The sequence below is a fragment of the Paenibacillus sp. EZ-K15 genome (genome assembly GCF_002573715.1).
In the GTDB taxonomy this organism is placed as follows: domain Bacteria; phylum Bacillota; class Bacilli; order Paenibacillales; family Paenibacillaceae; genus Paenibacillus_AQ.
The window spans coordinates 338663-396333 of sequence record NZ_PDHM01000016.1; the positions used below are offsets into that span (position 1 = coordinate 338663).

A 57671-nucleotide genomic window follows, 5' to 3' on the forward strand; every position below is an offset into this window, starting at 1 on the left:
ATGACCTGAAGGCAATGGCAGAGAGCATGATTATTGACTAATGTTATGGGGTTGAAATAAGATTCGATCGGTTGAAGATGAACTCTAAACATGAAAACTAGTCGAGTTTACGTGTATAATAGCTATTGGTTATATAATAAAAGCAATGAGTTATATCACATCAAAGGGGAGAAAATACATGCAATGGAATGAAATTACGACAATAGAAGAATGGGAAACGATTCTGAAAAAATCTTCCGAACGTGGCCAAGTTATTTTGAAACATAGTACGACTTGTCCGGTTAGCTCTAATGCTCTTTCGGAGTTTGAATCTTACTTGAAAAAGGCGCCAAACGGCGATGTGGATTATACGCTGGTTAAAGTCATCGAGTCCCGGCCGGTTTCCAATAAAATTGCCGAGGATTTGAACGTGAAGCATGAATCGCCGCAAATTATCTACGTGAAGGATCAAGCGAAATATTGGACGGCTTCACACTGGGCGGTTACGTCTGCGCACATAACAGCGGTTCTGGACTGAAATCAGCAGACAGGTAATGGAGAAGACGGATATCCATAACTAGTTGCAGGTAAACTCAATATATCAATAGGCGATATTCCAAAGTCACCAGACTTAACGGGATGTCGCCTTTTTTTGCGTTTCCAAACTAGCTGAGAGCGGGTGTTTAAGGCAATAGCAGCACTGTAAAATTCAAAAAATTGTCGAAAGCCAGGACTAATTTGCACTCAAATATTACTAAAGTATTAAAAAAATAAGAGGAAATGCCGATTTATTAATAGTACAAAAGATGCAATGGTTATGGAATCATAACGTGAATATGGATCTATTGAACTGGAATTTCACTTAACAAGACCATTTTGTGAAGTGAGCCTATGTAAGAATATTGATGGAGGGGGAACGCGGTTCATTCAAGATGAACATTTTTGAAAAATGTAATGTATTCATGAAATATTCCGGAAATATTCAAAGTTTCCAGGAAAGTAGGTGATGCGACAGGTTCGCTAAAGAATTCCCTATTTTATATGGAAAATACATAAGAGATATCAAAGGAGAGAGACACCAAGTGAGTGAGCCAAAAACGTTCTCAAAAGGACTGCGTTTTAAGAATCTGAGTATTGTTACAAGAAACATGTTATGGACGAGCCTGTATATCATTATTACGGGTGTCATCGTGATTGGTTCAAGCTATTATATTCAGGACAGCGTACTGACGAAGCAGCTGCAATCCGATTCGGGAAAAATTATGGATACCTTGGTTAAGTCCGTATCGGTGCAAGATGCTCAAGCGGTTAAAGGGGCAACCGACCGCAATTCGGACATCCAAAAAAAATTGACCAGCAGGTTTGATGAACTATCCGTACTGTATCCCAATATTGCACAGGGCTATATTTTTGGACCGGAGCTCGAGGGTGGCAACAAGACCTCGATTATTGCCATGCCGACGGCAGTGCTCGATATGTTTGCCGAAGAAGATTTGAATCTGGGCGACTTATACGAACAACCGGATATTCATGCCGATGCCGTAAGAGAGATGCTGAAAACGAAAAAAACCGTCTATACCAAAGGCTATAAAGATAATTATGGTACCTGGATCACCGTGCTGCATCCTTTCCAGGATGCCAGCGGCGAAATTTTTGCTTACATGGGGATCGACGTGGATGCAAGCTTAATCGCTTCCGGGAAACAGGCATTGATCACCAATACGGTTTTTGCGCTGCTGATTACCTTGCTGATCGTATTAGCGCTGCAGTACTTCACCATTAGACGTACCTTCGCACCGATCCAAGCATTAATGGGGGCGCTGGACAAGCTGAGCAAAGGTGACTTCACCGTCCAATTAAAAGCTGGCGAAGATGAGCTGGGGCAGGTCAATGCCAAGTTCAATACGACCGTTAATCAAATTAATGAACTTGTCACAACGATCAAAACGGTATCGGAGCACTCTGCAGAGCAGTCTAAATTCCTCTTCTCGGCTGTGGAAGTCAATAATAACAACTCTTCCGCTATTACTAAAAATATGGAGGAAATGTCGGAACGAGTTGCGCTGCAGAGCACTTCCATTACCGAAAGCGTGGTTTCGCTTGAGGAAATCTCATCTGGCGTATCAACGATTGCCGGCAATACATCGGATCTTTCCGAGATATCCGTACAGATGAAGGAGCAATCGGAACGCGGTAATCACAATGTGGAGCAGGTGATCGAGCAGATGAATTCGATTGATCATTCGGTGAAAAACTCGGTGAATATCATCGAAAAGCTGCAGAACCGTTCAAATGAGATCGGTCAGATCGTGCAGGTAATTACCGAAATTTCCTCTCAGACAAATCTGTTATCGCTTAATGCCGGTATCGAAGCGGCAAGAGCGGGCGAAGAGGGCCGCGGTTTTGCTGTTGTCGCCAGCGAAGTTAAGAAACTTTCGGAGGAATCAAGAAAATCCGCAGACCAAATCATTGAATTGGTTCGATACATTCAGGATGAAACGGCATCTGCGGTAGAAGCCATCAGCGAAGGGGAACAAAACGTCGCCAAGGGAATTGAGGTTGTCAAAGAAACCGGTGAGCTGTTTAAAGGAATGCTGGTGGCAACCGATACAGTGACCAGTCAAATTCAAGAGGTGTCTGCAGCTACCCAGCAAATGGTTGCCGAGACCGAACAGATTACGGCAGCGATTAAACAACTGGCTGAGCTCGCAGAGAGAAACTCGTCCGTGTCGGGTGAGATCCGGATTAGTAGCCAGGAACAGCAGGCATCCTTTGCCAAAATCTTCGAGTCTGCGGAGCAGATTAACCAGGTTTCCGCTGAGCTGGAGGCCCTTGTAAACAAATTGCATGTGTAGTGTGTAGTACTATGAGGACAGAAACAGTAGAGAAAAAAGATGGAGCTGAAACCTTTGAATACAACATTGATGATCGAACAAGGCAAAGAATATTGGTTGAATGAACTGCAGCTACCTTTACCGGGATTCTATCTGTACACCGATGGTCCAGCGCATCTTCAGCAGCAAGAGCTTGATCATATGGCGATTAACCTTCATATCGAAACCGGTAAGATCAAGCAGTTCAGCGATTCATATGACTTGAAGGCATGGATGCTCACAAGCTATGTCGTATTTCTGTACCGAATGACGCACGATACCGATTTGCTGATCGGCGTGAACAATGAGAAGGGCAATCTCCTTCCGCTGAGAGTTAACTTAAGCGGTAGCGATTCATTCGCACAGATTTATAAGCAAGTTTCCGCCAAAATGGAGCAGATTGAAGGAAGCAGCTTTTCGCTTGAGGATATAGAAGGCTTCACCGGTCAATCGCTCACTCTCCAAACGGTCTATGGAAGTAACGGGAAGGGTTATGCCTATAGTTCCAGCGGGCTGAACTGGATGGTTCAGGAAGAGAAGAAGGACGAGTGGACACTGTATGTATCCTATGCACGGCCTTTGTATAAAGAAGAAACGATCGAAAAATTCAGCAGGCATTTTGAGCTGCTTGCTTGCGCGGCTCTTGAACATGCGGACATGCCGGTTAGCCGTTTGCCTATGCTGACAGAAGAGGACCGGAACGCGTACACGATTCTCAATGACACGAAGCAGGAGCTGCCGGAAGATCCTACCATTGTGTCAATGCTTGCTTCCATTGTGAAGAAATTTCCGGAGAGAATTGCACTATCGTCGAATCATGAGCAAGTAACGTATGAACAGCTTGACCGGTTGTCAAACCAAATCTCACATATGCTTCTAGATAAGGGGCTGCGTAAAGGCCAATTCGTCTCGATATTTATGAAGAGGGGCCTGGATACGATTGTTAGTATGCTCGGTGTGCTCAAGGCCGGCGGAGCCTATATCCCGCTGGATCCATCACATCCAGATGAAAGAAATGCCTACATTATCGAGGATACCGAATCGGCGATCATTCTTACACATCAGGATTTCACAGCAAAGCTGGATGGGCTCCTGGCTGGTTTTCAAACGAAGCCAGAATACTTCTGTCTTGATGATAAATTCCTTTCGTACTCGGATGAAGCCTGTGGCGTCCGCGTTGAAGGTGATGATTTGGCATACATCATCTATACCTCCGGTTCAACAGGCAAACCGAAAGGGGCCTTAATCGCCCATCAAGGCGTCGTGAACTTGGCACTCGCCAATCAAGAGAAATTACAGATGAGTGAACAGGATATCATTCTTCAATATTCCACCTTCAGCTTTGATGCTTCCGTTTACGATATATTCGGATCGCTGGCTTGCGGTTCACGACTGCATCTTCTCTCCGATGAGCAGCGTTTCTCCATAGACGCCTTTACGGAGGCTGTGGCAGATACCAATGCAACGCGAGTCGCGATACTGCCTACGGTGTTTTTTAATCAATTGGCAGCGTATTTGCCTGTGGAAGATACTCACAAATACCGTAATATCAAAACGATCGTGGTTGGTGGGGAAGCACTGGCCGGAGAAACCGTTCGTATGTTCCAGAAGAAGCTGCAGATTCCAATCGTGAATCTATACGGCCCAACGGAAACGACGGTTGTAGCAACAGGGCATGTCGTGAATTATGCGGTTCCGGACGATCTGGCCACCGTGTATATCGGGACGCCTTTTGCCAACTATGAATTGTATATTGTGAATGAGCATAATGAGTTATGTCCAACTTGCGTAACCGGAGAGCTGCTGATCTGCTCGATCGGCGTAGCCAAAGGGTATCTGAATCAGCCTGAGAAAACCAAAGAAGCCTTTATTCTGGATCCGTTAACACCAGAATCTGGTAAACAATACTACCGTTCCGGAGATTTGGTTCGCCTGCTGCCGAACGGACAAGTAGAATACCGGGGACGAAAAGATTCACAGGTGAAGATCAGAGGCTTCCGGATCGAGATTGGAGAGATCGAGGATAATCTGGCGAAGCATGAACGCGTAAAGGACATCGCGGTCATTCCGAGAATGGACGAGGACGGAACCAAAATGTTAGCGGCCTTCTATACGACCCATGATGGACAGGCAGCTTCCGCTAAGGATTTGGTGCAATTTTTAAGTCAGAAAGTACCTAGTTACATGGTTCCTAAATACATGTGTTTCGTAGAAGAGATGCCACTATCCCCGACTGGTAAGATTGACCGTAAGAAGCTGGCATTGTACGAATTGTCAATGGAGATGGAAGAGGATGACTCCCACTACGAGGCACCGGTTAATGATATTCAGCGGGATATTGCTGCAGCCTGGGAAAAAGCACTCGGACAAACCAAAATCGGCATCCACGATGATTTCTTCGATATTGGCGGGTATTCTCTGAAAATCCTGGAGATTCTGGTGCTTCTTAAGCCGCAATATCCACAGTTGAAGATCAATGATTTCTTTGTTTATCCGACGATTGCAAAATTGGCGGAGAGAGTAGAGGAACTGGGTCAGCAAACGAATCCATCCGATCAAACAGAGAATAGGGATCTTCCTATTCAGGATTTGGCTGAGTATCCGATTTCATTCCCTATTTACCAGGGTTCGGGACAACCCATCTATACCCAGCAGCATATTTTGCTGACAGGCGCGACGGGATATTTGGGATCACATCTGCTGAATGAACTGCTGAAACAATCGACCGCTACCGTGTACTGCCTGGTTCGACCGTCGAAGCTGATGGAGCCCTATGCTCGCCTTGAGCAGATCATGACCGGATATTTTGGCGAAGAGGTCAAGACTCGTATGGATAAAAGGGTGATCGCGATTCAGGGCGACTTGGAGCAGGAGTTTCTCGGGCTAGGAGCCCAAGACCGTGCATTGATTGAAGCGCGCATCGATTCCATCATTCATTGCGGAGCTGAAGTGAAGCATTTTGGCGATTCCGACTATTTTGCCAGAGTCAATGTGGAGAGTACGGACCGCCTGTTGGCTTTGGCTCAGAGAAGACCGCATATCCGCTTCCACTTTATTTCTACGCTTGGGATCCCTGAGGATTTGGCACTGGGTGGTCAATGGGATGCCATCGTTGCCGGAACGGGATATGAAGAGTCGACCATCGAGAATGTCTATACGAACAGCAAGCTGGAGGCAGAGAAGCTGGTCATTAAAGCCGGTGCAGATAGAGGCATCCCGGCAGCGGTTTATCGCGTGGGGAATTTGTCTTGTAACTCGGAGAACGGAATATTCCAGAAAAACATCGACAACAACGCTTTTTACCGCATGCTGAAAGCGATGCTGCAGTTGAAGAAAGCGCCTGGCGTGAGATGGGAAGTGGATATTACGCCGATTAACTATGCCGGGGAAGCCATTACCGCTCTGGTGCTTCAACAAGAAACGGTCGGGCGGGTGTTCCATATCTGCAACCCGGTTGCCATTCCTTATGAGGACATGGTGGAGCATTTTAAAGCCTATGGATATGACATTTCAGTGATGGACTGGAAGGCATACGAGGCATGGTTATTGGATCCGCAGCAGCCGAAGGATAAGGAAGGCCTTGAGCTGGCGATGGCACAGTTCGAAGGCGACGGAGCGAAGAATTCCATCTACCGGTATACTTGTCCGCAAACATCGGAATTCCTTAAGCACACGGGAGTGAAATGCGCTGTACCGGACAAGCTGTTATTTGAAAAAATGATAGAGTATGCTGCTGGTATCGGATATTTCGTGAAACCGGAGTAATGATATGTTGGTAGGAAGCATGAAACCGCGAGAAGTTCTCGCGGTTTTTTTGTGGTAAGGATCAGGCATCGCTGGCAAATATTTTTTTTTGAAACGTGAGTGTGGTACGATCATACTGATTTAAGTCCAGTAACACCAAATGAGGTGGCCTATGAATCACGAACATTGGAAGCAGGCAGAAACCGCACTCGCATGTATGGAAGTTATCAAGAACGGTGATAACGACCCTGTCACGATTGAAGGCGAATCGGATGACCTGCGCTGCATCGGAATCGGTACGGATGCTGCAGTATTCGTATACGAACCTTTGCCGGCCTACGCGTTCAAACTGTATGCTGCGGAGGCGCTGCCTAAGAAGGAAGCGGAGATTAAGGTCTATCAAGAGCTGGTGGGCAGCCCTTATTTCCCTACATTTTATGGGGCAGGTGAGCGTTATGTGGCAATCAGCCATGAATCTGGATTAACCCTGTATGACTGTTTGCTCTATGGTGTGTCCGTTCCAAGGCAGGTCATCGATGATGTCGAGGCAGCACGCTCCTTTGTACGGAGCAGGGGCTTAAACCCGCGGGATATTCATTTGAAGAATGTACTGCTGCAGGAAGGCAGAGGGAAGGTGCTCGATGTATCGGAGTATATTCAGGAAGGAAACGACAAGCGATGGGAGCATCTTATGTGGGCTTACGACAACGTATATCCGCTGCTTGAGGGCAAGAAGCTGCCGCTATGGGTACTGGAGGCCGTGAAGAACGGATATTACCGTCTTGACCCATCCAGTGTGAATATGCAGGAATTTGCGGACCGGATTGGGCGACTGTTCTTCAGAAAATAGGAAAATGGGACCCATTCGAAACAGGTAAGAGCATCCCCTCTTAACAAACGAAACGAAACGAAGCGCTATCTTCAGAACATACTTGGCGGATTCAATTCCCTTGAAGCTGTAACTGCTCCAGGGGGATTTTGTAATTAAAAGATACTCCAGTCCATCTCCCGGGATATGGTCTGGAGTAAATGTACGCCGGCATAGCTGTTGCCTTTATCATTCAATGCAGGGCCTATCACGCCGATGCCATAACGTCCCGGCACAAAAGTTAAAATGCCCCCTGAAACGCCGCTCTTGGCGGGTAAGCCTACCTGAATGGCGAATTCTCCTGATGCGTTGTACATGCCACATGTCGTCATGAACGTCTTGGCGATTTGAACATATCTTCTCGGTATGAGCGCTTTGCCGGTTAGCGGATCCGAACCGTTGCAGGCTAGCACCAATGCCATTCTGGCTAAATCGGCGCAATCCACAGCGATGGAGCAGTGCCGAAAATACACCTCTAACACCTCTTCAACATCTCCGTTGAGAACCCCGTTTTCCTTTAGAAAGAATGCTATAGAGCGATTCAGATTCCCGGTTTCCGATTCGGAGCGGTAAACGCCCAAGTCATATTCCAAATCAGCGTTGCCCGCTAGCTCTCTAAGGAACTGAAGAATTCGGTCGGATTTCTCGTTCGGGCTGTCTCCGCGAATTAAGGAAGAAACGGTAATCGCGCCTGCGTTAATCATCGGATTGAAGGGAATGCCGGGTCTGACTAACTCCAGCTTCAGCATGGAATTGAAGTTGTCTCCGGTCGGCTCCATGCCGACCTTGCTAAAGACGGCATCCTCTCCATTGTCCATCAGCGCCAATATCAGCGTAAACACTTTGGAGATGCTCTGCATCGTAAAACGCAGCCCGCAGTCCCCGGCGGTGACGGATTCACCCTGGGTGTTCATTAAGGTGATGCCCAAAGCATCATGGGGAGCTTTGGACAGCTCGGGGATATAGGAGGCGACTTTGCCTCTACCGACACATGGCGAGCTGGCTTCCAGCCAGCCGGGGAGCTGCTGCCGGATGGTTTCGATTTCGGGTGACATCATCTGTTAAACCCCTTTCTAGGACTCTAGTTAGCCAGCAGTTGAATGACATTAGTGACGATGAACCAAGCGGATTTTGTGACGTTGGATGACAAAAGATTGGGATGGGCTTGTGTGGAATCAACGCTTCTAGGTGTCCGCGGAAAAAATGCTTCCGTCAAATCACAGGCGATTTCAAGTTTGAACAGAAGCCAACAGGCTTTGTGCATGTTCAGGGTGTTTTATGACCACGCCAAGGATTCAGAAAGCGTGTATTATGCATGAGATTTAATGAGATCGCTCCCGATAGCTTGAAACGGATCAGCATGTTCATTCGTTCGAACCCGCAGGATTTTGAGGTGTTAAAAGAAGAATAGTCCGAAGACTTGAATAATAGAACGTTATAGCCCGCCATGACCGTCCATGCTGCGGGTTTTTGTTTTGTTCTGAGCATGTACGTTCGTGTAAGGTACTCAACAAGTTTGTTAAGCTTTATGTAAGGTTCGTATAAAAATCGTGTAAGGTTCGCCTTCTATAATTACATCTGTGCTTAACTAACGACAACTTGAAGGAGAACGCCATATGACAACCATATTACAAGCAAAACATGTAGAAAAAACATTCGGTATTCAAGGAAATCAATATACGGCATTGCAAGACATCAATCTTGAAATTCAGGAAGGTGAGTTTGTCGGTATTATGGGACCTTCCGGGGCAGGCAAATCCACGCTGCTGAATATCTTCTCGACGATCGATACACCGTCGGCAGGCGATATTACCATTGCCGGACAACATATCGTATCGATGAACGAGGAGCAGCTATCCGATTTTCGCCGGAATCAGCTCGGATTTATCTTTCAGGACTACAACCTGCTGGACACGCTCACCGTCAAAGAAAATATTTTGCTTCCCTTGGCATTGTCCAAGGTGCCTGCAGCCGAGATTGAGAAACGGGTTAACGAGATCGCCGACACGTTCGGGATTCGCGATATCTTAAACAAATATCCTTATCACATCTCGGGTGGTCAGAAGCAGCGTACCGCGGCCTCGCGCGCCATTGTTGCTAATCCAAGCCTCATATTGGCGGATGAACCGACAGGGGCGCTGGATTCCAAGTCGGCAACCAGCCTGCTGCAAAGCTTAAAGAAACTGAATGAGATAGAGCGTGCCACCATCATGATGGTCACTCACGATGCTTATGCAGCAAGCTACTGCAAACGCGTCATTTTTATAAAAGACGGGCAGCTGTACCAGGAGCTTCATCGAGAAGACCAACTGCGCAAGGTGTTTTTTGATCAGATCCTGGAGGTACTGGCTGCACTTGGGGGTGAGCATGATGACACTGTTTAGCATAGCCAGAAAAAACATCCGCAAAAATTTCACCAATTACTTTTTATATTTTGCTTCGATGATCTTTAGTATCGTCATTTACTTCACTTTTGTTTCACTTAAATATGATACTGCGATTCAGTCCGCAACGGAGGGGTCGACAAAAATCAGCTCGGCCTTTAGCGGTGCCGCCGTTGTGCTGATCATCTTCGTGGCTATATTCATTTGGTACTCCAATTCATTCTTTACCCGCAAGCGCAAGAAAGAAGTCGGATTGTATTCATTGCTCGGTGTTCGGAAGAAACAAATCGGCCGAATGTTATTTTATGAAAACTTTCTGATGGGTGTGCTGGCTCTACTGGCCGGGATTGCCCTGGGCTCTGTGCTGACGAGATTTTTTGTATCCCTGTTAATGAAGGTCATGGGATATGATGCGGTGTCGAATTTCTCGATATCGCCTGCGGCCATCATCAACACCGCCATCGTGTTTATGATCATTACGCTTATCACATCACTGCAGGGTTACCGATTGATCTACCGGTTCAAATTGATTGAGTTGTTTCATGCGGATCAGGAGGGAGAACGGGAACCGAAGGCTTCATGGATTACCGCTGTATTGTCTCTGGTATTCATAGGCACCGGATATTGGCTTGCTCTGCAGAACCTGCTGGAATCCAAGGCTTGGGCGGCGATGGGATTCATGCTAACGCCACTCGTCATCCTGACGACGGTGATTATCGGAACGTATCTGCTGTTCAGTACCCTGACCGTGACATTGTTGAAAATATCCAGAAATAACAAGAACAGATTCTGGAACGGGATGAACATGATTGGTGTCTCCCAGCTTCTATATCGCATCAAAGGCAATGCGCGTACGCTCACGATCATTGCCGTCCTTAGCGCGACAACACTTACTGCTGTTGGGACGGCTTACAGCTTTTATTACAGTAATGCAAGCAATGCCCAGCAAGCGAACCCCAACAGCATGATGTGGATCTCCCACGATAGCAGCGTGACAAAGCGAGCCGACGAGTTGATAGACTCAACTCCGCATCACGAGCTGTTATATCATGCGTCCGTCCCTGTCCTTGAAGTGGATGCTGATGTTAGAGGGCTCAGCGAAGCATTTTCGCATGACATTCAAACATACAACGTCCTATCTCAGCATGATTTTAACGAGCTGGCGAAGATGCAGGGCCGCAAAGATACCATCACTTTAAGCGGAGAAGATGCCGTTGCCTTGGACCCGGCCTATTACGAAGGATTTTCACCGACGTATGTGGGTTCTACGGTGACGCTCAAACCAAACAAGCAGGAACTGCAAATTACCTTTAAGGAATTGAAGAAATACAGCGTGCTGAACTTTGGTACGGTCTATTCTACAATCGTTGTAAGCGATGAACGGTTTGCGCAATTGGAGAAACAAGCAAACACGATCATGCTGGAGGCCTATGGCATATCGAATCAAGACAAAGCGAAGCAGCTGACGGAGGATCTCGAAAGCATCTTGCCGGAAAGCGCGTCATTTGCCAGCTATTATCAGGATTATGCGAGAGGAATGGAAGCGTCAGGCCTGTTGATTTTTATGGGAGGATTTCTGGGGCTTGTGTTCCTCACGGCGACCGGCAGCATCATATATTTCAAGCAATTAACCGAGGCAAATTCGGATAAGGCAAGATATCAGATATTAAACAAGATCGGCGTAAATCGGCGTGAGGTTAAAAAGAGCTTAGCCCAGCAAGTTCTGTTCATCTTTGCTTTACCGCTCGTTGCCGGCATTGCCCACTGCGCTGTCGCACTGTCCGCTTTGTCCAAACTTCTGCATATGAATCTTGTGATTCCGGTCGTGATCTGTATGGCTGTCTATACCTGTGTTTATTTGATCTATTACGTCGTTACCGTTAGGTCCTACTATAAAATTGTAACCAAAACTAAATAATCTATCTTAAGGAGTATAGTCATGAAAAAAACAATGATCTTCGGCGGCATTCTGGTCGCCATCCTAGTTGGATTTGTTATATTTATTCAAAATGTGAACATTAACCGTCTCGGGACGGATCAATATTATGTGCAAATTAAGGATGGAACCCGAGTGGAAGAGAAAACGGATAACGGGGAGAAGTACATCTACTATGAGTACACCTTGGAGGGCTTCAACAAAGAAGGGAACGCGAAGACGTTAACCTTTAGGGCGAACAAAGAACTGCGAAAGGAAGCGTACTTGCGTTTATACGTCAAGGAAAAGGGTGTCAGTTCCTATCAAGAGGTACAGGCAAACGAGCTTCCGGAACCAGCCAAGGTGAAGCTTGAAACGTTAGGAAAATAAGGACGATATCAGAGGGAGAGAATAACATGACTCATGTAAAAGAAAAAACGACGATCCTATCGAAAAAGGCTATTATTGTCTCACTTGCATTGACATTGACTGCATGCCCGCTCATCAACGCGGGTCATGCAGCGGCAAAGGCCGTTTCCCCGACTACAATTTCACAAGTCTCTGCGAGCGTTGAAGCGCATGCGCCGATTCAATATCATATTCAGGCGAGACTGAACGAGAAGAACATGACCATGCAGGGAAGCAGCATGGTTACCTATCGAAACACCAGTCAGGATACGTTGAATCAGCTGGTATTCCATACCTATGCCGATGCCAACCGTTCGAAATCGACACAGACGTCCATGTTTAAACGATCGAACGAAGAAATCAGCAAGAACCATCCGGATAAGAAGCCGGAAGATTTTCTCGGAGGTATTGATATTCAAGGAGTGAACGCTAACAGCCAAGCTCTCGAGTTCCATAATAAAGATCAGGCTTTGGCTATTCAATTGAAGGAGCCCCTTCAACCGGGCGCAACGATATCGGTACATATGGACTTCTCTCTGAACATTCCGTATGGCTCGCAGCGCTTATCTTATTACCAGGATATTGTGAATGGCGCTCACTGGTTTCCGGTTTTGTCGGTCTATGACGAGGAGAAGCATCAATGGAATACAACCCCTTACAGTCCATCATTCGAAAGCGATTATTATACTTCTGCAGATTATGAAGTAGAGTTCAACGTTCCTGACGCTTATCAGGTGGCTATGCCAGGCACGATAACGACACGAAATAACGTGGAACCCGGCCGCAAGGTTGTTTCCGCTGTTGCCAACAATACAAGGGAATTCGTATTTTTTGCCAGTCCCAATTTCAAAGTGGATAGTGTTACCCGCGACGGCTTGACGATCGAATATTTATATTTTGATAACGAACCGGGAAAGAAACAGGTCATTGATCGGTATATCGATCAGGCATTTAAAGCCATTGAATTTTTTGGTGATAAATATGGCGCTTATCCTTATCCGGAATTCCGAATCGTTGAGTCTTACGTGGAGGGTGTGGCTATCGAATATTCGCGGGTCATCCAAATGGGACAAAATCACAGCCAGGCCGATCCCGCGCAGGACACAGTATTCGTTCATGAAATCGCTCATCAGTGGTTCCACGCTCTAATCGGAAACGATTCGGAGAAGGAATCTTTCCTGGACGAAGGTTTTGCCGATTTTTCCAAGGTGTATTTTGCCGAGAAGCAGGGGGATAAGCTGAATGGTTTTAAATCCATTCAATTTGACGATTCCAAGATGGAGCTTGCCATTGCATCGACCAATGACGAGGTGGGGGATTTGGCTAGCCCGGTGTATTACGAGAAAGGTCGCCAAGCAATCTACCAATTATACCGTTCTGTTGGCGAAGAGAAGTTTGACCGCTTTATGAAGGAATATTTCAAACGATATGTATACAAAAATGCCACCATTGAGGGACTTCTCCAAACGATTGAAGACGTGCTCGGAAGAGAGGCGCGAAACGAAATGGCAACGGCTCTATATCAGCCGGGTTTTGTGCTTAAGCCTGAATACCAACTGTCCGAAGAGGAGAAAACCGCATATATGCATGATCAGTTTCAATTGCTGTACCAATCAGCCCTTTCCCAAATTCCAGGTTTGCCTTACGAAACGATGAGCCGCATCATGGAGAAGGCCCTTCAGGGAGAGCCATTATCGATCGTTCTGAGCGATCAAGTAAGTAATCAAACTCGCAAGCAGCAAGAAGCCATGGTGAACCAGCTCACAATGCTTCTTGATATCAGCGGAGTGAAATATGACGTTATTCGGGATCGCCAGGTGTTGAAAACGAAATTGAAGAAGGAACTGGGGACAAGCAATCTGATCGTGATCGGTAACGGTAAAACGAATGGGGTGATCCAGGCCCTGAAATCAGGTATCATCGAGCGGGTGAACAAAATGGGCTTTGCCTGGAAGGATACCATGAATCAACCGAGTGCTTCCGGGGCGTATGTGATCAAGCATCCATTCAATCAAAATCGCTTAATGCTGCACTATTTCTGGAATGGAGATCATGTAACAGATGAGGCCTTGGAGACCTACATGGCGAAAATGCAGGAATCCCTCGGATTCACGAGCGCTTTTTATCAGTACTATGTGATGGACAAGAAGGGCAAGGTGGTGTTAGATAAACAAGAGGAGAACCCGCTATCGAAGTTTTTTGCGGAGGAGTAAGCTTGATGTATGTTTCCTTCTCAATGCTCCATGCGCTGTTGAATAGCAGCTTGGCAGGGGGGAAAAATGTTGGTTATAGCAGGGGGTGAACGAATTGGCGTTTGATCAAAAGGTACTTGTCGTTGATGACGAGGCGGATATTGTCAGGCTTCTTCAAACCGTGCTGATCAAGGAAGGCATCGATCAGGTATATACCGCAGCAACAGCGGAAGCAGCATGGCTTGAATTTCAGAAGTGGCAGCCCGATCTTGTCATTCTGGATATCATGCTTCCGGACGGAGAAGGATACGAGGTATGCAAGAAAATACGCAGCGTCTCCAATGTTCCGATATTCTTTTTATCGGCCAAGACCGAAGAGATTGATAAAATCCTGGGTTTCGCCATCGGCGGCGACGACTATATTACCAAGCCCTTTAGTCCGAAGGAAGTGGCTTACCGGATCAAAGCCCGGTTTCGGAGACCGGATATTTCTGAGCATGAGGACAAACCGAATCGCGTGATTAAGAAAGGCCCCTTTGAATTAGATGAAGAGAAGGTGGAGCTGAAGAAGAACGGCAAAGTCATTCCACTAAAGCCGAAAGAGCTGGGATTGCTTACGCTGCTGCTTAAACATCCGGGCCAGATCATCAGCAAGGAAAGTTTATATGATCAGGTATGGGGTGAGGAATTCTTCGGTTTTGATAATACCGTGATGGTTCACATCAGGAGGCTGCGGGAGAAAATAGAAGAGGACCCTTCCAATCCCCGGTATCTCCTTACGGTAAAAGGCCTTGGGTATAAGCTTGTCGTAGAGGATGGATAAGGGATGAAGTGGAAGCTGACCGGCAGGTATCTGGTCTCCGTGGTTCTTATCGTCGTCATCGTTATTATTATGAACATCGTGGTAATTATCGGCTTATTCGTTCTACAATTGGTGAACGAGGATTTCCCACTTTTAAATCGGCAAACCTCAGCAGAATCGATATCCCGATCCTTCCAGGAACATATCGTAATATCGGAATCGGGTGCTTCGATAAGCGAGAAGGGCAAGGAGATTCTGGAGAAGAATCAGGCATGGGTTCAAATTCTGGATGAGGATGGCGGGGAAATCTACCGCTATCTTGCTCCGGAAGAAGCCAAAACAAAGTACGCCCCTATCGATATTGTGCAGATTTATAAATATGTCGAGAAGGAAGTGCTTTCGACCGTCTTTATTGGCGAAAAGACAGGCTTCGAACATCGTTACAGTTACTTGATTGGATTTACGACTCCATACTTGGAGCGGCAAGTGTTAACCATCGATTCACGGAACTTCGCACAGATGTTTAAGGTGTTTAGTGTGTCCATCATCATCGTTGACGGATTCATCGCCTTATGCATCGCTTATATCTTCAGCAAGCGGCTGACCAAACCCATGTTTATCTTAATCGACAGCATTAAGCGTTTAGCTAGCCGTGATTATAACGTCTATCATCAACCTAAGGGGATATATAAGGACGTGTTCGCCAATATTAATCTTTTGGCCCAAGAGCTGAAATCAAGCGAGAAGGAAAGAAAGAAATTGGATGTGATGAAGGAAGAATGGATCGGCAATATCTCGCATGATATCAAAACGCCCCTTGCTTCGATCCAAGGCTATGCGGAGATGATAAAGGACACGGAATATCAGTTCTCGATGGATGAAATACGGGATTACGCCGGGATCATTGAAGGAAAGTCCAAATATTTGCGAGACGTGATCGAGGACTTGAATCTGTCGACCCGCTTGAGGAATAAAAAGCTGATGTTGAATAAGAAAAATGTAAACCTCGTAAGCCTGGTACGCAATGTCGTGATCGATACCCTGAATGACCCGAGATACGCCAACCGGGACATTGATTTTAGCAGCAGTCATGAAGTCATTAAAATCGAGGTTGACGATATTCTGATACGTAGAGCAATCACCAATCTGATCTATAATGCGATTGTTCATAACCGTGAGGATATTTCGATCAAGGTCCAGGTCGAGAAGAATGAAGAGCATATCCTGATTCGTGTGGAGGACAATGGAAAAGGCATTAAGCAGGAGGAGCTCGGAAGAATCTTCGATCGCTATTACCGTGGGACCAATACGGGAGAACTCCATAAAGGCTCAGGTCTTGGCATGGCTATTACACATGACATTGTGATCGCGCATGGAGGACATATTCAGGTTCATAGCACGCTTGGCCAAGGCACAGTTATGGAAATCAAACTGGTACGGAACAGCGCCGATATGAATGATGGTTTTCTGACGGTTAGGGACCATGGTCAGGAGTAAAAATACGCAAAAGGGATACACTACCGCAAAAGGAGTGTATCGCTTATGAAACTGCTTGTTAAGTTATTGGTGCATGGAGTTTTGATTACGGCACTGCTGGTTGCACTTACCGATGCTTCGTTCACAGGGGCTATATTGACGGCATTAGGAATTGGCATCGTTGCTTATTTGGTGGGAGATTTATTTATTCTGCCACGTACCAGCAATATGATGGCAACGATTGCCGATGCCGGATTGGTATTTGTAATGCTGTGGATTATTGGCGGTGTTGCGAACTGGACCCTTGATTTCTCGGAGGTCCTGCTGATTGCAGTACTTGCGGGAAGCTTCGAGTATTTATATCATATGTGGGTCAGGGGCGAGCATTTGTTTGAAAAGAGACGGCGGGCTTCGTAACCACGGTAAAACCTTATATCGATAAATATGCGTATATGATGAAGCCTGAGAAATCAGGCTTTTTTGCCATGATATTGCTAGATGGGTGGCCACTAGCAGCAGAAAAATTATACAATACATGAAAGAGCCTATGCGGGCATATGATCTCGGAGGTAAATCATGAGTAACATTCAATATCTGTCGCAATTCAACTTGCTTCATTCCTTATCGAAAGATGATTTGGTCGTGATGGATGAGCTGACCTCGATTACAATCTATCCTAAGCATACATTCATTCAAACACCGCAAACCTTCACGGAACGATTATATTTTGTGAAAAAGGGAAGAGTTCGCTTGTACAGGTTAAACTCAGAAGGAAAGCAATTTACGCTGGACATATTGGGTGAAGGGAATGTGTTTGGTGAATTAAACGGTTTATCGCTCGGTACACGGGAAGTGTTCATTGAAACGCTGGTAGAAAGCGATATCTGTATGATCGATCAGCGGCGATTCGAGAGCTTTCTAATCGAACACCCTCCATTCATGCTCAATATGATGAAGGTCTTGAGTGAACGTTTGGTACATATGAGCAGTCTTGCGCAAAACCTGGCGCTGGGTAAACTTCATGAAAAGATTCTGCACGTGATCGTAAACCTGTCCAATCAATTTGATCTGGAGCGTAGCGGCGAGTACTACAGAATCGACCTGCCACTGACGCATCAAGAAATTGCGAATTTGGTCGGAGCAACTCGGGAGGCTGTCACTTTGGTATTAAAAGAGCTATCGGAAGCAAAAGTGATCAAGACCGGATTTCGAACGATTTATATTCATCGGGATTATGCCGTGACGAGATTAAGCTGAACAATGTAAGTTGTAAGCTGCATTACATCCATGAATCCGAATCCGGTTTATCCTGTAACTTAACATAATAGATTAAGGAGATTGGATCGGGATGGAAATCAACGATAAAGAAATTTCGATAAACCATGCATTATTGCACAGGAAAGGTGCTCGTAAGGTGAATGAAGTTCCTGAAGAAGTTAAAGTGCTTCTACAGCAAGGGCGATTGGAAACGGTGAATTTGACCGAATGGCTTGCCGTAGATCACTTGAGCTTGCTGAACAATGTATTGGACGAGTTTGGATTGCAGAAACAGAGAGAGGAAATGTTATCGAGGTTGGTTCAGGTCGAAGACAAGGTGACAAAAATCATCCCGGCCATTGCCGATTCCTGGATGAATCTGCTGGAGCCAATGCCGAAGACGGAGAAATTGGTTATCGTAAGCAGATTGTCCAAACACCGCTCAGATAGCGTGCGCTGCTGGGCAGCCTATATGGTTGGTTTAGATCAGCTGGACCTGGAACAGAAGCTGGACCGAATCAAGGCGTTTGCAGCAGATGAACATTTTGGCGTGCGTGAAATATCATGGATGGCGGTTAGGGAATCTGTCGCCAGCGAATTAAGACAATCTATACGATTATTATCGTCTTGGGTTCATGACAACAATATGTGCATTAGGAGATTTGCAATTGAAGTGACTCGTCCGCAAGGCGTCTGGGCCAAACATATTGCCGAACTAAAAGAGAACCCGGACATTGCTCGGCCGCTATTGGATGCGGTGAAATCCGATCCGGTCAAATATGTGCAGGATTCTGTAGCGAATTGGCTTAACGATGCCAGTAAAACGAATCCGGATTGGGTGATTCAGCTATGCCGGGAGTGGCAGTCATTTTCCAGAACCAAGGAAACCGAGCGTATTGTAAAGCGAGCCCAGAGAACGCTTGCGAAGAAGAATACATGAGACTGTGAAGTTTATGTATCCCCTGTTGTTAAGCGCAAATCACGCCGCCTGAAGCGTCAATAAAATAACCCCATGGCTCGTTCAAGAGCGATGGGGTTATTCAGTTTCTTACCTCTTAAGGCTTAGCATTCTTCCAATAAGTATAAGCATGCACTAAGCTACCGGTAAAGGAAGGTGAGTCCTTCAATAATTCAGGCAGCTTGGCAAGCTCTTCCTCCATGTAAGCTGCTCCTTCTTCATAGAAGGTAATATGATCGCCTTCATGGCTGGCTTTGATCTCGACGGAAATCTTGATCGGTTTGCCCAGTTCATCGGCAAATGCAATCTCTTCCTTAGCGACTGCGACAATCCCGTTCGATCCTTCCGCTACATCCCGGAAGGCCATGAGTGAAACATGGTCCATTCGGTTGATCATCCACTTGCTGAGCGACATATCTTGACCGGTAACTTTGTATTTATCCAGCCACACGGCCATATCCATACTTGCTTCCAGATTGGAATCCTTTTTCAATTCCGTAACAAAGGCATCCAGATTCGCGGTCCATTCGGAAATAACCTGTTGCGAATTTTCCCTCCACGCAGGCAGCACATAAGGCTCAATGTCCAAATGAATGCCATGAAAACGCTCATTGCCTTCCACAGCGCGATTGTAGTTCTTTACGTAATTGACCAATCGCAGCATTCTGGGCCGGTTCTCCTCAAGTGCCCATATCGGATGGCCACCCATGGCATGAACCTCGATTCCGGCAGCAGCCGCTTGTTTTACAAACGATGAGTACGAACTGTACGGTTGCTCCAGGTCCAGCCTTACATACAACCAGTTCAAGTTTTTCTCTTTCGCAAAATCAAGAATTTCCTGACTGTTTTGAATCACTTCATGCGCTTCCCATATATACGTGCCTCTTACGATAGGGTCCCGTGTAACCGGATCCGCATCTGGCACGCGACCGCCTTCTCCCGGTTCAGGATTCGGATCGGGGTCCGGTGATGGGGAAGTAGGTTCGTTATCGTCTGGCGGTACGCTCTCATCATTGGACATGTTTTGCCAGTTGCGAATATCGTGGATAGCGATCCCGGCAAAGGATGCATATGAACCGAGCACACTGGACAGATGCTCCAGTTTCTCGTTCATTCTTTCCTTACCATGTCCATAAAAGCTGGTGTGAGGCTCGCCCGGCATTTCCTTCGTGTTAACCCCAATAAGAATCTGCTTACCAAGCCTGTTGGCAAGCTCAAGCTCATCTCGCGTCAGGTCCAGTATTCCATGCTCGGATTCTACTTCGTTCCGGTAGGCCATCACGGTAACCTGGTCAAATGTACGGATCAGCCATTCATTCAGATTGGTGCCATTCCCCAAGGAGTATTGATCAAACCAGAAGGGGATGTCGATTCCGAGTTCCAGTTCGTTCCCGGATACTTGATTCAGGAACACCTCCAGATTTTGTTCCCAGGTGCTGATGATCTTGTCCTTCTCGTCCTCCCACTGAGCAAGTACATACGGCTCTATATCAAGATGGATTCCGTCAAATCGGGCACCGGCCGAAACCTTGCCGTTATAGTTCACCACCCAATCCGCGAGTCCGAGCATATCTTCCCGATGTTCGGTGAGGGCCCATCTTGGATCTCCACCTAAACCATGCACTGCGATTTGATTCTCATGCGCGCGCTGTATAAATGCCTCGTAAATTTCGGAAGGCAGTTGACGATCAATCTGTAAGTAGATTAGATTAATTCCCTCTTCTCTGGAAAAACGAAGCAGTTCTTCGCCGCCATCCTGAATCAGATTCGTCTGCCAGATCCAAGTTGCTTTTTTTGTAGCATTTTCCCCATAAGCCGGGGTATGAAGCCCCACCAGAAGCATGACAGCCAAGAGACTGGCAAGCATCGGGTAACCTTTCACTTTCATGTTTTCCCTCCGTTTCTCTGCGAGAACTCCACGTATTCTCTATTTAGTAAACGGGGTTATTATAGCATTGATACCTCAAAAAAAGATGAGCCCTTGTTCTTACGGGACGGGTAGCAAGGAACACATCGAACGAATGATCGGTTTAAAAGGAACTACGCTATATTTGGTAAAGTTTAACTAAATGATATAGATTATATGAATTTGAACAAAATTAAGGCTAACTACTCAGGAAGAAAGTTGTGTTTTTGACTTCGATATGGCCTAGTGTCACTGTTTTAATGACGAACGTCATTAAATTTATGGGTTTTGAAGGAGATTCGAAAGCATACATCATAGCGACTAGTAATTTAAGGGAGGGTGCCACTAGTCAGAGGCCGAAAGTGAGACTCAGCATATGGAAATGATTCGTCATGTTGAATTTGTAAAAGACACCCGTATACGGCTTGGAATTCAAGTCCATCCTAGAACTAAAAACATAAGGTGGGCGCACATGATAAATTTGGAATCGAGATTGGAGAATATCGAAGACCGTTTTGTGAATATAGATACCTATCTATGTAAACATGATTTTACGTTAGCCGGCAATTGGGATTACAAGCATGGTTATCTGGACCGGCGCTTGGATCAGGAGCGGATGGTGTGGCTTCGGATCCCTTTTCTGGTAACCAAAGGCAGCTTAGATGGCGAATGCGGCGGCTGCCATGCTACGATAAAGCTCGGCCGTCCATTCGTGTTTAGACATATATACAATACGGGAACCGACAAGCATGCGGCACCTCGTTTATTGGGAGCTCTCTTTGATCAATTCCAGGCTCCGATCGACCCTGACGCATCGGTGGACGATATGTGGATTGAACAAGCAAGACAAGTTTTGGACGAAGTGGAGACAGGGTACTTGCAGTAACACTCGGAGCTAGTCGTGGAGATCGAGTTTTCTTGATCTCTTTTTCATATTTACATCATAACAAGCAAGGAGCTCTGGCGCATGCTGCAGCCAAAGGGCTCCTTTTTGTATGAGCAGAAAGAAATATGGAGATTAAAGAATATCCTTTGAAAACTTTAGAACTTTTGTAAGGCTGGCTCAAATGATAAAGCATCCTGATATAGTAGGATAGACTGGCTTCAATATGCTGCTTACATTGGATTTATTAAATAAATGAAGAAGGTGGATACCACTCATGAACAAAAACACATTGTTTAATGATGGATGGACATTTGCAAAAAGCAGTCTTGACCTTACGGATTCGGCGAATCTTATATTCCAACCCGTGGATATTCCCCATGATTGGCTTATTTATAACACGGAGAATTTATATGAAAACAGCATGGGTTGGTACCGGAAGCAATGGTCGTGGAATCGCGAAGGCACCCAGGTTCTGCTGTGTTTTGACGGTGTGTATATGGATTCTTCGGTTTATGTCAATGGTCATTACGTGGGTGAATGGAAATATGGATATTCCTCCTTTGAACACGAAATCACGGATTTCCTGGTCGAAGGGGAGAATATCATCGTTGTGAAGGTTGTACACCAAAGTCCAAACAGCCGATGGTATTCGGGCGCGGGCATTTATCGTAATGTGTGGTTAAAGACAAGGGAAGCGAACCATATCGCAACAGATGGTATTTACATATCAACAAAATGTCAGGGAAATGGATGGTTGGTCGAAGTCGAAACGGAAGTGAACATCGTGAATGATGTGCTTATCAACCACATGATCACGAAGGATGGTCAGAGGATCGCAGAAGTGTCAGATCGCGTCAACGCTAGCAGTACTGGCAATATAACGAATACGCAAACTTTAGCTGTAGAGCGTCCATTGCTCTGGAGCCCGGATGAACCTCATTTGTATCAGTTGGTTACCGAAATGCGGGTGATTGGAACAGATTATCCGGCAGACCAGCATGATGAAATTGTAGAATCGGTAACGCACAACGTGGGAATCCGCCATATCCAGCTTGATCCGAATCAGGGGTTCCTACTGAACGGCAGCAAACTGAAATTATACGGCGTATGCGAGCATCATGATCTTGGAGCCTTGGGAGCAGCGTTCAACAAAACGGCCTTAGCCAGAAGATTCGCCATTCTGAAAGACATGGGAGCTAACGCGATCCGCACCGCACACAATATGCCTGCTAAGGAATGGATGGATCTTGCGGATGAAATGGGGCTGCTGATCGTATCGGAAGCCTTTGATATGTGGGAACGACCGAAAACCCCTTATGATTATGCAAGGTTTTTTCCGGATTGGGTTCAGCGTGACGTGAGGAGCTGGGTCAAGCGGGACCGGAACCATCCGTCCCTTATAATGTGGAGTATCGGTAATGAAATATATGATACCCATGCGGATGAGAGAGGTCAGGCTATAACAAGAATGCTGATGGCAGAGGTTAAGCGATACGATCCGAAGCAAAATGCAAGCGTTACCATCGGATCGAATTATATGCCTTGGGAGAACGCGCAGCAATGTGCAGACATCGTAAAGGCGGCAGGTTATAACTATGCCGAAAAATATTACGAGAAGCATCATCAGGAACATCCGGATTGGATAATCTATGGCAGCGAGACCGCGTCGGTCGTACAAAGCAGAGGCATCTATCATTTCCCGTATGAGAAATCCATTCTAGCCGATGATGACGAGCAGTGTTCCTCCCTGGGAAACAGCTCGACCAGTTGGGGAGCGAAATCGGCAGAGGCGTGCATTCTGGCTGAGCGGGATACGCCTTTCTCGCTGGGACAGTTTATATGGACCGGATTCGATTATATTGGAGAACCTACGCCGTATCATACCAAAAACTCTTATTTTGGTCAGATGGATACGGCAACCTTCAAGAAGGATTCCTATTATATCTATCAAGCGGCCTGGACGGATTATAAAACAAAGCCCTTGGTGCATCTGCTGCCATACTGGGATTTCAACGACGGTCAAATGATCGATGTTCGCATCTGTTCCAATGCGCCAAGGGTCGAGTTGCAGCTTAATGGGGAAACCATCGGTAAACATGATATTGACCATGCACACGGAAGACAGCTTGTGGGCTGGTGGGAGATTCCTTATGTGAAAGGCGAATTGAAAAGCGATCGCTTATGACGAAGCAGGACGTATCGTGGCTACGGATATACGAACCTCTTTTGGCGATGCCAAGGGCATTATTTTGCGCCCGGATAAGGAAGAATTAACAGCCGATGGAGCAGACCTCATCTTCGTCGAAATCGCGATGGAAGATGAGAACGGCCATGCTGTCGAGAACGCGAATAACCGGGTGGAGGTCCATGTCACGGGTGTCGGACGATTGCTTGGACTCGATAATGGGGACAGCACGGATTACGATCCGTATAAAGGCCGAAGCAGAAGGCTGTTCAGCGGCAAGTTGATGGCGATCATCGGATCCACATTGGAGGCTGGCCAAATTCAAATCGAAGTGTCTTCGATTGGTTTGGAGAGCCGATGCCTACATTTGACATCCATTCCCGCACAGGAAGAAGTGACAACGGGCATATCAGCAAGCGTGAGTAACGAAGAGGGGCCGTGCCTGACGGGAAGCATGCTTGAGCTTCCGCTTCGCAAGATTGAACTGATCAGCGAAGGAGGTCAAACATTTCATCCGTCCAATCGGCAAGTGGTGGTGCGTGCCGTGTTACATCCGCCGGAAACCTCTTATCAAGAGGTTGAATGGGCTGTCGTGAATGATGCCGGCATCGAATCCAATATCGCCCGTGTGGAAGCCGATGGTCATGAAGCCATCGTGACTGCTCTTGGCGACGGTGAGTTTCGTTTGAGGTGTACGAGTCGGAACGGGACGGATAAGACCAAGCTCATATCTCAGCTTGAATTTCAAGTTGACGGTTTGGGTGCGGCGTACAAAGACCCATACTCCTTCATTTCGGCAGGACTGTATGACTACAGTCAAGGTGATGTGGGAAACGGGAACGATAGAGGCGTAGCTACGAGCAGAGACGGCGAGACGCAAGTCGGATTTCGGGACATCGATTTCGGTCCCCATGGCTCTGATACGATAACCGTTCCGATATTTGCACTTTCAAGCGAAGCCTACTCGCTGCAAATCTGGGAAGGCATGCCCGGTGAGGAGGGTAGCTGCTTGCTGGCCGATTGTATTTATCAGAAAGAGTCCAAGTGGAACGTGTATCAGGACGAAACCTACCGGTTGTCCAAGAAGCTGCGCGGCATCACGTCAATATGCTTTGTCCTTCGTCAGAAGGTGCACATCAAAGGGTTTTATTTTCACGTGGGGAATAGAGCCTTCGAGCAGAATTTTGCCGCAGATTGCGATCGGATCTATGGAGATACCTTTACGATTATGGACAACAAGGTTGTTGAAGGTATAGGAAATAATGTTTCCCTCGAGTTTGACCCGATGGATTTCTCAGAAGAAGGTGCATCGAAACTGATTGTATACGGCCGTTTGGCCATAGATAAGAACACGATTCATATCCGGTTTGTAAATTCGGAAGGAGAAAGCAACCAGCTTGTTGAATTTACGCGGTCTGATGGATACGAAGAGCAAGTGTTCAATCTGGAGCATGTAACCGGCAAACAGAAGGTGACGTTCATCTTCCTGCCGGGAAGCCAGTTTGATTTTGGCTGGTTCCGGTTTGTACGACCAGATTCATAATACAGAGTAATCGCTATGGACTTCTGGATTTAGGCTATCGATTTGTTTCAACGCTGAAACTGAAATGTAACCCGATTGAAACTTCTACGTATATAGGTTATAAACATGGGTACATGTTAAACACTTAAAGAAGTTGAGGGATTCCATCATATGAATGTGGCGTATACAGATTATGCCGATACGGGATATCGGCGGGCTGAACAGAAGGCAGCTCAGTATTTTGCATCACTTTATGTACAGGTTAAGGAAAAGAGTTATGTGCCGATCCTGACAGAAGACATTCTATTGTGGAAAAGGAAGCATATTCATCGTCCTTCATGGCTGTCTTTTTTATTGCCGGGAAAGAAGAAACCGGATACCCGGGATTATCATAGATATATCGGATGGCTCCATTATACAGGTGAATTGGATGATTACTTGGATCGGAGCATTTCCTATATTTATATGAGGGATCTGGGTATGGCCCTGGACTCGCCTGACACGAAGGCCAGAATACGGCGCGTTGTTGGCGATACCAAAAAACTTCTGCTTCGCTCCACCAGTACGAACGGAGGAAACACCCCGGATTATATGAGTTTGGCCGGACTGTACCGATGGGCCCAGAAGGAAGGTATCGAAAATGCCGTCATTTGGGTCATTAACAAACTGAAGCATGTGGCGACCCATATTCCGGAGGAGATGGATGCGGACCAAGCCCAACGCAAATTGATCAAAATTATCGTCGGTGTTGTAATGCATGTCATTGAAGATATGGGGGCAGAGACTTCGCCCGCGGAGCGTTCAGCCCGCCTTGATGATGCCATCCGATTGGGTTATTCCTACGGGTTGACCTATCCTTTTATAGACGATTTGCTCGATTCGGGGGTCTTGAACGCTCAGGAGAAGGAACAATACTCCCAAATGATACGTCAGGCGCTTCTCACTGGAACGGTTCCGGAGATGGGTCAGTGGAGCGGGAAAAACATGGATCTCGTTCATTTCGTTCATAAGGAGCTTCGAGATGCATTTGAGTATATTCAGGGACACCAACGCCCGGAAACGCAGCAGGTTTTTTTTGAGCAGTCTAATGTGTTTTTTCATTCCCAGCATATTGACCGTATTAAGGATCTCGCCAATCCCAATTACAGCAACGAGGAATTATATCTGCCGATCATTCTGAAATCATCGTCCTCCCGATTGATCGTCCGTTCCGTCATCAGCGCGTCGGCGGATGAAGGTTTTGAGGACCGGACATTCTTTTACGGTATCTACAACCAGCTGGCCGATGATTTTGCCGATATGTTTCAGGATATGGAAGACGGAGCGGTAACACCGTATACTTACTATTTAAAATATCGCGGGCAGCGTACGGATCTTATCAATCCTTTTGAAATGTATTGGGCGGTTATCTCTCACCTGATTCATAACGTGTATCGCTCGGACGCCAAGACGCGAGAGGTAATGCTGGACCGGGCCATCAATGGCCTGAAGCGTTGTAAAGAACGAGTCGGGGCTGAGAAATATCATGAAATCATGGATATTTTTGCATCCGGGAACCCGGAATTTAATCGGCTCATCCAGCAAATGGTTCTAAAAGCCGATCAGGTGGATTTCTTCGATAAATTGCTGCGGGACCAGATGGTTACGGTGCTCCGAAACGAGCGGAAGGAAAAGGATCTTTTTATCGATACCTTTAAAACCGTTCGGAATGAGATCAACAACAGCTTGCAAATTGCGAAACTCCCGGGCATTCCTCCAATGAAAGAGTCGTTGATTGATGCCGCCAATTATACGCTTGAAGGGGACGGCAAACGTCTAAGACCTACCTTGACTTGGGTCATGGCCGTGAACGAATACGGACTGCGAGCTTCCGCCATCGTGCCTCTGCTAAGGTCGCTTGAATACATGCATACTGCTTCCCTGATATTCGATGATTTGCCGACCCAGGATAACGCCTCTACCCGTAGAGGGCGACCGACCTTGCATCGGGTTCATGATAGCGCCACGGCGGAAATCACCGGTTTGTTCCTGATTCAGAAGGCCATCGAAGAACAATCGTCCCTTGAAGGGTTTGATCCCAAAACGGTGCTGAAGCTGATTCAATATTCGTCCCAGCGGGCTGGAGATATGTGTTCGGGCCAGGCGATGGATTTGAATTCAAAAGGGAAGGCATTGTCCTTGGAGGAGTTGAATACGGTCTGTTATTACAAGACGGGTATTGCGTTTGAGGCATCTCTCGTTATGCCTGCCATCCTTGCTCAGGTGAAGGAGACCGAAATTGCGACACTGAAGAAATTTGCTTACCATGCGGGCATAGCCTTTCAAATCCAGGATGATTTGCTTGATGTGCAGGGGAATTTGGAGCAGCTCGGGAAACCCGGAGGACAGGATGCGGAGAACAACACATCAACCTTTGTGAGCATCTTGGGTCAGGAAGGCGCCAGTCGGGAAATGTGGGAGCATTATTGCCAGGCCATGGAGGCGCTGCAGGAGATGCCGCGCAATACGGCGTTTCTCAAGCATTTATTAAATTACATGGTAAATCGAGACCGTTAAATTGCTTACTATATTGTTGAATGATGAGAAAATATCCAGTGAGGAAGTGTTGGCGTGAGTGCCAGCACTTTTTTTTGGTTCCGACTTTCGTGTAGGCCCATGCGTGTTACAAGGATGGTTTTGTGCAAAAGCAGCAATCCAGAAGAAATACGGCGCTTTCCCTAAAGATATAATCAGTCTAACCTTACTTGGAAAGGATTGGAGTGTAATTTATGAAAACGACCATATCAAAAGACGGCACCAGCCTGGCTTACGATGTGTATGGCAGCGGACCTGCGCTTGTATTTATTACAGGGGCTACATGCTTTCGTTCCTTCGAGCCTGTATTGCACGATGCGCAAGTATTTGCCCAGGCATTCACCGTTTACAATTATGACCGAAGAGGGCGCGGTGACAGTGGCAACACTTTGCCGTACTCGATGGAGCGAGAAATCGAAGATATTGAAGCCATCATTGAGGCAGCGGGTGGCTCCGCTTACCTGTACGGGCATTCCTCCGGAGCGATCCTTGCCCTTGAAGCCGCCATGCGGCTGGGAGACAAAGTAAACAAGGCAGTCCTGTATGACCCGGCTTATGCACACGATGAGGCAGATCAGTTGGAATTCAAAGGATTGATTCATGGGTTAAACCAGCTGTTTGAAGGGGGGAAGTATGACGAAGCCATAAGTCTATTTTTGGAGGGAATCGGTATCCCGAAGGAAGTGATTGCCGGAATGCAGCATTCGCCTCAATGGGCCATCATGACTGCACTCGCGCCTACGCTTGCCTATGATACGCTTTTAGCCAGTGACCTGCCGCCGCTTGAAAGAGCGTCCCGTCTGACCACACCGATCCGTATCATTGTTGGCGAGCAAAGTCCTGTATCCATGCTGGAGGTTGGAAACCAATTAAGCCGAGCTATTCCAAACGCCAAAAACACGATACTAGAGGGCCAAGACCATATGCCGGATCCGGAATTGTTGCTGCCATTACTCTCAAGCTTTCTTCACAAGTAGGTGAAGTGGAGAAGAATAAAGGCTTTCCACCCGGAAAGTCTTTTTTCCATGGAGAATCAACGAAACTGGGAAGCGCAACCGATTGAGGATAATTCGACAAATGGACTATAATCTCAGGTAAGTATGGTTTATTGAGAGGTTGTGATTCTTCTGGATCGTAAAGTGAAACGTCTGAGCGTTGGGGAAATAACTTTGGAATATACTGTTGTAGGTAAGGGTGTGAATATACTAGTATTTCATGGTGGACACTCAAGCTGCATTGAAGAATTCGGGTACCAGACATTGTTGTCCTCCGGATATTCGGTCATTACTCCATCAAGAGCAGGCTACGGTAAGACTTCACCGGTACAGGACTTGAAAAAAATGTGCGGAATCTATCAAGCGTTGTTAGATCATCTGCAGATAAAAAAAGTACATATTATAGCAGTATCGGCGGGTGGACCAACCGGTGTTTGCTTTGCGGCTATGTTTCCTGACCGTGTTGCAAGTTTGACACTTCAGAGTGCCGTCACTAAACCCTGGCTCAAACCCCAAGACAAAGAATATAAACTGGGACGTCGTATTTTTAAACCCAGCGTTGAGAAAAAAACGTGGAACATGATTGCATTAATAAACAATATACTGCCACGAACTACATTCAAATTAATGCTGCCATCCTTTTCCAAGCTCCGTTTTAGTGAAATCCGCGAAAGACTTGATGAGAAATCATTGGAGGAGTTTCGAAAAATGAATAACAGACAACGTTCCTATTCAGGATTCCTCATTGATTTGGAACAGTCACAAACCGATTATACGAACGAATTAAGGAGTATTCGTGCACCGACGCTGATCCAGCATAGTAAAAATGATAGTGTTGTCCCCTTAACTCATGTTGAGCAAGCTCAATCTTGTATTCCACATGCAGAAGCTAACGTGCTCGACTCGTGGGGACATTTGATCTGGATTGGACAACATGCTCGTCATTTTGATGAAAGACTGTTACATTTCTTATCCAGTAACCAAATTTACGAATAAGATTGCATTTCTGTTTTAAACAGATCATTCATCTCATTTTTTTGATAAAAAAGTACAGTTCTTGCTCCAAGGAATTTGGTATGATGACCTCATAGCCAATCCACATAGATAGGGGGCAAAAGAACTTGAAATGCAGAGCGGTGAAATCGTTCAACGCGCCATAGATTATATCGAAGATCATCTAACGGAAACGCTGACACTCGAGGAAATTGCCGGCGTGGCGGCCATGTCATTGCCAAATTTATACCGATTGTTTCATAGCCTGACAGGACACCCCATCAAGGAGTACATACGTAAACGCAGAATCAACGAAGCCGCCATCTGCTTGCGGGATACCGACTTGCCGACAATCGATATCGGATACCGCTGCGGATTTGAGTCCTATCAGGCATTCATTAAAACTTTCAAGAGGCTCACGGGACTGACCCCAGGACAATACCGGAGATCTCAGTTGGTTTACAGTTTCGAACGGATGAATCTGAATGAACATGTATCCTATCTGGAAGAGAGGGACTTATCAGAACGATTTCCTGAAGTAAGGGTTATCCGTCTGAATCCTCAGAAAGGGATCGGCCATCTGTTTGTTTCCGAGTCAGAGAGTTGCATAGAAATCGCTGCGATCAATCGTTTTCGGAAACTATTGTCTTCACACCGTATCGACATTAATGGCTTGAGACTTTTCGGTTGGAACGTGGATATGGAAGGTGAGACCAAGCCATTTGGTTATCAACTGCTCGCCGTAGACTTGATGGACCAAGCAGAGATCGTGAAGCATCCGGAACTACATTTCATGGCTCATGACGGCGGCCTGTATGCAGTGGCTAGATCCCCATCGGTGGCGGAAGACAGTATTCAGAACACCTGGAACCGTTTGTTCTCCGAATGGCTGCCCCGCAGCGTGTTTGAGCAAGGTAAGCATGAATTCATTGAAGAATATGCTCTGAACCGGGATCAAATCGTTCGTATGAAGCTTTATCTTCCGGTGGAACGAAGTAAGCTGGTGAAGCGTATTGAAATCGTGGAGTTGTCTTCGCTTAAGGTGATGCGTTTTCGAAGAACGGGTGTAGACTGCGTCAAACAAGCGGATGAAGCTTCCATTTCCTGGTTATGCCGTAATGGATTAATTGAAGATTCGCGAATTCGTGTATTCATGCACTGTGACGGTGGACTGCTGGACGAAAGCTCTTCGTACGAGGTTTATATAGCCCCTCCTGAGGAGTTTCTTGCTTCCCATGAAGAAGTAGATCTACAAGTTGAGCTGGAAGGCGGAATGTATGCCTGTCTGGAGTCAGGTGCTTATGGCACAATGACAGGTGTACTTGAAAGAGTGGATCGATGGCTCGATATGTCAACTGATTACAGGCCAGATCCAGCGCGCTCTTGGTTTGCGAGTTACTTACCTAAGGAAGAGGCGGACCACGGGATTTTCAAAGTGAAGTGTTATGTTCCTGTTCAAATCATGCCATAGTCATAAGAATGGAGGGAGTTGATGAGTCGATTGCCTATCGAAAGAGTGCAGCCGGAAGGGTATCGTCCGTTTACGACACCCCGCGTGTTAAAAATGATCCATGGAGGCAAAACAATGAACGAACAAATGCAGGATGGTCACAACCATGCACAGGCTAGCCCGATTAAAAACAAAGTAGGCAGCATTTTCATTCCGGTTCGGGATATCGAAAGGTCGCGCAGCTGGTACTGCCGTGTACTCGGAATAGCGGAAGATGATTGCCAGGTGATGAATGGTCATCTATGCCCTTTGCCCATGGAAGGAACGGGCGTGATCCTGGATACCATGCCGAAGTGGGGAGGAGATCAGCCGGGGGGAGCGCCGTCTATCGATACTCCTGCGTTCATGCTGCTGACAGAGGACCTGGAAGGATCATTAGCCTACATGAAAAAGCTCGGAGTGGAACTCGTGACGGAAATTGAGCATAATCATTGGTTCGTCGTGAAGGATCCCGATGGCAACAAACTCATGATATGTCGTGAATAAGTATGGACGATATCATGTTGTCTCCAATAACCTGAATCTCCATGTGAGAGTTCAGGTTATTGTTGTTCCGTCAGACGATAATGGGGAACATAAGGGTGAACTCATCATTACGGTTGACGGTCAACAAAAACTACAAACCGATGAGCGATATTCTACGTCTATAGAGCGGAACGATTGGTGGGAATAACAAATGTGGTCGAGGGAAACTCTAAGCCGGCGCTTGCAGCCGGCTTTTATTGATAGGATAGGGATGCATAGATTGTAAAAAAATATAAATTGAGGTTGATAGTGGTATATAATGGTCTTATAATGGAAATGTAAGCGTATTATTTCAAGCGTTATATCCTCGAACAACAAGTGAATCTACCATCATAGATTGGTTGTATGGCAAACAATAGTGAACAGAAAGAGAGGTGATTCGAAGCTTCAGTAGACGGTTCGCTTGAAGAACAGCTATGAGTTGCACTGGTATCCATGAAGCCATAATCCGATGATAATTAGGAGGGAACATGATGCTAAGAAAAGGAATAAGTGTAGTTATACTGTTCAGTCTTCTGGTCGTTCTATTGCCTGTCAACAAAACCAGCGCGGCACCGAACTGGAATTTGGTATGGAGTGACGAGTTCAATGGAACCTCGCTCAATAGAGCCAATTGGACACCGGAAATCGGTACCGGCAGCGGCGGATGGGGAAACAATGAGCTGCAGTATTATACCGACCGGGCACAGAATGTGCAGGTTACTGGCGGTAACCTTGTCATTACAGCGCAGAAGGAATCCTATGGCGGAATGAATTACACCTCTGCCCGGATCAAAACCCAAGACTTGAAGAGCTTTACTTACGGGAAAGTGGAGGCACGGATCAAGCTGCCATCGGGTCAAGGCTTGTGGCCGGCATTTTGGATGCTCGGAAGCAACATCAGTTCGGTTGGCTGGCCGAAAAGCGGAGAAATTGACATTATGGAACGGGTAAACCATAACCCTTACGTGAATGGCACCGTACACTGGGATGCAGGAGGGCATGCCGATTTTGGACGAGTCTCCGGCAATTTGGATTTCTCCCAATTCCATGTCTACAGCATAGAGTGGGACTCTAAATATATCCGTTGGTTCGTGGACGGCCAGCAGTTCAATGAGTTCTATATTGAGAATGGAACCGGCAATACCGAGGAATTCCAGCGCCCGTTCTTTTTATTATTGAATCTGGCAGTTGGCGGGAATTGGCCTGGAAGTCCGAACAATTCCACGCCGTTCCCATCGCAGATGCTGGTGGATTATGTACGCGTGTATCAGGACACGGGTGCATCGAACGTTATCAGTAATGGGATTTACACGATCGGTTCCAAGGCGAGTGGCAAAGTAATGGATGTTGTGGATGTCTCCACGGCAAGCGGAGCCAAGATACAGCAATGGACCAACTACGTCGCCAATAATCAAAGGTTCAGAGTAGAGAGCACCGGAGACGGGTACTACAAGCTCACAGCCGTACACAGCGGAAAAGTTCTCGACGTGCCGAATTCATCCACATCCACTGGCGTTCAGCTGCAGCAATGGGATGATAATGGATCGAATGCGCAGCGATGGAAGATCGTTGATGTAGGCGGAGGGTATTACAAACTTGTGTCCAAGGTGAGCGGACTGGCAGTCGATGTAGCCAGTGCTTCCACAGCAGATGGGGCTGTTGTACAGCAGTGGACGGATAATGGTACGGATGCGCAGAAGTGGACGTTCACCAAAATTAACTAAACTTGGACAAGCAGCTCCGTGAGGGGCTGCTTCTTTGTGTGAGCTTAACGGAAGCGATTGAATTGTTTATGCTCGGCAGCACCGGGGCCGCGGGGAACGATTGAATTAGGGAAATATGCCGATTTTACCGTTGTGAATCCTTGCTTACATGATGATTTGGATCCGGATGAACTGCTGAAGGTGAAGATCAGAATGACGATTATCAACGGGAAAATCGGTTATACGCAGTAACTTATCCAATCGAGCAGTCCAGCAATGGACTTGCTCGATTTGTCTGTATGGTTGATTTTTACTGACATTAAGATGGGGTATTGACTTGAGCCTTGCTTAACGACATGGTATATTTTGAAGTTACCGGCAAATTCGTCGTGCAAAATGAGGGGATGATCTTAAGCTAAACGCAAGTGGAGATGAGAGACCATGGAAGTTATCCGGATTAACATTCAAACCATATGATATTACGGCTAAAATCGTTGGTTAATGTCAAAAACAGGTGGCGCAATTGCGTTGTTGTTTCAAATATTTAAAGAGACTGAAGAGTCGAAGAAGGGAGGAAGCCAATGAACTTAAAATGGAAGTCATATCTCCCGCTGCTATGGATCCTGGCCATTCCTGTGCTCAACATTTTTTATGGTGTCTTAAACCATGCACATACGCCAGTAAAAAGCTTAGTGACGGATCTTGACACTGCGATTCCGTTTGTACCGATATTCATTATACCTTATCTGGTATGGTACCCTTTTATCATTATCATGCTGTTTTTGTTCTGTGCCAGAGATCGCAATGTGTATTATCGAACACTGTTGACCCAGTGTATTGGACTAATTGCATGTTACATTATCTTTTTCTTGTTCCAGACGACGGTAGAGCGGCCGCCACTTATGGGCACAGGGGTTCTTGATTGGTTGGTAAACCTGGTGTATAGTACCGACAATCCCTACAACTGTTTCCCAAGCATCCATGTCCTGACCAGTTACTTGATGATAAGAGGGGCAGCAGCTAGTGCAGGCTTTACAAATAAAGATCGGGTTGTCGTGCATATCTTTGCTTGGTCGATCATTGTTTCCACGCTATTCGTGAAACAGCATGTCCTGCTGGACGTGGTTGGTGCCATCGCGTTAGTTGAGATTCTGTGGTTTGGGGTAGGAAGATTATCTTCAGCACTCCGGGCTAAGAATAGAGGAGTTATCGTCCGCGGGGAGAATATGTAGGAGCAATGAAAGTCCGGATGGAACGATAGCCGTTTAGCTTGAAGCATTATGTACGTAACCGATCGATAAGTGCCGTGTTTATAGGAAAGATGCCATCATCATTTACAGGAGAAGCCATAAGAATGATTCGGAACACCGAAAAGCTCATCAGAGAATTCAAGAACAATCCCAGGATGGATGGGACGATTCTGGCTTCATACTGCCGGATTACCTCCCTGTATGGTGACCGGAATGACGCAGCCACCTTATTCCGTCTGTTTGCGGAGGAGCCTTCTGATTACAAGCGTTCCCTGCTGCTCGATCCGATTATGAGATGCGGAGATCAGAGATTGGCTGAGGAAATTGCGCATGTTTGTTTTGATGGGAAGAAACTTAAGGAGAACATGCCTGGCGATATTTTGCATGTGCTCGGGTTCTTGGGCTATGACCGCATGATGGATTATATGGTGGAGTGCATAACCGCAAATGATTGGTACTTATCGAAGGCTGCCTGTATCGGCTTGATGCATCTCCCTTGCGAACGATATGGCGAGATCTTGGCTGATGAGGTGGAACGCGTTTACGGACAGCCGCTGTTTCCTGAACTTCTCCCGGCTCTATGTTTCAAATTCACCAATGCCCGAATTGTTCCCCGCCTTATGGAATGGGGGAAGCAGGCCTCTTCGGATTGCAATGCGGGATTGATCTTGGGCATCGCTGCATTTGGCCGATCGCAACAGGCGCAGATCAGACGTATTTTGATGGAGCCGAAATGGGAGATGTGTGCAACCGGAACGGGAAGCCACTGGTGGGGTTACATGTCTATGCAAATGTCCGAAATAACGTTCAGTCAGCTTATTTCGGACATGAAGGATAGGATGCCGCTGGATTTACATAAGGGTGAGACGTTAGAGGCAGAGTCGTTGATCGTTCACAGGCTGCAGGTGCTGCATGATTTGATGGAAGTGAAGCTGAGTGATAATCTTCATCCCCTCCGTTTTGCTGCGACGAATAAGGAGCTGTTCTCCGATCTCTACACGCAGTTGTTCCAATGGAGCAACGAGTATAAAGATGATTCCATGACTGGCCTGATCCAACATGTTTTGGGATACGATCACCCGTTGTTGAATCAATACATATTATTAAGAACGAGAATGGAAATGGCGATACACCGGGAAATGGAACTGGAAGCACTGCGACTTCAGCCATAAAAAGGTTCCGACAGGTGTTGATAGGAGTAACAGCTCATGAAATCAGCCGAGTTTTCCGAAAATTTTATAAATAAGGTTTACCACCGAAATGGTTTTATATATAATAATCATAACAAATGCGATGAAGAGACGAGTAAATAAACGAATTCTTGTACAGAGAGCTCCGGCAGCTGAAAAGGGGCAAAGCGTTCTTTATTGAAAAAAGACTCAGAGCAGCACACGGAACCCTCATTATGAGGAGGATGGTGTGCCAGGAGCTCCTGTTACAGAGCTAGAGTATCTGCATTACCGTGTAATGCCGTACTCGATGAGGCGAATATGGTGACATATTGGCAAATTTGGGGTGGTACCGCGAGTATAACAATCTCGTCCCTAAGACTTATGGTCTTGGGGGTGGGATTTTTTTATATCACAAGAAATATGAAGGTTCAAAGTAGGAAACCTACACGAATCGCGCCGGATTGAATAGTTATCTAGAAGAAGCTCATTTACTGCATGCTTTTGTCCGTACGGTATATCAGAGTCGATGTATGGGGAACATGACGCCACGATTGAAAGGATATGAGTAACGAATGTCAGAAAAACTTAAAGTCGGTATTGTCGGTGGAACGGGTATGGTCGGTCAACGTTTTATGCAATTGCTGGATGGGCATCCATGGTTTGAAGTCACTTCCATTTCAGCCAGCAGAAACTCAGCCGGCAAAACGTATGAAGAATCCGTTCAGGGCCGTTGGAAACTTGCGACGCCAATTCCCGAACAGGTGAAGGGCATTATCGTGCAGGATGCTTCGCAAGTGGAACAGGTAGCAGCAGAGGTTGATTTTGTATTTTGCGCGGTCGATATGAAGAAGAATGAGATTCAGGCATTGGAAGAAGCTTATGCCAAAACGGGCACGCCCGTCATTTCCAATAACTCCGCTCATCGCTGGACGCCTGACGTTCCGATGGTCATTCCGGAAATTAATCCGGGTCATATTGACGTCATTGCCGCACAGCGCAAACGTCTGGGAACGACAACCGGATTCATTGCGGTGAAGCCGAACTGCTCCATTCAGAGTTATGTACCGGCTCTGCATGCTTTGCTTGATTACAAACCCACCAATGTCGTTGCTTCCACCTATCAGGCGATTTCCGGTGCCGGCAAGAACTTCACCGATTGGCCGGATATGCTGGACAATGTGATACCGTATATCGGCGGGGAGGAAGAGAAGAGCGAGCAGGAGCCGCTTCGCATCTGGGGGAGCGTTGTGAACGGGGAGATCGTCAAAGCTCAATCCCCATTGATCACTACGCAGTGCATTCGCGTTCCCGTAACCGATGGCCATTTAGCTACCGTATTTGCCTCGTTCGTGAACAAGCCGTCGAAGGAGGAAATCCTGGACCGCTGGAAGCAGTTTAAGGGAAGACCGCAAGAGCTGAATCTCCCAAGTGCACCTAAACAATTCATTACGTATTTCGAAGAAGAGAATCGGCCGCAGACGAAGCTGGACCGTGATATCGAGCGCGGCATGGGCGTATCGGTGGGCAGATTGCGCGAGGATTCCCTCTACGATTATAAATTCGTGGGTCTCTCGCATAATACGCTGCGCGGCGCGGCTGGCGGAGCTGTTCTGATCGCCGAATTACTGAAAGCCGAAGGTTACATTCAAGCGAAATAATAACTATACCTATTAAAATAAAGGCGACTGCATCTGCAGTTGCCTTTTTATGTTCATTGTTCATGGATCGTACATTGACGAAGTTCGTACTTATCGTATATAGTGTAATTCGCGCTTCAATGCATAGAAGCAAAGAAGCCGAAAAGCATAAAAGTGAAAAAGTTCATCGTTTATAAAACAGGCGGTCGGGAAGGAACTCCCGTCACGATCATGTATAAGGAGTTTTGGCACCATGGAACGACATCTCAGTTTCTCAAAAAGCATCATTCTTATCGCGTTTATATTGGCAGTCCTTTTTGTCTCCATCTTTCTTCTAAAGGCAGAGCCGCATATACCGCTCCTGGCAACGACCGTGGGTATCGCCGCGATCCTCCGGTTGTTCGGGTTTTCCTGGAAGCAGCTCGAATCCGCGATCATTCAAGGCATTCAAACGGCGATCATGCCGATTCTCATCCTTTCGCTCATTGGCATTTTGATTGCGGTATGGATGATGAGCGGTACCGTCCCGACCATTCTATACTATGGAGTGGATTATATTGAACCGCATTATTTTGCCGTGAGCGCGTTATACGTGACCATCGTGGTGTCGATGTTTACCGGCAGCTCCTTCACGACGGTCAGCACGGTTGGCGTTGCATTCATGGGGATTGCTGTAACGACCGGGATTTCTCCGGCGCTGGCAGCAGGAGCGGTTGTCTGCGGGGCTTGCTTCGGCGATAAAATGTCACCGCTGTCCGACACAACGAACTTTGCACCGGCGGTTGCCGGCATATCCTTGTTCACCCACATTGGCAACATGATCTACACTACGGTGCCGGCCCTGATCGTGACAACGATCCTTTTCCTGCTTGCACCAACGACCAATAACCTGGATTTAACATCGATAAATCAAATCAAGGCTGCTCTGAATGACGGATTCCATATTCATTGGCTAACGTTGATATCGCCGCTTGCGGTTATTGCTTGCTCAATTAAACGGATTCCGATTCTCCCGACGCTGATCGTGGGCATTATTACCGGACTCATCGTAACGGCCTTCGTTCAGCAGCAGTCGGCAGTCGATGTTTGGTTCAGCGTCATGCAGAGCGGCTACAAGAGCACGATAGCCAACGAAACCGTGGCTTCCATTGTCAATCGCGGCGGATTGCAATCGATGATGGGGTCCGTATCGCTGATATTGATTGCGTTATCCTTGGGAGGGCTGCTTCAGCATTGCGGCGTCATTGAAGCCTTCTTCCGCAAAGTCATGCAGCCGCTGAAGCGGAAGAGCAGCATTGTCCTGATGACGGGGGCATCCTCCATTGCGGTAAATGGCATGACGGGCGAGCAATATTTATCGATCCTTTTGCCTGGTCAAATGTTCAAGGAGGAATATGTCCGCCGAGGAATTCCGGCGAAGACGTTGTCACGTACATTGGAGGATTGCGGCACGCTTGTTAACCCATTGATTCCATGGGGGGTAAGCGGCGCTTTCTTCGCTGCTACGCTTGGAATTCCGGTCATTGAATATGCGCCGTACGCAACTTTCTTGTGGTTAAGCCCGCTCTTCACGTTTGCCTATGCCTTGATACCGCGATTGCAGCGGAACTCGCTGGGCAGGAAGATATGAGGATTGCCCACCAAACATAGATCTCGATCTTGACCTTGCCTCCCGGATAGGAGGAGACAGGGTCTTTTTTATTAAAGCGATTTATACCCAACCTGTTGGTCGATTAATCTGATACGATGTAAAGTGATGTGCAGCCAACATCGTGGATTCATTTCTAAGGGGAGGGGATATAAGCATGAACCATTGGATAGATAAAGAGCCAACCGCTACGGCGCTGATGGAAATGCATGTCCGGGCGATGTTTACGCATGACCGCGATATGCGAATTCGCACCATCAACGAGCCTTGGCCGGGAGAGGAGCTAGCCCCCAGATTTTTCCTGGGTCGAACGATAGACGGTTCCGCGATCTGCAGGTTTCGTCATGATGTTCCCGAAAGAATTGCCGGGCAATTGAGGGCGTTGGTTGAAGATGAGCCGATTGTAAACGATGAGGTTCAGAAGCCTAAACATTTTGCGGCTTACATGAATCTCCTTCGTACTGAGCACTATACGAGCGGACCCTGTTATCGGATACCTGACCAAACAACGCCGGCCAAACAGACGGTATGGATCACCCAGAAAAATATTAACGAATATTCGCTCACCGGTTTTGAATGGCTGATCACGGAAATCGATTATGACCAGCCTTGTGTTGCGCTCGTTCATGAGAACAGGGTGGTGTCGGTTTGCCGCAGCGTTCGGATTACGGAAGGAGCACATGAAGCCGGGCTTGAAACGTTAGAGGAATTTCGCGGAAGAGGTTATGCGGCTGCCGTTGTTGCCGGATGGGCAATAGAGGTGCGTAAGATGGGCGCGCTGCCGTTGTACAGCACTTCATGGGAGAATAACTCTTCCCGGAGAGTGGCAAGTAAACTAGCATTGTCCTATTACGGGGTTAACTTCACAATCAGATGAGATGATGGGCAGCGTGACCCCCTTACTAAAGGAAGCCATAAAGAAATCCCTCAAAAAATTTGAGGGATGAAGTGCACCATGATTATGTTAATGATTAGCTCGAGCTGCCTCTTCTGTTCTTATAATAGCCATGACCTTGGTTACCATGTCTATGTCTTAAATCGGATGAGGAACCTTTACGACGCGAATAGCCATGACTGCTGCTGTATTTTCTTCCATAATTCTTCGCGGAACTGCTGTAACGCTTACGGCCATGACTATGGGATGTAGAGTGGAGAAGCTTGTTCATGATCTTTCTTAACATGCAAAACATCCTCCTTTCTTGTTCGTAATCATTCCATATAATTTAATCGGATCGTAACATAAATGAAACCCCATAATCAAATTAAAGGCTGCCCTTCTTATCTGAGGGGTGGTTTCTTGCATCAGCGAGCGACTGCAGTTCGTGCATAAACTCTAAGGAACTTGAGTAAGGTTCACTCAATTGCAGCAAGCGTTTGATCATATTCTGCAGTCCCATCGAGAGATGCAATTCTTCCTGCCAGCTTCGCTCCACGGCTGCGCCTCGATTGTTATCCGGTTCGTAGGTGGAGTAGAGCATGAACAACATAAAGTGACCGATGTCCCGAAGATCCTCGCTTTCCTTCGAATCCTTAAATTGAACAGAGGACGCCGAGCTGTTTCGCTTGAACTTTTTTCGTACAGGTACTTGGAGCGGAGGGGGTTCACCGATCCTTCTCGCTAGTCCAAAATCAATAAGATTGATCCTGCCATCCTTAAACAGGACGTTAGGAATCCGCAGATCAAGATGAACATAGCCTTGCTCGTGTATGTATCGGACCAGCTTCAGAAGCTGCAGCGTGATATCGATGCATTCGTCTTCTTCGTAGTTCATGTCTTGTTCAAATATCAAATCTTCAAGCGTATCACCGTTCATATAAGACATGACCAGATAACTATCGCGGTTGTTCGTGAAAAAATCCCGATATGCCGGAATTTGCGGATGCTGAAGAGATCTTAATACCGCTGCCTCCCGATTCAGCAATTCTTTGGCGTAATCGCCTTTGCTGGGTCTTGACTGTTTGACAGCCACCACATTTCCGCTCTGTTGATCCATGCATTTATATAGGATGCCGTAACTTCCTTCCCCGATCATCTGTTGAACAGTGTAACGATTCCCCAGCACCGTATTTTCTTCAGCCGGGTAATCCCGCCAAGCGCTTATAAAGGAGCTAAGGTATGATAAAAATCGCATATCGATTCCAAATCTCTCCTTTGGGTTGGTCCCTCTAGTATGTTAGAGCAAGTGCGATCCCTTGTTATCGTACATTATAAGCTTTTTGATAGGATTATACGAATAGAGGGTATATTCGATCGGATTAGAATGAACCTCCTCTAGTCAATCGACATCTACTCGATCTTTCCTATAATCTAGCGGCGATAAGCCGTTAAGTTGCCGGAACAGCTTCGAAAAATAATGGATGGAAGAGAAGCCGTGCTTCTCGGCGATCTCCGTGATGCTGATGTCCGTATTGCGCAGATCCTCCTTGGCCCGCTTGATGCGGAACTGGTTAATGTATTGGGTCGGCGGCAAGCCCGTCGATCTTCTGAACAATTCGAAAAAATAACCTCTGCTGATCCGAAGTTCCTCGTAATACGACTCCAATGGACGCAGCTTGCCGTGCAGGATATCCTGATCCAGCCGCTCCAGTAGTTTGTTCATTCTATGATCGGGAATTGCCTCATCCTGCAATGCGAATGCAAGAAAACACTCGATGAATTGCAGGAACTGGCTTTGTGTCCTTACGCTGCGCATATAGGTATGCTCATTCTCAAACTGGTTCCCGGTGTAGAATTTTTCAAACAGGTCGCTCCATACGTTGATCTTCTCAACTCTCATGATCTCGGGTATGGCATAGGGAAAAGAAGGGCCGACATAGGAAGGAATCAGCTGGGCAATGTCATAACAGATCACGCTGGGATGATCGGCCAAAGCCCGGCGGTCCACATGGGCCCAGTCGAAATAACAGCAGACATGTACCATGGGATCCTGGCTGTCTGCTATCCAATCATGCGGCTGCCCTGCCGGTATATATACAAGGGAACCCGGGTCGGTATGGTATGTACGGCCTCTGGTGCGAATGATGCCTTTACCCTCGGTAATTAGATAAAGCGATGACGAATAGCAGTGCCGGTTGTTATTGCTTTGACCTTTGGAAAAGGGATACCGTGTCGCATAAAACACATAGGGATGGAAGACGGCAAAATCCACGTATTTAATTCCACATCCTTATAAGATAAGATTCTATAGATATTCGCATGACGATTGTACAAAAGCCTGACGTTTATGTAAATACAGCGATCGTCACCATTGCTATACTAACACTGAATTCATTTCATGCATGAGGAGGGAATTGAGATGTTGGATCGTCAATGCCTATTGACGGATGAACAAATAATTCAATTTATTACGAAGGGGTATGTGGTGCTTCACAACGAATTGCCGGATCAGCTTCATGCTGCTGTCAGGGATAAAATTAATGTTGTATTGCACGGAGAAGGCAATCCTGGCAATAACATTCTACCTCGTGTGCCCGAGATCCAGCAGTTCTTCGAAACGCCGGTCGTCAAGGGGGCTCTGACTAGTATACTTGGGCCGGATTACTATATGCATCCGCATCGGCACTGCCATTACAATCAGCCTGGAAATCAACTGCCGGGGGGCGGGCAGTGGCACAAAGACGGTTACTGGTCCAGCATGCGCAGCCATCGGCCATGGTGGGCGATGATATTTTATTACATGCAGGATATCACCGAGGAAATGGGACCGACCGCCATTATGCCCGGTACCCCATATTACGAGAAGTTTATAGGCGATCAAGGCGAGACGCTGCTGCCGACCGGTAAAGCGGGAACGATGGTTCTGGTTCATTTTGATTTATGGCACAAAGCTTCGCTGAACGTGTCTGACATGGATCGATACATGTTAAAGTTTCAATTCGTTCGATTGCGCGCGCCGGAAACGCCGAGCTGGAATCATCATGAAAAAGAGATGAGCCTCACGGGCGGAACACCTTACGAGCATTTGAATCTATGGAGGGACATATGGAACTGGATGCGGGGCGAACCGGGTCAGGAGATGCCCGTTACATCGGGAGACCAAGCCCAAGTAGAGGAATTGGCAGAAGCTCTTAAGTCCGAAGACGAGTTCGTTCGCGCCAGGGCGGCGGATCAAGCAGGATTGTTAGGAGAGACGGCCGCTTCATTGGCACCTGAACTGGGGCGCCTGTTGAATGACAGCGAACCGGTAGCTTTGAATGTAAGTTATGCGCTCGGCCGAATGGGCTCCGCAGGGATCAATGAATTGATTCGCCGCATGTCCGAAGGAACAACGCAAATCGCGCAGCGAGCGGCTTACGGACTCCAAGCTGCCGGTGCGAAAGCCATTCCGGGATTGCTATCGCTGCTGGAACACGCAAACGAGAAGCGCAGGGCGCTCGCCGTATTCGTACTCGGCACCATCGTACCGTCGTCGCATGAGGCGGTGTCTGCATTGAAAGCGTGTTTGCGGGATCCGAGCGAATGGGTTCGGCGAAATGCAGTCGAAGCGCTGGGCATGATCGGGAGTGAGGCCGGCGATGTGTGCCAGGCCTTGGCAAACGTATTGGAACAGTCACTTCTGCAAGAGGGAAGTGGAACCGCGGGAACCGATGATACGGACATCAGTCAGCAGAGCTATATCCTAAATAAAATTGGATATACTGCTGCCCTGTCGCTGCTTCGCACCGCCAAAGCCACGGATGTTCCCATCGTTATTCATTCGCTCGAGCAAGCGCTTCACAGCAAGGATCGTTATGTAAGGGCGTATGCCTTCGAAACGCTCACCCATCTGCGGACACCCGAAGCGATGGATGTCCTGATTCGGTATTATCGACCGGCCAGATGGTGTCCGGACACAACGAAGGCGAGCACTTTCTGATATCCGTATTTGCCTTCCGAAGCCCCTCTCATTCCCAGCGGAAATGAGAGGGGCTTTTCGGTATGCCTGAGCTCCGGCGCGATTCACGAGCAGGTGTCCTTTTTTTGCAAAAGCATGACCCTTTCATGCAAAGACTTGTTCGATGGGCTCTAGTACAATGGGGCTCAAAGTTCGGCTTTAGCCGATAATGGTTGAAAGGAGCATTCAAGCATGGCAACATCAATCAAAAGAGTTCATGTCGTATTCAAGACCCATCTGGACATCGGGTTTACCGATTTGGGAAAGAACGTAATCGATCGTTATATGGAGCATTTCATACCCCAGGCTTTGGAACTGTCCGAACAGCTGGCTAGCGAAGAGGGGAACGTAAAATTCGTATGGACGACCGGCTCATGGTTAATTCATGAGTTTTTGGGAGCCGCTGCTCCTGACATGCGGGCGCGCATGGAAAAAGCCATTGGGGAAGGACGCATCGTTTGGCACGGACTGCCGTTTACGACGCACACGGAAATCATGGATGCCGATTTATTCCAATTCGGACTTTCCCTTTCGAACAACTTGGACCGGAAGTACGGAAAAACCACGATTGCCGCTAAAATGACGGATGTTCCGGGTCATACCCTTGCAATGGTCCCCTTGCTGGTTAAACACGGCATTCAATATTTGCATTTAGGCGTTAATATGGTATCCAAAAATCCCAAGGTGCCGGAGATGTTTGTATGGCGGGCTTCCGATGGCTCAGAGATCATCGTTCATTATGCGGATAGTTACGGCAAACCGTTTCATATGGAAGGGCTGGAGGACGCTTTGTATTTTGCCCATACGCATGATAACCATGGTCCATCCACGATGGAGGAGATCCGTACATTGTTTGAACAATTGGAGCGGGATTATCCAGGGGCGGAAATCATGGCCTCGACACTTGATGCATTTGCCCGGCGGCTTCAAACCGTAAAGGACCGATTGCCTCTTGTGAGCGAAGAAATCGGGGATTCGTGGATACACGGTATTGCCTCGGATCCTTGGAAAATCGCCCGCTACCGTGAATTGCTAAGGCTTCGGGATCGCTGGATCGAATCCGGTCAATTGGACAAGAACAGTAATGCGTACGATCGATTTTGCAACCGTCTGATGTTGATCCCCGAGCATACCTGGGGGCTGAACAATTCCGTCTATCTCGTCGATTTTGTTCATTATTCCTCCACGGATTTAGCCGCTGCAAGAGCACGGGATATCGTTGAAGACAATAAACGGAGAAAATACGATTACCTGTGCCAGCAGGCGAATGATACCAGGTCGTACAGCCATTACGAGAGCTCTTGGCAGGAACAACGGGATTATCTTGAGGAGGCAATTCAATCGCTGCCGAAGGGGTTGGCAGCTGAAGCGCGAATAGAGCTGGATCGGATGAGTCGGCATCAAACCGTCCCAGACTCGGAGCCGGTGCAGTGCAAGCAGCCGATCGATATGAACGAGCTTTACGAATTAGGGCAGTTTCAGGTAAGTTTCGCTGACGATGGCTCGATAAACCGATTAATGGATCGATCCGGGAAGGCATGGGCGGATGAATATCAGAGACTTGGCACTTATAGGTATGAAACCTTCAGCAAAGAAAACTATGATCGCTTCTTTAAAGAATACGTGACCAATCTGGATATTCATCACGGCTGGGCGGACAACGATTTCGGCAAGCCGGGAATCGAATATGTCAAACCGCGGCCGGAACATCGGCGGTATACGGCATCCTTGCGGACGATGCACCTGGAGAGGTGCGCCGATTATGATATCGTAACAGTGGAAATGAAGCTGCCGGAGATTCTCAGTAAGCAGTATGGGGCTCCGCGCCGATTGAACGTAATCTATACCTTCCTTGCGAATGAGCCCGTCATAGAGGTAAGTCTAAGCTGGAAGGGCAAACCAGCCTGCCGTCTTCCGGAAGCAAGCTGGTTCTCGTTTGCGCCCCTTGTGGATAATCCCAACGCATGGATGATGGATAAGCTGGGACAGCGTATATCTCCGTTATTCGTCGTGAAGGACGGTAACCGGAACATGCATGGTGTCGATTCCGGCCTATATTATGAGGGGGCGGACGGAACGGTGGTCATTGAAACCTTGGACGCGCCGCTTGTGTGCCCGGGGGAACCGCGTTTGCTGCAATTCGACAACTCCTATGCTTCATTGACCGGTGGATTCCATTTCAATCTGCACAATAACGTATGGGGTACGAACTTTATGATGTGGTTCGAAGACGATATGAAGTATCGGTTCAGATTGAGACTGAATTCTCATTCGTGAGCTAATTGTGCCCATCATGAAAAACAAAATGGAAAGATGTGAGTTTATAACTCGCATCTTTTTTATATATGCACGATCATCCGCCGGTCAAGTTATGAAGAGGTATTGTTTCTATTAATAAAATCGTGAATCCTGTTACGAAGCTGCTCATGCTGCTCAAAATGGTTATACATCCGATAGGCTACCGTCTGCGCATTTCCGAAGAAGAATCGTTCAAACTGGGTTTGCCGACCACCGAACGAGCTTGCACCAAGCTCCCAAGCAAGCCTGAACAATGCGATACGATCCCAAGCTTCCGTGGTGGACCCTTTTAAATATCGATTAAGATAGGGGCCTGATTCCGAAAGAAAATCCAATTCGGAAGGGATCATGATCAGGCCGCTGGAGCCTAGCAGCTGAATCATCTCTACCATCTCGGGATAGAATTTGGGGAAGAGGATGCTGGATGCGATAAGAGGACTGGCGGCAGGAACGAAATATCCGAATTTATCCTGGCTGGCGCCCTGCTCGGAAGCCAATCTTAATGCCTTAAAGGTCTCCAGAAATGTAATCATTTTCGAAACATTCGAGACCATTTGGGGGTCGAGTCCAACGTTCTGTTCATCTGCCAAGGATTCCAGCAAGCCGAGCATGAATTCGGTTTTAACGATGAAACGGGTGACCATTTGGTGGGCGATATGCGTATGAAAGTGACTCTCGCCGAATAAACGCCCGGCGTAAGTCTCGTCCCCATAGTAAAAGATCCGGTCATGGGGGACAAGCACGCAGTCGAAGATGACGAGTGTATCCATCTCTTCGTATCTTGCGCTGAGGGGATAATCATAGGAAGAAGTGGCACCGTAGCTTTCACGGCATATAAATGTCATCCCCGGTAAATCGTTGGGAACCGCAAATGCAAACGCAGAAGGATTTACATCCTGGGACATCGTTGGCGACGGTGTAGGGAATACCAGCATTTCTTCGCAAGTAGCTCCTTGTGTTGCCATCATGAAGGCTCCGCTTATGATCATTCCTTCATCATTAATCTCTACGACTTTAGCCGCGATAGTGTCTTCAGCTGCATCTTGCTGACCGGACATTTTACATGCATAGGGCTGGATGAAGGCGTGAGATAATGTAATATCATGATCACGACAGTACTTATAATAGTTCCTGAGATTTTCGGCATATCTCGGATGATGTTCCTCCAGAATATTGGCAGCAGTATATAAGGACATGATCGCGGTGTTCATATAATCGGGAGAACGCCCTAAAAAGCCATGATGCCTGTTCGCCCACAACTCCATCATCATTCTGCGTTTCTGCAAATCCTCCGCGTTCTTGGGGGGGAGAAAAGACAAACCTACCCGTTCTCCCGTATCGGGTGAGGGGTGAGTCATCTGTTCGATATAACTTGCTTCACACTGCATATCGTAAAGATCGGCTTGGGTTTGAATAAGACCTTGGAATGCAGGGTGTTCGGATAAAGGTCCCTTGATAGGCTCTCCTTTATACCAAATGTTAATATTCCGTCGGTCAATCCGTTCGATATACTGCTTTCCCGATTTAATAGGCACGTTGTTCACCCCATTTGCGAAAATCATAAGCTAACGAACCTGTCTACTGCTGTTAATGTACGTGCTTAGTCCACACGGAGTACATTGTCCGTCGGAAACGATGAAAAATATGCGGATGTACCTCAGAAGTTTAAGTCAGGAAGTGACGACAGACAAAAAAAACGGACCTGTTATGGTCCGTTTCTTGATTTTTCGATTAATGGGATTGACCCAGATACTGCTCAAGCGTGAGGTTTTGTCTCGTGATTTCTCCCGCAATATAGACGCCCACGTAACGTACATGCCAGGGCTCATACGAATAGCCGGTTAATTTCTCCTTGCCTTTTCCGTAACGAATGATAAATCCGTATTTCGGTGCATTGGCTTTCAGCCATTTGCCTTCTTTGGTATTTCCGAAGCTTTGCTCCAACGCATACCCTACGGAAGCACTGGATATATCCATGCTCAGCCCGGTCTGATGCTCGCTTTGTCCAGGACGTGCGCTTGTTTTGTTAGCGACGGCCTCGCCCTTATTACGGGCGTTGCGTTCGAATATGGCTTTTTGGGTGGTATAGGACCGGTAGCCCGATACGGCTTTGAGATCGATCCCGTCTTTCTTGGCTGCCGCAAACAATTTTTCCAGCGCTGATGCCGCTACTTTTTTCATCTGTTTTTTAGGACTAGGTCCCGAGAAGCTGAACGGAATATGGGGTACAACCAAGTCTTGCGGAACATAACTCGATGGTAGATTTCTATGCTTGTTGACAAGTACAACGGTGCTTGATAGATTGGTGACCGTATTTAAACCACGAACCGTTTTTAAAGTTCGGTTAGGAGCGTTGTTTTCCAAAAACTTCGTAAATGATAAGCTGGAAGAAGCTGCCGCGGCAGCTTCCGCCTTGCCAATGCCGGTGCTGCTTAGAAAACTGGATAAGGCTAGGCTTGTGACAACGGAACCGATGATGACCGTGGGAATGATGGATTTGACGATTTTTTTGTGCATTTGAAGTCCCTCCTCGTTAGCTATCTCTCAGTATATAAGAGAGTTATATCGGTAGAATCTCTGACTTGTTTCTGAATTGTAAACAAAATAGAATAGATCGAATCTGATAATAACCCAAAAATAGATTATAGTGATATAAAAATAGGTACAAATTTCTACATAAGGAGACTTTTTAGATGGAAATACGCGATTATATCAAACAAGGGTTTGAAACCTATTACGCCAAATATAGTCAAGTTACGGAGGATGGGTTCTGCAGGTGGATGCGCCCGGACGTTTCCGCAGAGATGAAGGCCGTCGATACCGGTGAGGAGTGGTCCATATGGAAGTTAGTTCCTTCCTTTGTAAGTGAAGATCATATTAGGGCGATGGAAGAAGAGTATGGATTGACTTTTCCCGAGTGGTATAAAGCATTTATCGCCACGTACCACCATTACTTTGACGTCATACCTGAACAAGCAGTGGACGAGCCGCTGGATAACGTCAGGAACATGTACAATCCCTTGTTGTGCCGGCTGGGATATCTTCCTTTCACATGGGATTCCGAATACGGCAAGATCTGGTGCATCGATGTAAATGAAGACGCTGGCGAGGGCCGCGGAGCCATCTATGAGATCGAACATGAAATATTATTTGACCTGGATGAAGAACAAACGGATCGGTCTGAGCTTAAAAAGTCATTGGTATTTCTATATCCTGATTTCAAGGCGTATTTTGACCGTACATTCCTTGAAGGATGATGCGGTTCATTTTATAAATAGAAGGAGAAGTTTCATATGCGAAATGAACAGCTGCAAGAAATTTTGAACGAATACGGCATCCGGGAATCCGAGATTACGTTTATTCGGCATAATGAAAATCGAACCTATAAGGTGGAAGACCATCACGGAAGTACATATCTGCTGCGCATTCATCAACCGGTAAAAGACGGCATGGCAGGTCAGCAGCATACCTATGACGGTTTGCTGGGTGAACTGCAAATGCTGGAGCACTTGTCAGGCTGGGATCATCTGCTTGTCCAAAGGCCGCTGCGGAATCGGGAAGGCAAGCTGATTACAATCATCGAACACGAGGGGAAGCGTTGGAATAGCTCCGTGCTTACCTGGCTGGAAGGAAGAGACTTGCATAAGGATGATGTAAGCGACCCGATCATGGTCGAGAAGCTAGGGGCTCGTGTTTCAGAGCTGCACCGATTCTATGGTCAGTACATGCCGGAGGGCCTGGATAAGCGTCCGAGTCAGGGGATTGGCTACAATCAATATATGATCGAGGTTATAAAGCAAGGGTTAGCGAAAGAGTTGTTCACTTCCTCCGATGTTTCCGTTATTGAAGACACGATATCGTTGGTTAACTCGCTGCTTGCGGATCGTGTGAACGAAGAAGCCTGGGGGCTTATCCATGGTGATTTAAGCTTGGGGAATATCATCATGACCTCGGATGGAGAACTGTGTTTTATCGATTTTGGTTTTTTCGGACCAGGGTATAATTACACGGATGTTGCAATGGGTGCCATGATGGTTCCTTCGGAGCTTCGGAATTTATTCCTGAGAGGGTATTATGGCAATGAACATACGGGACAAGATAAGCTTGTTCTGTTAGAAGGTTTCATGCTGCTGGCCATTATCGGATACTATGTCTTTCAAATGGAGAATGAATCCGTGCATGCATGGATGCGTGAAAGAATGCCGAAGCTGTGCGCCGATTACTGTAAGCCTTATTTGTCGGGTGAACGCATATTTTATTCCGTATAATTCGATGACGGATTTAACGGTATCCGTGAAAGTTAATTATAAGCATTCAATCCCTTGGTATGCACGCTGATCGGGTGATACGATATGAGATATATAACATAAGGATTAGAGGTGAAACCAAATGGCGGAAAGCAAACTTCTACTGCAACAAAAAGCTCTTCAGGATGAAGCTTCTGAGGTAGCTGATGAACTTCGACTTTACGAGTTGTTAAGTCAAGCAGGCGAACCAGTGCGTGTTGGTAGTTCAGCCCTCGGATTGATGGTATGGAGAGACCTGGATATGACGGTGAAATGCTCTCGGCTGAATCAACAATTAACTGCACATATCGCATCAGAACTCATGCTACATGCTGGTGTACGTGAGTTGAAGTTCATAAATGACACCGGTGTTTATAATACGGATCCCGCTTATCCCGATGGATTATACATAGGCCTGAAGTATAAGTCTCAGCGAGGGAAGGAGTGGGAAATGGACATTTGGTTCGTGGATGAACCGGAGAGACAACCCGACTTGAAACATATCGTCACGATGCCTGAACAGCTGACTCAGGAACGCCGGGAAGCTATTTTGCAAATCAAAAATGATTGGGCGAGCCGTGATGAATATGGCAAGACTGTGCGAAGTTTCGATATTTATACGGCGGTTCTGGAAGAAAACATAAGGACACCGGAGCAGTTTCAGGCCTGGCTGGACCAAAGGTCCATGAATAAAGAATAAATCCAATGATTAATAGGAGATTTACATATGGAGATTATCAAGCATAACCAAGACAACTGGGAGCTTAAAGTAAAACAGCAAAATCAGTGGACTGTTCCTGTAAGCAGCGAAGAAATCCAGAATGCCAGGATGGGCGATTGGTCTATTATTGTCACCTCAACCAAGCCTGTGCCCAAAGAATGGTTTCCTGAACTAAGCGGAAAGAATGTGCTCTGCCTAGCTTCTGGGGGAGGGCAGCAGGGACCCATTTTGGCCGCTGCGGGAGCGAATGTAACCGTGTTGGATTTTTCCGAATCTCAATTGGACCAGGATCGCTTTGTTGCTAAGCGGGATGGATTGTCCATTCGGACGGTTCTCGGTTCGATGACGGATTTAAGCATGTTTGATTCGGAGAGCTTTGATTTGATCGTTCATCCGGTATCTAACCTTTATGTGCCTGATATTCAACCGGTCTGGCAGGAGACATACCGCGTGCTGAAGCCTGGTGGCGTTATGATTAGCGGCTTTATGAACCCGTTCTTTTATTTATTCGACTGGGAACTGGAAGAGCGTGGTACGCTTCAGGTGAAGCACACCCTTCCATATTCGGAACTGGATTATGCGTCGGAAGATGAGATCGTGAGAAGCGGGGTCGCTTTGGAATTCGGACATACGCTGGAGCAGCAAATTCAAGGTCAAATCCAATCCGGTTTTTTGATTGCCGGGTTATACGAGGATTCGTTCGGAGGCCAGAAATTGTTGGATCGTTATGCGAACAGTTTCATTGCGACAAGGGCCATAAAGCTCTAACATCATGTCTATTGCCAATGAGTTCATTAGAAGAGTCATCCTATCGGGTGGCTTTTATTTTTTTATGTATATGTAAAACATAAGTAAATCCTATTTTTTTGATATTATCCATATCATTTCTCCTGTGATAGCATGTTCGTATATCTAGTAAGTGGAGAGAGGAATGATGGATATGAGTTCAGCATTTTGGTTAATAAATGCCCGGTTAGAGAGCGGTTATGAAGTTCAAGATGGCGTAATTACGGGAACAAAGACGGAGATTCGCCACATATTCATAGAAGATGGAAAAATCGCGAAGATCGTAGCTTCGAATACAACCCTAACAGACCAATGGCCGCAGCACGACGTGAAGGGCTTATTGCTTCTTCCATCCTTTATCGAGAAGCACTGCCATTTGGATAAAACGCTGCTTGGTGACCGATGGCGCTCCGTTACGCCGGTTTCCAGTATTTTCGAACGTTTGGCGATCGAGAAAGCGACGCTTCCTTCGCTGGATACTTTGACGCAAGACCGTGCCGAGCGGCTGCTTGATATTTACCTGGAGTCCGGCGTGACGCATGTGCGTACGCATGTGGATATCTATCCGGAAGCGGGATTAGACAATTTAGAAGCGGTTCAACAAGCATTACGCGCATTTGAAGGAAAGTTATCTTATGAGATCGTTGCTTTTCCACAGCATGGTTTGCTACGCTCCAAATCAACGGAGTTAGTGAGACAAGCACTTCGCAGCGGTGCAGGTTTGGTCGGCGGAGTTGACCCGGCTACGGTGGATGGCAATATTGAAGCTTCTTTGCAGGAAATGGTGGGGCTCGCAGTCGAAGCCAATGCGGGCATCGACCTGCATCTGCACGATGCCCATCATCTGGGGATCTTCACCATGAAGCGATTAGCTCAGTTAACCATTGAAGCGGGACTGCAAGGCAAGGTGGCGATTAGCCATGCCTTCGGATTGGGTGATATTCCGCCGTCCCAAGCGCAAGAGATGGGGGACTTGCTCGCTGATGCGGGGGTCGCCATTATTACGAGTGTGCCCCTTGGCCGCAACTTTCCGCCGGTTGGTTTGCTGCACGAGCGCGGTGTAGAAGTGGCCGTCGGATGCGACAACATTTTTGATGTGTGGTCGCCCTTCGGAAATGGGGATGTGCTGGAGCACGCCGGCCGACTAGCGGAAATATCGAGATGGGTGGATGAACGTGCTTTAGCGCAAACGTTCCAATATATTACGGGCGGCACTACACCGCTTAATCATGATGGGGAGCAGGTATGGCCGCAGGTCGGAGACGTCGCCAGCATCGTATTTGTTGAAGCTTCTTGTTCCGCTGAAGCCGTTGCGAGAAGATCCAAACGCATGGCGACGATGTTTCAGGGGAACATCGTTTCCGGTTCGTTTTAGGCGAATTTTATGTCCATTCGGATTAAATTGCTGCTGTCCTATACCGGTATGCTGGTCATTAGCTTGCTGGTCTTTGTGTTGACTGCGAGTTTGTTCACCATTGCGGCCACAGGCGATATTCACGGTATTCGGGATTTTTATAAAGTGCACTATCAGATTAACCCGCTCACGGAAGAAGAGGAGTCTATATTCCTCGAATTAAAATATCTTGCCAAGAACGAACCGGATGAGCTGCAGAACAAAGAGCTGCTATCGGAATATGATTTTAAGCTGAGAACCGTACGAGCCGGTCTGTATGTCCGGAGGGATAACGACCAGGTGTTTGAGTCCAATACGATGAACCAGCCTGAATTGGAAGCGAATCTGCCTCCATATGACCTGAACAACCATCAGATTCGTAATACCCTTAACATCGGTGAACGGTTTTATGCTTATGCCAAATATGATTTCCGGTATTCGGATGGTGCTAGAGGCAGTGTGTATGTGATTCGAGAGCGAAGTCCTTTCGGTGAAGTCACGCGCAAGCTTCTACCCATTCTTGTCTTGAGTCTCGTTGGTATCGTTGTGGTTGCAAATGTATTGTTATATCGCTGGATCACACGTAGCGTGGTCAAACCGCTTGATTTGCTTCGAAAATCGGCGGAACACATCAAGGAGGGAAATCTCCAGTTTTCTCTGGATTTGCATTCCAAGGACGAAATCGGCCAGTTGAACGAGACGTTTGAGAATATGCGGAAGCGTCTGCATGAATCGATTCAACTCCGGCTTCAGGACGAAGAGAATCGGAAAGAACTGATCTCCAACATCTCTCATGATTTGCGCACGCCCATAACGAATATTAAAGGGTATATCGAAGGTATACGTGACGGCGTTGCGGATACGCCGGAGAAAATGGATAAATACGTGAACATTATCTATACCAAAACCACCGATCTGGATAAACTTGTGGATGAGTTGTTTCTGTATTCCAAGCTAGATTTAAAGCAGGTTCCGTTCATGTTTGAGCATGTCGATATCATCGGTTTTATAGACGATTGCATCGATGAGCAGCGCTATGTTTTGCAGGAAAAGGGAATACGGCTGGAGTGGAAGGAACGTATCGGTCAGTCTGTCGAGGTCGTTGCCGATCTGGAAAAATTAAAGCGAACGGTGCTCAATATCATCGGAAATGCCCAAAAATTCATGGACAAGCAGGACAAAACCATATGTGTCTCCACTCAGCTTTCTCCGGAATGGGTAACGGTTGAAATACGGGATAATGGGATGGGCATCGAGCCGGAAGCGATCCCTTATATATTCGAAAGGTTTTATCGTGCGGAGCCATCCCGCAATTCTTCAACGGGCGGCAGCGGCCTGGGGCTTGCCATTGCCAGCCAGATCATCGAGGGACACGGGGGTACGATCTGGGCGGAAAGCGAGCCCGGCGTCGGCACCAGCCTGTACTTTACCCTCAAACGAGCGACGAAGGAGGCATTGTAATCCATGACCACACGCATTCTCATCATTGAAGACGAGACAACGATCGCTCAGTTGGAGCGGGATTATTTTGAGTTGAACGGTTTTCTGGTAGATCTATGCCATACAGGCAATGAGGGCCTGAAACTTGCCCTTAACGAGGACTACAATCTTATCATTATCGACCTGCAGCTTCCCGGAATGAATGGCTATGAATTATGCAGCCATATCAGGAAAAACAAGGAGGTACCGATTCTGATCGTTTCTGCTAAAAATGAGGAGATCGATAAAATCCGTGCCTTTAATCTCGGTGCCGACGATTACATTACCAAGCCGTTCAGCCCGAGCGAATTAGTCGCAAGAGCCAAGGCCCATCTGATGAGATATGTGAGGCTTATGGGCAAGCAAAGCCCAAGTCCTAGCTCAGAAATTCATATTCGCGGCTTGGTCATCGACAAATCGGCGCGAAGGGTGTTCGTACGAAATCAGGAAGTCACGTTTACGACCCGGGAGTTTAACTTGCTTGAATTTCTGGCAACTCATCCAAACCGGGTGTTTAACAAAACGGAACTGTTTGAACGGATTTGGGGCATGGATTCCAGCGGGGATATTGCAACCGTAACCGTCCATGTCCGCAAGCTGCGCGAAAAGATGGAGCTGGATCCATCCAATCCGCAGTATATTGAAACGGTATGGGGGGCTGGCTATCGCTTTTCGGTCTAAACAATTTATAATTTGTTAATAAAAGTTTTCGAAACGCTTAATCCCAGCTTTCTTGGGATTTTAGGACTCTCTTCTATCATGGAGATATGACGATCAACGTTCATATTTCAACGATTTAGGGAGGGTATACAAATGAAAACATGTTCTAATAAACTGGCGGCCATGATGGTGGCGGCTGCCCTGGGAACGGCTTCGCTTCCGTTTCATGTACTGCAGACCGAGGCTGCGGGAGCCCCGCTCGCTGACCAGGATATAGAGCAAGCCACTCAAGTGCTGTCCCAGCTTCGCGTGATGCAGGGTTACCAGGATGGCACGATGGGGATAACCAGTCCCATTACGCGGGCAGAGTTGGCAAAAATGCTTGTGCTTGCGTTTGGACTTGAAGGCAAAGGAGATACAAAGCCAAGTTTCACGGATGTGAATTCAAACACGTGGTATGAACGGTACGCAGCTGAGTTGGTAGCACAAGATATTATGCAGGCACCGGAGGGACGTTTTGATCCTCGGGGAATCGTTACCCATGCCGACCTGGTACAAATGGTATCTAAGGCTCTGAAACGAGATGTGAATTCCGTGGATGAATGGGCGAAGCGTTTTTATTCTGAGGAAGGCCATACCACACGTGGTCAAGCTGCCTACTTAATAAGCATTGCCCATGAGGCAATTCCGTCAGAAAAAGCCAAAATCACAAGTGTCCGCGCACTGAATGCCATCACCTTGATCGTTACCTTCGATGCTCCTTTGACGGCAGACAATGAGGCGTTTGCAAAAGCCAAAGAAGATTTTAAATTTAACAACGGGCTTGAACTTACTAACATGCCGCGTTTGAAGACGGGCTCAATTTCCACTTACATCGTCCCAACCTCCGTTCAAAAACCGGGTACATCCTATACGCTTACCTATAAAGGGAAAAGAGCAGGCACATTTACAGGTAATAGCACGAAGTTGGACATGACAGAGGCTAGGCAAGTCGCTCAGGATACGTTTGAGTTGGAGGCACTTAAAGAGAATGGTGTCGTTGACTATGGTTATGTTATTTCCGCTTATAGCGGAGGCCGCGGAGCCAATGCATTCGTATTGGATGAGAACAACAGCGCCGATGGAAAAGTCTATCAGATCATATCCTCTGGTCAAGCCAGAGAAGTGACGATTACGCCTGCAGGCGGACAACCTATCGTGGCAAAATACGTACCCTTCACCCAGTCGACGGATGGCAAACAAGAGCCGAAATTCCGTTTACCTGAAGGCCAGACACTGACGCCGGGCGTTACCTATACCGTTACCTCGGATTGGGCACAGATTGCGAAACCTTCTTTCGTTGCGGGAAGTTTCGAACCGCTGGATATCATCGGAGCCGAGGCGATCAGTGACAGTTCCGTTGCCATTACATTATCCGCGGACCCTGGTGATGAGCTGTTCTCCGGTCGAAGCATCGAATTGGTTGATGCAGAAGGCGGCAAGCAGATAGCAACTTATAAATATTCAAGCCGCAAAGGTGCCGTGGGCGTGTTCGATCTTGCGCAGGAGGCTAAACTGAAACCAGGAACGGCATATACAATCCAACCGGTTGGCGAATGGGCAGGCGAAACAACGGCGGTTCTGACCGTGAAATAATATACATTCAAGAATGGAAAATGAATACACCATATAAAAAGGATGAGCTTAAGGGTTCGTCCTTTTTATTATGGTGTATATTGCGATTTTTGTATCAAAACGTCCACGGAGTGGGTATTAATTGTTAAACGGTTGACAACCTGTATATACATGTTATGATTTTTCTATACGCAACCTGTATATACAAGATGGCGA

Annotated in this window: 44 protein-coding genes, 1 pseudogene and 1 other annotated feature (1 of these 46 cut by a window edge); of the genes and pseudogenes, 38 read left to right on the forward strand and 7 right to left on the reverse strand. The window is 47.0% G+C overall.

Annotation, left to right across the window (positions count from 1 at the left end):
• From CRG97_RS14165 to CRG97_RS14185, 5 genes are all read left to right on the forward strand, one after another.
• A protein-coding gene (locus tag CRG97_RS14165; protein WP_098743905.1) for a hypothetical protein crosses the window boundary here: on the forward strand, nucleotides 1–41 show its end. It extends 940 nt beyond the left edge of the window; 41 of the gene's 981 nt are visible here — the last part of the coding sequence; its start codon lies off the left edge, out of view; its stop codon occupies nucleotides 39–41.
• A gap of 137 nt (nucleotides 42–178) precedes the next feature.
• The gene (ytxJ, locus tag CRG97_RS14170) at nucleotides 179–517 is read left to right on the forward strand and encodes a bacillithiol system redox-active protein YtxJ (RefSeq protein ID WP_098743907.1); all 339 of its coding nucleotides are present in this window, start codon (nucleotides 179–181) and stop codon (nucleotides 515–517) included.
• Nucleotides 518–1061: 544 nt separating this feature from the next.
• Nucleotides 1062–2834, forward strand: a complete 1773-nt coding sequence (locus CRG97_RS14175) for a methyl-accepting chemotaxis protein (RefSeq protein WP_098743910.1) — start codon at nucleotides 1062–1064, stop codon at nucleotides 2832–2834.
• 54 nt (nucleotides 2835–2888) lie between these two features.
• On the forward strand, nucleotides 2889–6617 hold the full coding sequence (locus tag CRG97_RS14180) for a non-ribosomal peptide synthetase family protein (RefSeq protein ID WP_237566394.1): 3729 nt from the start codon (nucleotides 2889–2891) through the stop codon (nucleotides 6615–6617).
• A 151-nt stretch (nucleotides 6618–6768) separates the two neighbouring features.
• The gene (locus tag CRG97_RS14185) at nucleotides 6769–7446 is read left to right on the forward strand and encodes a protein kinase family protein (protein ID WP_098743916.1); all 678 of its coding nucleotides are present in this window, start codon (nucleotides 6769–6771) and stop codon (nucleotides 7444–7446) included.
• A 134-nt stretch (nucleotides 7447–7580) separates the two neighbouring features.
• Here CRG97_RS14185 and glsA read toward each other — a convergent pair whose 3' ends face one another.
• Nucleotides 7581–8522 carry a glutaminase A gene (glsA, locus tag CRG97_RS14190; RefSeq protein ID WP_098743919.1) on the reverse strand — a complete coding sequence of 314 codons (942 nt, stop codon included), beginning with the start codon at nucleotides 8520–8522 and terminating at the stop codon, nucleotides 7581–7583.
• A gap of 558 nt (nucleotides 8523–9080) precedes the next feature.
• Between glsA and CRG97_RS14200 the strand changes: the two genes are divergently transcribed.
• The 9 genes from CRG97_RS14200 to CRG97_RS14240 all read left to right on the forward strand — a co-directional run bounded on the left by CRG97_RS14200 (nucleotide 9081) and on the right by CRG97_RS14240 (nucleotide 18838).
• Complete coding sequence (locus CRG97_RS14200; RefSeq protein WP_098743925.1) at nucleotides 9081–9848, forward strand: ABC transporter ATP-binding protein; 768 nt, start codon at nucleotides 9081–9083, stop codon at nucleotides 9846–9848.
• Nucleotides 9835–11766: an ABC transporter permease gene (locus CRG97_RS14205; protein WP_098743927.1), complete on the forward strand. Its 1932-nt coding sequence runs from the start codon at nucleotides 9835–9837 to the stop codon at nucleotides 11764–11766. The genes CRG97_RS14200 and CRG97_RS14205 overlap by 14 nt, the downstream gene beginning before the upstream one ends.
• Nucleotides 11767–11787: 21 nt before the next feature.
• Complete coding sequence (locus CRG97_RS14210; RefSeq protein WP_098743930.1) at nucleotides 11788–12153, forward strand: YxeA family protein; 366 nt, start codon at nucleotides 11788–11790, stop codon at nucleotides 12151–12153.
• Between the two features lie 26 nt (nucleotides 12154–12179).
• Nucleotides 12180–14384 carry a M1 family metallopeptidase gene (locus CRG97_RS14215; RefSeq protein ID WP_098743932.1) on the forward strand — a complete coding sequence of 735 codons (2205 nt, stop codon included), beginning with the start codon at nucleotides 12180–12182 and terminating at the stop codon, nucleotides 14382–14384.
• Between the two features lie 94 nt (nucleotides 14385–14478).
• A complete protein-coding gene (locus CRG97_RS14220; protein ID WP_202618923.1) occupies nucleotides 14479–15186 on the forward strand; it encodes a response regulator transcription factor in 708 nt (235 codons plus the stop codon).
• Between the two features lie 3 nt (nucleotides 15187–15189).
• Entirely contained in the window at nucleotides 15190–16662 is a 1473-nt protein-coding gene (locus CRG97_RS14225) for a sensor histidine kinase (protein WP_098743938.1), read from the forward strand.
• Between the two features lie 45 nt (nucleotides 16663–16707).
• On the forward strand, nucleotides 16708–17058 hold the full coding sequence (locus CRG97_RS14230) for a DUF2512 family protein (protein WP_076323221.1): 351 nt from the start codon (nucleotides 16708–16710) through the stop codon (nucleotides 17056–17058).
• Nucleotides 17059–17217: 159 nt separating this feature from the next.
• The gene (locus CRG97_RS14235; RefSeq protein ID WP_098743941.1) at nucleotides 17218–17898 is read left to right on the forward strand and encodes a Crp/Fnr family transcriptional regulator; all 681 of its coding nucleotides are present in this window, start codon (nucleotides 17218–17220) and stop codon (nucleotides 17896–17898) included.
• Between the two features lie 91 nt (nucleotides 17899–17989).
• A complete protein-coding gene (locus CRG97_RS14240) occupies nucleotides 17990–18838 on the forward strand; it encodes a DNA alkylation repair protein (RefSeq protein ID WP_098743944.1) in 849 nt (282 codons plus the stop codon).
• Between the two features lie 115 nt (nucleotides 18839–18953).
• Here the strand turns inward: CRG97_RS14240 and CRG97_RS14245 are convergent, their stop codons facing one another.
• The gene (locus tag CRG97_RS14245; RefSeq protein ID WP_098743947.1) at nucleotides 18954–20744 is read right to left on the reverse strand and encodes a hypothetical protein; all 1791 of its coding nucleotides are present in this window, start codon (nucleotides 20742–20744) and stop codon (nucleotides 18954–18956) included.
• 490 nt (nucleotides 20745–21234) lie between these two features.
• Between CRG97_RS14245 and CRG97_RS14250 the strand changes: the two genes are divergently transcribed.
• From CRG97_RS14250 to aac(2')-IIb, 14 genes and pseudogenes are all read left to right on the forward strand, one after another.
• Nucleotides 21235–21648 (forward strand): YugN-like family protein, encoded by a 414-nt coding sequence (locus CRG97_RS14250; RefSeq protein WP_098743949.1) that lies wholly within the window; start codon nucleotides 21235–21237, stop codon nucleotides 21646–21648.
• A gap of 274 nt (nucleotides 21649–21922) precedes the next feature.
• A pseudogene (locus tag CRG97_RS14255) lies at nucleotides 21923–25376 on the forward strand (glycoside hydrolase family 2 TIM barrel-domain containing protein).
• A gap of 150 nt (nucleotides 25377–25526) precedes the next feature.
• Complete coding sequence (locus CRG97_RS14260; RefSeq protein WP_098743952.1) at nucleotides 25527–27911, forward strand: polyprenyl synthetase family protein; 2385 nt, start codon at nucleotides 25527–25529, stop codon at nucleotides 27909–27911.
• A gap of 212 nt (nucleotides 27912–28123) precedes the next feature.
• Nucleotides 28124–28906 (forward strand): alpha/beta fold hydrolase, encoded by a 783-nt coding sequence (locus CRG97_RS14265; RefSeq protein WP_098743954.1) that lies wholly within the window; start codon nucleotides 28124–28126, stop codon nucleotides 28904–28906.
• A 150-nt stretch (nucleotides 28907–29056) separates the two neighbouring features.
• Entirely contained in the window at nucleotides 29057–29920 is an 864-nt protein-coding gene (locus CRG97_RS14270; protein WP_098745101.1) for an alpha/beta fold hydrolase, read from the forward strand.
• Between the two features lie 130 nt (nucleotides 29921–30050).
• The gene (locus CRG97_RS14275) at nucleotides 30051–31388 is read left to right on the forward strand and encodes an AraC family transcriptional regulator (protein ID WP_098743957.1); all 1338 of its coding nucleotides are present in this window, start codon (nucleotides 30051–30053) and stop codon (nucleotides 31386–31388) included.
• 114 nt (nucleotides 31389–31502) lie between these two features.
• Entirely contained in the window at nucleotides 31503–31913 is a 411-nt protein-coding gene (locus tag CRG97_RS14280; protein WP_098745104.1) for a VOC family protein, read from the forward strand.
• 509 nt (nucleotides 31914–32422) lie between these two features.
• Nucleotides 32423–33658: an RICIN domain-containing protein gene (locus tag CRG97_RS14285; RefSeq protein WP_481856192.1), complete on the forward strand. Its 1236-nt coding sequence runs from the start codon at nucleotides 32423–32425 to the stop codon at nucleotides 33656–33658.
• A gap of 57 nt (nucleotides 33659–33715) precedes the next feature.
• On the forward strand, nucleotides 33716–33889 hold the full coding sequence (locus CRG97_RS14290) for a hypothetical protein (RefSeq protein ID WP_202618924.1): 174 nt from the start codon (nucleotides 33716–33718) through the stop codon (nucleotides 33887–33889).
• A 329-nt stretch (nucleotides 33890–34218) separates the two neighbouring features.
• Nucleotides 34219–34869 carry a phosphatase PAP2 family protein gene (locus CRG97_RS14295; RefSeq protein ID WP_098743962.1) on the forward strand — a complete coding sequence of 217 codons (651 nt, stop codon included), beginning with the start codon at nucleotides 34219–34221 and terminating at the stop codon, nucleotides 34867–34869.
• A 122-nt stretch (nucleotides 34870–34991) separates the two neighbouring features.
• Nucleotides 34992–36059 carry a hypothetical protein gene (locus CRG97_RS14300; RefSeq protein ID WP_098743965.1) on the forward strand — a complete coding sequence of 356 codons (1068 nt, stop codon included), beginning with the start codon at nucleotides 34992–34994 and terminating at the stop codon, nucleotides 36057–36059.
• A 112-nt stretch (nucleotides 36060–36171) separates the two neighbouring features.
• Nucleotides 36172–36436, forward strand: a binding site (T-box leader).
• A 195-nt stretch (nucleotides 36437–36631) separates the two neighbouring features.
• Nucleotides 36632–37717: an aspartate-semialdehyde dehydrogenase gene (gene asd / locus CRG97_RS14305; RefSeq protein WP_098743967.1), complete on the forward strand. Its 1086-nt coding sequence runs from the start codon at nucleotides 36632–36634 to the stop codon at nucleotides 37715–37717.
• Between the two features lie 232 nt (nucleotides 37718–37949).
• Entirely contained in the window at nucleotides 37950–39326 is a 1377-nt protein-coding gene (nhaC, locus tag CRG97_RS14310; RefSeq protein ID WP_098743970.1) for a Na+/H+ antiporter NhaC, read from the forward strand.
• 175 nt (nucleotides 39327–39501) lie between these two features.
• The gene (gene aac(2')-IIb, locus CRG97_RS14315) at nucleotides 39502–40221 is read left to right on the forward strand and encodes a kasugamycin N-acetyltransferase AAC(2')-IIb (protein WP_098743973.1); all 720 of its coding nucleotides are present in this window, start codon (nucleotides 39502–39504) and stop codon (nucleotides 40219–40221) included.
• A 94-nt stretch (nucleotides 40222–40315) separates the two neighbouring features.
• Here the strand turns inward: aac(2')-IIb and CRG97_RS14320 are convergent, their stop codons facing one another.
• The 3 genes from CRG97_RS14320 to CRG97_RS14330 all read right to left on the reverse strand — a co-directional run bounded on the left by CRG97_RS14320 (nucleotide 40316) and on the right by CRG97_RS14330 (nucleotide 42493).
• On the reverse strand, nucleotides 40316–40525 hold the full coding sequence (locus CRG97_RS14320; protein WP_098743976.1) for a hypothetical protein: 210 nt from the start codon (nucleotides 40523–40525) through the stop codon (nucleotides 40316–40318).
• Nucleotides 40526–40606: 81 nt separating this feature from the next.
• Complete coding sequence (locus CRG97_RS14325; protein ID WP_098743978.1) at nucleotides 40607–41476, reverse strand: serine/threonine protein kinase; 870 nt, start codon at nucleotides 41474–41476, stop codon at nucleotides 40607–40609.
• 144 nt (nucleotides 41477–41620) lie between these two features.
• A complete protein-coding gene (locus CRG97_RS14330; protein ID WP_098743980.1) occupies nucleotides 41621–42493 on the reverse strand; it encodes a helix-turn-helix domain-containing protein in 873 nt (290 codons plus the stop codon).
• Between the two features lie 147 nt (nucleotides 42494–42640).
• Between CRG97_RS14330 and CRG97_RS14335 the strand changes: the two genes are divergently transcribed.
• Together CRG97_RS14335 and CRG97_RS14340 are read left to right on the forward strand one after the other, a co-directional pair.
• Nucleotides 42641–44200, forward strand: a complete 1560-nt coding sequence (locus tag CRG97_RS14335; RefSeq protein WP_098743983.1) for a HEAT repeat domain-containing protein — start codon at nucleotides 42641–42643, stop codon at nucleotides 44198–44200.
• 210 nt (nucleotides 44201–44410) lie between these two features.
• Complete coding sequence (locus tag CRG97_RS14340; protein WP_098743986.1) at nucleotides 44411–46495, forward strand: DUF5054 domain-containing protein; 2085 nt, start codon at nucleotides 44411–44413, stop codon at nucleotides 46493–46495.
• Nucleotides 46496–46587: 92 nt separating this feature from the next.
• Here the strand turns inward: CRG97_RS14340 and CRG97_RS14345 are convergent, their stop codons facing one another.
• Nucleotides 46588–48051 carry a 4-hydroxyphenylacetate 3-hydroxylase family protein gene (locus CRG97_RS14345; RefSeq protein WP_098745107.1) on the reverse strand — a complete coding sequence of 488 codons (1464 nt, stop codon included), beginning with the start codon at nucleotides 48049–48051 and terminating at the stop codon, nucleotides 46588–46590.
• Between the two features lie 196 nt (nucleotides 48052–48247).
• A complete protein-coding gene (locus tag CRG97_RS14350) occupies nucleotides 48248–49033 on the reverse strand; it encodes a M15 family metallopeptidase (protein ID WP_098743989.1) in 786 nt (261 codons plus the stop codon).
• 176 nt (nucleotides 49034–49209) lie between these two features.
• On the opposite strand from CRG97_RS14350, the gene CRG97_RS14355 reads away from it, so the two are divergent.
• The 8 genes from CRG97_RS14355 to CRG97_RS14390 all read left to right on the forward strand — a co-directional run bounded on the left by CRG97_RS14355 (nucleotide 49210) and on the right by CRG97_RS14390 (nucleotide 57476).
• Entirely contained in the window at nucleotides 49210–49773 is a 564-nt protein-coding gene (locus CRG97_RS14355) for an SMI1/KNR4 family protein (RefSeq protein WP_098743992.1), read from the forward strand.
• Between the two features lie 36 nt (nucleotides 49774–49809).
• Nucleotides 49810–50784: a phosphotransferase enzyme family protein gene (locus tag CRG97_RS14360; protein WP_098743995.1), complete on the forward strand. Its 975-nt coding sequence runs from the start codon at nucleotides 49810–49812 to the stop codon at nucleotides 50782–50784.
• Between the two features lie 121 nt (nucleotides 50785–50905).
• On the forward strand, nucleotides 50906–51502 hold the full coding sequence (locus CRG97_RS14365; RefSeq protein WP_098743998.1) for a hypothetical protein: 597 nt from the start codon (nucleotides 50906–50908) through the stop codon (nucleotides 51500–51502).
• Between the two features lie 27 nt (nucleotides 51503–51529).
• A complete protein-coding gene (locus CRG97_RS14370; RefSeq protein ID WP_098744001.1) occupies nucleotides 51530–52291 on the forward strand; it encodes a class I SAM-dependent methyltransferase in 762 nt (253 codons plus the stop codon).
• Nucleotides 52292–52463: 172 nt separating this feature from the next.
• Nucleotides 52464–53684: an amidohydrolase gene (locus CRG97_RS14375; RefSeq protein WP_098745109.1), complete on the forward strand. Its 1221-nt coding sequence runs from the start codon at nucleotides 52464–52466 to the stop codon at nucleotides 53682–53684.
• 9 nt (nucleotides 53685–53693) lie between these two features.
• Nucleotides 53694–55163 carry a sensor histidine kinase gene (locus tag CRG97_RS14380; protein WP_098744004.1) on the forward strand — a complete coding sequence of 490 codons (1470 nt, stop codon included), beginning with the start codon at nucleotides 53694–53696 and terminating at the stop codon, nucleotides 55161–55163.
• Between the two features lie 3 nt (nucleotides 55164–55166).
• Nucleotides 55167–55862, forward strand: a complete 696-nt coding sequence (locus tag CRG97_RS14385; protein WP_098744007.1) for a response regulator transcription factor — start codon at nucleotides 55167–55169, stop codon at nucleotides 55860–55862.
• A 132-nt stretch (nucleotides 55863–55994) separates the two neighbouring features.
• Complete coding sequence (locus tag CRG97_RS14390) at nucleotides 55995–57476, forward strand: S-layer homology domain-containing protein (RefSeq protein WP_098744010.1); 1482 nt, start codon at nucleotides 55995–55997, stop codon at nucleotides 57474–57476.
• Nucleotides 57477–57671: the final 195 nt, after the last annotated feature.

Bases quoted from the DNA above. Each gene is read 5' to 3' on its own strand.
- ytxJ (WP_098743907.1), top strand. From the start codon at position 179: ATGCAATGGAATGAAATTACGACAATAGAAGAATGGGAAACGATTCTG.
- CRG97_RS14375 (WP_098745109.1), top strand. From the start codon at position 52,464: ATGAGTTCAGCATTTTGGTTAATAAATGCCCGGTTAGAGAGCGGTTAT.
- CRG97_RS14365 (WP_098743998.1), top strand. From the start codon at position 50,906: ATGGCGGAAAGCAAACTTCTACTGCAACAAAAAGCTCTTCAGGATGAA.
- CRG97_RS14370 (WP_098744001.1), top strand. From the start codon at position 51,530: ATGGAGATTATCAAGCATAACCAAGACAACTGGGAGCTTAAAGTAAAA.
- CRG97_RS14280 (WP_098745104.1), top strand. From the start codon at position 31,503: ATGAACGAACAAATGCAGGATGGTCACAACCATGCACAGGCTAGCCCG.
- CRG97_RS14265 (WP_098743954.1), top strand. From the start codon at position 28,124: ATGAAAACGACCATATCAAAAGACGGCACCAGCCTGGCTTACGATGTG.
- CRG97_RS14300 (WP_098743965.1), top strand. From the start codon at position 34,992: ATGATTCGGAACACCGAAAAGCTCATCAGAGAATTCAAGAACAATCCC.
- CRG97_RS14230 (WP_076323221.1), top strand. From the start codon at position 16,708: ATGAAACTGCTTGTTAAGTTATTGGTGCATGGAGTTTTGATTACGGCA.
- asd (WP_098743967.1), top strand. From the start codon at position 36,632: ATGTCAGAAAAACTTAAAGTCGGTATTGTCGGTGGAACGGGTATGGTC.
- CRG97_RS14320 (WP_098743976.1), bottom strand. From the start codon at position 40,525: ATGTTAAGAAAGATCATGAACAAGCTTCTCCACTCTACATCCCATAGT.
- CRG97_RS14185 (WP_098743916.1), top strand. From the start codon at position 6,769: ATGAATCACGAACATTGGAAGCAGGCAGAAACCGCACTCGCATGTATG.
- CRG97_RS14325 (WP_098743978.1), bottom strand. From the start codon at position 41,476: ATGCGATTTTTATCATACCTTAGCTCCTTTATAAGCGCTTGGCGGGAT.
- CRG97_RS14385 (WP_098744007.1), top strand. From the start codon at position 55,167: ATGACCACACGCATTCTCATCATTGAAGACGAGACAACGATCGCTCAG.
- CRG97_RS14295 (WP_098743962.1), top strand. From the start codon at position 34,219: ATGAACTTAAAATGGAAGTCATATCTCCCGCTGCTATGGATCCTGGCC.
- CRG97_RS14360 (WP_098743995.1), top strand. From the start codon at position 49,810: ATGCGAAATGAACAGCTGCAAGAAATTTTGAACGAATACGGCATCCGG.
- CRG97_RS14355 (WP_098743992.1), top strand. From the start codon at position 49,210: ATGGAAATACGCGATTATATCAAACAAGGGTTTGAAACCTATTACGCC.
- nhaC (WP_098743970.1), top strand. From the start codon at position 37,950: ATGGAACGACATCTCAGTTTCTCAAAAAGCATCATTCTTATCGCGTTT.
- CRG97_RS14275 (WP_098743957.1), top strand. From the start codon at position 30,051: ATGCAGAGCGGTGAAATCGTTCAACGCGCCATAGATTATATCGAAGAT.
- CRG97_RS14215 (WP_098743932.1), top strand. From the start codon at position 12,180: ATGACTCATGTAAAAGAAAAAACGACGATCCTATCGAAAAAGGCTATT.
- CRG97_RS14250 (WP_098743949.1), top strand. From the start codon at position 21,235: ATGATAAATTTGGAATCGAGATTGGAGAATATCGAAGACCGTTTTGTG.
- CRG97_RS14260 (WP_098743952.1), top strand. From the start codon at position 25,527: ATGAATGTGGCGTATACAGATTATGCCGATACGGGATATCGGCGGGCT.
- CRG97_RS14200 (WP_098743925.1), top strand. From the start codon at position 9,081: ATGACAACCATATTACAAGCAAAACATGTAGAAAAAACATTCGGTATT.
- CRG97_RS14390 (WP_098744010.1), top strand. From the start codon at position 55,995: ATGAAAACATGTTCTAATAAACTGGCGGCCATGATGGTGGCGGCTGCC.
- CRG97_RS14225 (WP_098743938.1), top strand. From the start codon at position 15,190: ATGAAGTGGAAGCTGACCGGCAGGTATCTGGTCTCCGTGGTTCTTATC.
- CRG97_RS14240 (WP_098743944.1), top strand. From the start codon at position 17,990: ATGGAAATCAACGATAAAGAAATTTCGATAAACCATGCATTATTGCAC.
- CRG97_RS14235 (WP_098743941.1), top strand. From the start codon at position 17,218: ATGAGTAACATTCAATATCTGTCGCAATTCAACTTGCTTCATTCCTTA.
- CRG97_RS14285 (WP_481856192.1), top strand. From the start codon at position 32,423: ATGATGCTAAGAAAAGGAATAAGTGTAGTTATACTGTTCAGTCTTCTG.
- CRG97_RS14380 (WP_098744004.1), top strand. From the start codon at position 53,694: ATGTCCATTCGGATTAAATTGCTGCTGTCCTATACCGGTATGCTGGTC.
- CRG97_RS14350 (WP_098743989.1), bottom strand. From the start codon at position 49,033: ATGCACAAAAAAATCGTCAAATCCATCATTCCCACGGTCATCATCGGT.
- CRG97_RS14245 (WP_098743947.1), bottom strand. From the start codon at position 20,744: ATGAAAGTGAAAGGTTACCCGATGCTTGCCAGTCTCTTGGCTGTCATG.
- CRG97_RS14340 (WP_098743986.1), top strand. From the start codon at position 44,411: ATGGCAACATCAATCAAAAGAGTTCATGTCGTATTCAAGACCCATCTG.
- glsA (WP_098743919.1), bottom strand. From the start codon at position 8,522: ATGATGTCACCCGAAATCGAAACCATCCGGCAGCAGCTCCCCGGCTGG.
- CRG97_RS14335 (WP_098743983.1), top strand. From the start codon at position 42,641: ATGTTGGATCGTCAATGCCTATTGACGGATGAACAAATAATTCAATTT.
- CRG97_RS14205 (WP_098743927.1), top strand. From the start codon at position 9,835: ATGACACTGTTTAGCATAGCCAGAAAAAACATCCGCAAAAATTTCACC.
- CRG97_RS14210 (WP_098743930.1), top strand. From the start codon at position 11,788: ATGAAAAAAACAATGATCTTCGGCGGCATTCTGGTCGCCATCCTAGTT.